Origin of the sequence: Fundidesulfovibrio agrisoli (assembly GCF_022808715.1) — a bacterium.
Lineage (GTDB): Bacteria > Desulfobacterota > Desulfovibrionia > Desulfovibrionales > Desulfovibrionaceae > Fundidesulfovibrio > Fundidesulfovibrio agrisoli.
The window spans coordinates 167472-224318 of the sequence record NZ_JAKZKX010000004.1; the positions used below are offsets into that span (position 1 = coordinate 167472).

Genomic DNA, 56847 nt, shown 5'->3' on the forward strand with positions numbered 1-56847 from the left:
GATAGCCCACATGGGCTTCGCATGCAAGATTGCCCCCGAAAATCGCGGAAGGTTCGCCAGGGTTTGCAGCGGCCTGGTTTTGGGGTATCCAGCCTCGCATGGCGGCGCCCACGACCTTCAACATACTGATGTACTCCCACGACACCTACGGGCTCGGGCACATCCGCAGGACCATGGCCATAGCGAGCCACCTGCGGCGCACGGGCGTCAACGTGCTCATCCTCACCGGGTCGCCCCTGGTGGGCCGGTTCGACTTCCCCGAAGGGGTGGACTTCGTGCGCATCCCTGGGATGATCAAGAAGACCAACGACGAATACCTGCCTCTTTCCGTTCGCATGAGCGCGGCCCACGCCCTGAACATCCGGCGCAACATCATCGTTGCCACGGCCAAGGCCTTCCAGCCGCACCTCTTCATAGTGGACAAGGCCCCCCTGGGCCTCAAGAAGGAGGTGCTGCCCACGCTCAAGTGGCTCAAGCGCCGCCTGCCGCAATGCCGCACCATCCTGGGCCTGCGGGACATCATGGACGACGCCGAGTCCACCAGGAAGGACTGGCGCGACAAGGGCATCTACGACGTGCTGGACCGCTTCTACTCCGAGATATGGGTCTACGGAAACCGCGACTACTACGACCCCATCGCGGAATACGAGATCCCCGAGGCCGTTGGCGCCAAGATGTTCTTCACGGGCTACATCCCCCGGGCCCTGCCCAAGCGGGGCAAGATGCTGGAGATGCGCCAGGAGGAGCACCTGCACCAGAAGGAGCGCCTGGTGCTTGTGACCACGGGCGGCGGCGGCGACGGCTACCCCCTCATGGACGCCTACCTGAGCATGCTCGAAAACATGGAGAACCCGCCCTTCCGCTCCATCCTGGTCTCGGGGCCGTTCATGCCCAAGCCCATGCGCGAGGAGGTGCACCGCCGGGCCAAGAAGCTCAAGGCGCACTTCTACCACTTCCACAGGCGCATGGAGGCGCTCATGGGCCTGGCCGACGTGGTGGTCTCCATGGGCGGCTACAACACCACCTGCGAAATACTTTCCCTGCGCAAGCCCTCCCTGGTCGTCCCCCGCGAGGAGCCCCGGCTGGAGCAACGCATCCGGGCCGAGGTGTTCAAGAGCCACGGGCTCATCGACTTCCTGCCCTGGGCCGACCTGACCCCGGAGAACCTGGGCCAGAAGGTGGGCGCGCTCATCGCCAACCCCCAGTCCTGCTGCCGGGGCATCGAGGGCTTCACGTTCACCGGGCTGGAGGCCATCTCCTCCCGTCTGGCCGAGTTCAGGGGGCTGCATCCATGAAGCGCCCCGTTCTGGGGATGATCCTCAAAGGCTATCCGCGCATTTCCGAGACGTTCATATCCAACGAGATCGAGCTGCTGGAGGCCCAGGGCTTCGACATCCGCATCCTCTCCATGCGCCACCCCCGCGAGGACTTCACGCACGAGTCGGTCAAGCGCATCAAGGCCCCCAGGCACTACCTGCCCGAGACCATCCAGGGCAACGCGGGCAGGCTCCTGGCCGCCAACCTGCTCTGCGCCCTGCGCTCGCCCGCGCGCTACGCCAGGGGCCTGGCGGAGATGCTCAGGCGCATCGTCCGCACCCGCAAGGCCACCACGGCCAAGCACCTGCTCCAGGCCGGGTATCTGGCCGCGCGGGTGCTGCCCGGCTCCGGGGTCACGCACCTGCACGCGCACTTCGCGCACTCGCCCACCTCGGTGGCCGTTTTCACGTCTCTGCTTACGGGGCTGCCCTACAGCTTCACCGCCCACGCCAAGGACATCTACACCCAGGACCCGGCCCGCCTCACCGAGAAGATCGCCGGGGCGCGCTTCGTGGCCACCTGCACCGGCTACAACAAGGACTACCTGGCGAAGCTCAATCCGAACGGCACGCCCATCCACCGGGTCTACCACGGCATCGACGTGCGCCTGTTCTCGCCCGTGGCGCATAGGCACAAAAGCGGCGAGGCCTTCGAGATACTCACCGTGGCCCGGCTGACGCCGAAAAAAGGCCTGCCCACGGTGCTGCGCGCCGTGGCGGAGCTGGTGAGGCGCGGCCACCCCGTGCGCCACACCATCATCGGCACCGGCGAGGAGAGAGAGGCCCTCCAGTCCCTGGCCGGGGAGTTGGGGATCAGCGATGCGATCGACTGGCTTGGCGTGCAGGCCCACGAGGTGGTGGTTGCGCGCATGAGCCGGGCGGACCTGTTCCTGCTGGGCTGCGAGGTCAGCGGCAACGGGGACCGCGACGGCATCCCCAACGTGCTGGTGGAGGCCATGGCCATGGGCCTGCCCGTGGCGGCAACCGCCGTCTCGGCCATCCCGGAGCTGATCGTGGACGGCGAGCACGGGCTGCTGGTCCCCCCCGGGGACCACCTGGCCCTGGCCGATGCGGCCGAGCGCCTGCTCACCGACGAGGCGCTGCGGGCCATAGTGATCCCCGCCGCGCTGGAGCGCGTGCGCGAAAATTTCGACAACCGCAGGCTCGTGGGCGAGCTGGCCGCGATCTTCCGCGCAGCCATGTCATGAAGGCCGCCTTCTATTCCCCGTTCAAGCCCCTGGACCACCCCCGGCCCTCCGGCGACCAGACCACGGCGCTGGGCCTGACCGCGCACCTGCGCGCCAAGGGCCACACGGTCGAGGTCGCCAGCCGCTTCCGGGCCCGCCACCTGGCGGAGCGCCCCTGGCTGTGGCCCCGGGCGTTCTGGGAGGCCTGGCGCGCGGGTAAAACACACGCGGACGTCTGGCTGACGCACCACGCCTATTACAAATCCCCCGACGTGATCGGGCCGTGGGCCGCCCGGCGCATGGGCGTTCCCTACGCCGTGTTCCAGGGAATCTATTCCACCAAGCGGCGCAAGAATCTCACCACACGCCTTGGCTTCGAGCTCAACCGCCGCTCCCTGCTGGCCGCTGACGTGGTGTTCTCCAACCGCAGGCTGGACGTGGAGAACCTGCGCCGCCTGCTGCCCGAGGAGAAGATCGTCTACGTGGCCCCCGGCATCGACCCCGAGGCCTTCCGGCGCGACCCGGGCGCGGGCGCTGCGCTGAGGGAAAGCCTGGGCGCGGGCGGCAGGCCCGTGATCGCCTGCGTGGCCATGATGCGCGACGACGTGAAGGCCCAGGGCCTGCGCTACCTCATCACCCGCTTGGGCCGCCTGGAGCGGGATTTTCTGCTGCTCTTGGCGGGCGACGGTGAGACCCGCCCCGAAATGGAGGCCCTGGCCCGGGAGCATCTGCCCGGCCGCTCGGCCTTCGTGGGGCAGGTGCCGCGCGGCGAACTGGGCCGGATCTACAGCGCAGCGGACCTGTTCGTCTTCCCCGGCATCCGGGAGAGCCTGGGCATGGTCTACCTGGAGGCCCAGGCCGCCGGGTTGCCCGTGGTGGCCTTCGACAACGGCGGCATCCCCGAGGTGGCCGCCCACGGGGAGACGGGCTTTTTGACTCCTCCCTTCGACGACGAGGCCTTCCTGAGCGCGGTGGCCCGCCTTCTGGACGACGCAGCCATGTGCCAGGCCATGGGAGTGGCGGCCCGGCAATACGTGTGTGAAAAGCACGACGCCCGCCGCAACTTCGACGTGGTGGAGGAGCGCCTGCGCCTGCTGGTGGAGGAGCGCCGTAACGCCCGATATCCGGGGGGCAGGGCGTGAGCGCGCTCATCGCCCTGGTGCGCCACGGCCGCACCGCCTGGAACGAGGAGCGCCGCATCCAGGGCCGGGCCGACTCCCCGCTGACGGAGGATGGCGCGCGCGAGGTGGCCGCCTGGCCCGCAACCCTCGCGGGTTACGGCTTTTCAGCGCTCTATTCCAGCCCCATCGGGCGCGCCGCGCTCACCGCCGAGGCCCTCGGCCGGGGGCTCGGGCTTTCGGTGCGCATGGAGCCTGGGCTCGTGGAGCAGGAGTTCGGCTCCTGGACCGGGCTTACCGTGCCCGAACTGCGCTCGGCCGGGCTGCTCGCCCCGCAGGAGGCCGCAGGCTGGGCCTTCACCCCCCCGGGCGGGGAGGCGCGCACCGAGGTGCTGGCCCGCTCCTGGGAGGCCCTGTCGCGCCTTGGCCGCGCGCACGAGGGCCGGTCCATCCTGGCCGTGACCCACGAGGGCGTGGTCCGCGCCGTTCTCTACGCCCTGCTCGGGCGGGACTACCTGCCCACGGAGCCCAAAATCCTCGCCCCGCGCGCCCTGCACCTGCTGCGCGCCGAGGGCGGCTGCCTGGCCATCGAGGCCATGAACCTGCCGCTATGAACATCGTCTTCTACTGCCAGCACGTGCTCGGCCTGGGGCACTACATGCGCAGCCTGGCCATCGTGCGGGCCCTGGCCCCGCACCGCGTCGTCTTCGTCACGGGCGGGCCGGACGTGCCCGCCGGGCTCGGCCCGCATGTTGTGCACGAGCGGCTGCCCGTGCTCAGCATGGACGAGGAATTCTCGCAGATGCTGGCCCAGGGCGACCCCGAGGCCGTCAAGTCGGAGCGCCGCGAGCGGCTGCTGGCCATCCTGGAGCGCGAGCGCCCGGACGCCTTCGTGGTGGAGCTCTATCCCTTCGGCAGGCGGGCCTTCGAATTCGAGCTGGTCCCGGCGCTGCAGGCCATCCGGGAAGGCGCCTTCGGCAGGCCCCGGGTGCTGTGCAGCCTGCGCGACATCCTGGTGGAGAAGGCCGACCCCGGGAAGTACCAGGCCCGCGTGCTCAAGCGGCTCGAGGAATTCTTCGACGGCTTGCTGGTGCACTCCGACCCGGCGCTCTTCCCCCTGGAGGAGACCTTCCCCCGCGCCCGTGAGATTACCATTCCGGTTGAATACACCGGGTTCGTGGTGGAGCGGCCCACCCCCGGAGCCCGGGAGCGCGTGCGCGCGGAACTGGGCCTGACCATTGGGGATACGCTCATCGTGGCCAGCGCCGGTGGCGGCAAGGTGGGCTCCGAGCTGCTGTTCTCGGCGGTGGCCGCCTACCCGTTGCTTACGCTTTTCCCGGAACCGCGCCTGGAGGTTTTCAGCGGACCGTTCCTTGACGAAACGGTCTATAAGCGGTTAGGGGCCGATGCCTGCCCGCACTCGGGCATCCGGGTGTCCCGATTCGCCGGGAACTTCCCCGACCTCCTGGCCGGAGCTGATGTCTCCCTGTCGCTGGCCGGATACAACACGACGATGAACGTCCTCGCTGCCGGGGTTCCGGCGCTGGTCTGGCCTTTCGCCCAGAACCGTGAGCAGTCCATGCGCGCGCTGCGGTTGCAGTCCATGGGCGCGCTGGGCGTTCTCGGGCAGGCCGACCTGGAGCCGGCCCGCCTGGCCCGGCTCGTGGAGGCCCTGGCCCGCGGGGGCCGCCCCGAAGGGGGCTGCCCGGTGCGCCTGGACGGCGCGGAGCGGGCCGCGCGGTTGATCCTCCACGGACAACGGCGGCTGTAACATTCTAACCAACGGCATCTCAGGTTTCCATGATCGTCTCCAACAATGTCTCTCCCATTTGGCTGGCCATCCCCGACAACTACCGCACCCGGCTGATCCAGGCCGCCGAACTGGGCCTGTCCCAGGCTCCGGGCGGACGCGCCCAGGTGTTCTTCCGCGCCGACGACGTTGCCGTGCCCGGCAACAGCTTCACCAAAATGGTGGGCATCTTCCGCGAGGGCGGCGCGCCCCTGTGCATGGCCACGGTGCCCTCCTGGCTGACGGTGAGCCGCTGGCAGGCCCTGCTCAAGGAGGCCCGCGAGGACGAACTGTTCTGCTGGTGCCAGCACGGCTGGAGGCACATGAATTTCGAGCCCGTGGGGCAGAAGAAGCGCGAGTTCGGCCAGGCCCGCCCCGCCAAGGACAAGCGCCTGGACCTGACCAAGGGCTTCAAGCGCCTGGGCGAGATCATGGAGCAGCGCTTCACCCCGGTGTTCAGCCCGCCCTGGAACCGTTGCGACGGCGAATCCATGGCCGCCATGCCCGCCATCGGCTTCAGGGGGCTCTCCCGCACCGTAGGGGCCGGGCCCAACCCTCCCGAAAACCTGCCGGACTTCCCCGTGCGCATGGACCTGCACACCCGCAAGGAGCCCGACCCCCAGGCCTCCCTCGAAGCCATGCTCGATGAAATGCGCCAGGGCCTGGCCAGCGGCCGCCTGGGCGTCATGCTGCATCACCAGCGCATGAACGACGCGGCGGGCGTGTTCCTGGCCGCCCTCATCAAGGAGCTGGGCGCGCTGAAGGTCGATTTCACCGATTTCAGGCGGCTGCTGGCCGCCAGCTAGAGCCTAGCCTCCCGGGCTGCCAATGGCTTCCGCCATGATCGCGAAGCCGTGAAGGATTCCAAAGGAACGAAGTTCCTTTGGCGGGAGAGTGCAGAGAGGGCGGAGCCCTCTTTGCCCGCCGGAGGCGTCATTTCATAGCCGGTAGGCTGGTGCTGCGAGAGCCTCCGGCGGCCAAGGGGAGTTCCTCCCCTTGGAACCCCAATCGGGAGCCCCTCATGCGAAACGCCTTCATCCTCGTGGCCTTCGTGGCCGGGGCCCTGGTGCCCATCCAGGCCGGGCTCAACATCCAGCTGCGCAAGGTGCTGGGCGACCCCGTCCAGGCCTCCTTCATCTCCTTCCTGGTGGGCACGCTGGCCCTGGGCGTCTACAGCCTGGCGGCCAGACACACCTGGCCCTCGCTTACGGAAATGGCCTCCACGCCGCTGTGGCTCTGGACGGGCGGGCTGATGGGCGCGGCGTTCGTCACGGCCACGATCCTGGTTGGCCCCAGGCTTGGGGCCGCCTCCATGACGGCCTTCATGCTCATGGGGCAGCTGGTGGCCTCCGTGGTGCTGGACCACTACTCCTTCGTGGGCTACCCGGAGCACCCCGTGAGCTGGGCGCGCCTGGCGGGCGTGGGGCTGTTGGCGCTGGGGGCCTGGATGATCAAAGCATTCTGATCTGGAGAGCGGTCAGCGCCGCTCGAACAGGGCGTCGGCCGCGCTCAGGTTCCCATCCTCGTCGAACCAGGGGCGGTAGAGCCCCCGCACCCTGAAGCCCCGGCCCTCCATCCAGTCCATGAGCTCGCCCGCCAGGGGCTGGCCCTTGTACATCCCCGCGAAGGAAACCTCGCACAGCACCCCCCGCACTCCGCCCAGGAGGCCCTCCGCGCCGCGCAGGGCCTCCAGTTCGTAGCCCTGCAGGTCCAGCTTGATGAGCTGGGGCGAGTCGCGCAGATCCTCGTCCAGGCGCACCACCTGCACCTCGACGCGCCGGGCCACGCCCATGGGTTTGTCAGGGTGTTTCTGCAGGATGGCGTCAGGCTCCAGCAGGGAGGAGCACGTCGCGCTCTCCAGTTCGTTGATGACCAGGCGCGCGGGCGCGGAGCCCAATGCCGCCTCGCGCAGGCGCACCCGGGCGTCGTCCTTGAAGCGCTTGCCCAGTTTGCGGGCCAGGCGGGGCAAGGGTTCGTAGGCCACCACGGAGCCCAGCGGGAGCAGCTCCAGCAGGCGGGCCACGGTGCGGCCCTTGTTGGCTCCGCCGTCCACAATCAGGGGGCTGGCTGAACCGGCCAGTGCGGCCAGGGCGGGGAAGGGGTCCTCGACGGGGAAGAGGGGCCAGGTCGTGCTGTTCATGGCGGGGGAGAGTAGATGCCTCGCGGCCTGCGGGCAAGGGGAGAGGGAAAATCAATTTTGATATTGACAATGAGAATCGTTTTCAGTTAACCATGGCCAACGGGACACGGAAAGGGCAAGGCCCGAGGCGCACGCCAGGTCAGCCCTCCGCCCCAGCAGACGAGAGGAGTACCGCCATGACAACCAGATCATCCATCGGCTCTTCGGAGCGCCCACGGGATATGTTTTCGAGCATCCTCAAGCCCCTGGCCCAGGCCCAGAGCGATAGCTGCGGCTGCGGCGGCGGATGCCGGGCCAAGGCCATGACCCGCCTGAACCGCGAGGGCATGGAGGCCTGTCAGGCCGGCGACTTCGCCGGGGCGGACAAGCTGCTCTCGCAGGCCATAGGCATGGCCCGCAAGGCCGGAGTGTCCATGTACGAGGCCAAGATGCGCAACAACCTGGGCCTGGTGCACCTGCTGGCCAGCCGCCCGGACGACGCCCGGCGCGAATTCGGAGCCGCGCTGGACCTGGTGGCGGGCAAACTCGGGCGCGAGAACCCGCTGTACAAGAAGATCGAAGGCAACATGAGCCAGACCCGGGCCGCCTGAGGGCCGTAGCAAATTCCCTCCCACCGCCTTGCCGTAGGCCGGGTTTCGCGCGAGCCGTTCGCGCGGGGCCCGGCCGAACATTTCTGGAAAAATGAGAAACGCGCCCGGCTCAACCCGTGGGGTTCGAGCGCTCCGGGTGGCCCCGATGGGCGCGCTGCACGCTCATGACGAAGCAGGCCACGTTGTCCTTCTGCTCGAAGGTCAGCGAGCCGCCCATGGTGCGCAGCAGCCTGTGGCAGAAGGGCAGGCCGATGGTGTCGCCGCCTTCGTCGAAGGGCAGGAAGACCTTGTCCACGTCGGGCACGGGAGTGGCCTGTCCGCCGCAGACCTCCAGGTGCAGGAAACGCTCGCTCTCGAAGGTGCGCAGCCACATGCCGCCCTTTGGTGGCAGGTTGGCCAGGGTGGAGCGGATCAGGTTGATGACAACCTGTGTGAGCAGCTCCGCGTCCTCCTCCACTGTGGCCGAGGCGATGTCCTGGAGGAACCGGGGCGCGACGCCGTTGGCCTCCAGCTCCGGCGAGAGCAGGTCCAGGCATTTGCCCGCGATGGCCCCCAGGTCGCAGGGCTCGCGGTGGAGCTTCACGGGGCTCAGGTAGTCGCGGATGCGGTCCAGGATGCGCTCCAGGCGCTGGGCCTCGTCCAGGATCACCTGGGCCTCGGCGGATTCTGGCTGCTTTTTGACCAGCCTGCGCGCATACCCCGCGATGGAGACCAGCGGGTTGCGGATCTCGTGCGCCACCTCGGCGGAGATTGCGCCCAGGGTCTTCACCTTCTCCTTCTGAACCAGATATTTCTCCAGCATCAGCCGGTCGGTGATGTCGAGCACCACGCCCTCAACCTGGGGCCGCTCGCAGGTCGCGCCGCAAGGCGGCGTGGGAATGCTCTTGATGATGCCGTGCACCACCCGGCCGGACTTGCGCAGCATCCGGCAGGTCTTGGAAAAGGCGAAGGCCCCGTCCTGCAGGCGCTGGTTCAGGCTGCCCCGCACGCGCTCGCGGTCCTCGGGGTGGATGCGCTCCAGGAACCAGCCCTCCCGGGTGCGGGCCTCTTCGGGGGTGAAGCCCAGCATGCCCATGCAGGCGCTGTTCACGAACTGCACGTTCAGGTGGTCGTCCAGGCTGAAGATCATCAGCGGGATGTTGTGCACCAGGTTGGAGTAGCGGGCCTCGGCCCGGCGCACCTGGATGGTCAGCTCCCGGCGCTCCAGCACGGCGGACACCGCGTGGGCCAGCAGGTCGAAGCTCTCGATGGGCTTGATGATGTAGTCCCAGGCGCCGAGGCGGAAGGCGTGGATGGCGTCCTGGATGTCGGCGCGGCCGGAGATCACGATCACGGGGGTGTCGTCGCCGATGCGCCGTTTTTCCTCCAGGAAGGCCAGGCCGTCCATCACCGGCATGCGCAGGTCCAGCAGAACGAGGTCGGGCTTGGTGGCGCTGAGGGCCACCAAACCCTCGATGCCGCTGCCGGCTTCGACGGCCTTGTAACCGGCATCCTCTATCCAGGCCACGAGGGTGCTGCGGACGGCGATGTCGTCGTCCACGGTGAGGATGATGCGGGGGCTGGCTTCTTGCTGGGTCATGTGCGTCCCCTCGGAAGAGGCTGACTCCATCAATGGGCGAAATCGGGGGTTATGGCAAGAGGCGCACATAAAAGGGGGGCCGGATGGCCCCCCTTTGTGCGTCAGGCGGGATGCGGCTCGACCTTAGACCGCGCTCTGTCCGGATTCGCCCGTACGGATGCGGACGACTTCCTCCAGGCTGAAGATGAAGATCTTGCCGTCGCCGACGTTGCCGGTGTGGGCGGTGGTCTTGATGGCCTCCACCACCTTGGTGGCGATGTCGTCGTTGACCACGATTTCGAGCTTCACCTTGGGGATGAAGGACACCTGGTACTCCGCGCCGCGGTAGTGCTCGGTGTGGCCCTTCTGGCGGCCGTAGCCTTTCACCTCGGTGACGGTCATGCCCAGCGCGCCGACCTTGTCCAGGGCTTCCTTCACCTCGTCGAGCTTGAAGGGCTTGATGATGGCGGTGATCATTTTCATGGCGTTCTCCTAGCGGTGGGTCTTGTTCACGGAGAAGTCGGGGTAGGCGGTGACGCCGACTTCCGCCTCGTCCAGGCCGTCGCGCTCGATCTCGGGGCTCACGCGCAGCTTCACGAACACGTTGAGCACCTTGAAGAAGACGAAGAAGGCCACGAAGACGAAGATGAAGTTGGTCAGCACGCCGATGCACTGGGCCATGAACTGGCCGGAATCGCCGTAGAGCAGGCCCTTCACGGTGCCCTCGACGGTGTTCAGGGCGTCGCCGTAGGTGCCGTCCGCGAAGATGCCCACGGCCAGCAGGCCCCAGGCGCCGTTGACGCCGTGCACCGAGATGGCGCCCACGGGGTCATCCACCTTCAGGGTGCGGTCGACGAAGAAGACGCTCACGCACAGCAGCACGCCGGCGATCAGGCCGATGATGATGGCCGAGGAGGCGTTGACGAAGGCGCAGGGGGCCGTGATGGCGACCAGGGCCGCCAGCAGGCCGTTGGCGGCCATGGAGGCGTCGGGTTTGCCGTAGACGAGCCACATGTACAGCAGGGCGGAGAAGGAACCAGCGGCGGAGGCCAGCATGGTGTTGGTGGCCACGATGCCGATGCGCAGGTCGGAACCGGCCAGGGTGGAGCCGGCGTTGAAGCCGAACCAGCCGAAGGCCAGGATCAGGCAGCCGGCAATGGCCATGGGGATGTGATGGCCGGGGATGGCGTTGACCTTGCCGCCGGGGCCGTACTTGCCGAGGCGGGGTCCGAGGCAGATGGCGCCCGCCAGGGCCGCCACGCCGCCGGTCATGTGCACGACGGAGGAGCCCGCGAAGTCGACGACGCCGTGGCCCAGGCTGAAGTTCTTGCCCAGCGTGGAGAGCCAGCCGCCGCCCCACACCCAGTTGGCGTACAGGGGGTAGATGAACATGGACATGTAGAAGCCGTAGATCACGAAGGATTTGAAGGTCCAACGTTCGGCCATGGAGCCGGTGGGGATGGTCACGGCGGTGTCCATGAAGACCATCTGGAAGAGGAACATGGTGAAGATGGCCACGTCATAGGCGTCGCCCCCAAGCAGGAAGCCCTTGAGGCCGAAGAGGCCGAAGTCCTTCCCGAAGAGGGTGATGGCGAACTCGGTGTCCATGGTGCCGCCGCCGCCCAGGGTGACGAAGGGGCCCGCGCCGCCCATCTGCAGGGCGTAACCGGTGAGCCAGTAGCCGAGCATGCCGATGCCGTAGACCATGAAGTTCATGGTCATGGTGTGGGCGGCGTTCTTGGCGCGGGTGAAGCCGGTCTCGGCCAGGGCGAAGCCCAGCTGCATAAACATGACCAGGAAGCCGCAGACCAGCGTCCAGACGAAGTTGATGGAGATCTTGTTCTTGCCCGCAGCCTCGGCGGCTTTGGCGGCAAGGGGCTCCTTCTCGCTCATGGCGGCGAGCTCTTCCTTGGTGGGCGCGTTGGCCGCGTAGCCGATGATGTCAGCGGCGGTGCCGAGGGTGGCGCCGGTCGGATCGGGCTTGGCCGGTTCGGCGGCGGCCTCGGCGGCGGGGGCTTCAGGTTTGGCGTCCTGGGCCATGGCGGCCAAGGGCAGGCACGCCAGGCTGAACATTACGCTCAGGACGAGGCACGAGAGGAGCTTTTTCATACCTTACCTCCAAACAATATACTCAATGGATTTACGCTTTTGTCCAAGTCGGCATGTTGAGTCGAACGATTTGTTCAACATTCTGTTATTTATGAAGAATCTATGGGTGCGAGCATGTGATTCCCCCTTGTCGAACCAGGGCGCGGCTTCACGCTGCCCTCCCAACGCGCCTCACTGAGGCAAGTCGTCCTTCGGAGCGGTAGCCGAAAAAAGCAGTTGGTTTGTGTCTATATCGTTAAGATGCTCAATTCAAGACTAAATTACCACTTTTGTAAATTTCAAAAAGGAAAGGTAAGCGGGGTGACACAAAGGACATGGGGCATCGCCCGGGTGGCGGATTTCCTGGGAAATCGGCGGCTCTGCGCGCAAATTATCAGTCTGGACGATGAGTTGTTTCGAGGTGGTCAGGAGGGGGGATCACCCGGATGGCATGCGCGGAGCGCCCTGGGCAGCCCAGGTGCATACAATTTTGAATGAGTTTTGAAAATTGAGCGAAGCTTACAAAAAATACTTGCAAAAGTGTAAAAACAGCTCTAGTCATGAAGCCGTGCAGCCGACCGGGCGGAACAGGCAGGAGCGTCCGGTAGGGAAAACGGCCAGCGCAGGTCCCCGGCAGGACAGCCCTGCCGGGGGGCCACCCACGAAAACAGGAGGACATCTATATGAACGCGGCGGACACTGCATTTATCCTCGTATCGGCAGCCCTGGTGCTGCTCATGACCCCGGGCCTGGGCCTGTTCTACGGCGGCATGGTCCGCTCCAAGAACGTCCTGGCAACCTTGATGCACAGCTATGTGCTCATCGCCCTGATCTCCATCGAGTGGGCCATCCTCGGCTACACGATGGCCTTCGGCTCCGACATCGGCGGCCTGGTGGGCGGCCTGGACTACCTCAACCTGGCGGGCATGGATAAGCCCAACGAACTGGCCAAGACCGTGCCTCATCTGGCCTTCATGGCCTTCCAGATGATGTTCGCGGTCATCACCCCGGCGCTTATCTCCGGCGCGTTCGCCGAGCGCATCAAATTCAGCGCGTTCCTGATCTTCAGCCTCATCTGGGCGGTCTGCATCTACAACCCGCTCGCCCACTGGGTCTGGGGCGGCGGCTGGCTGGGAACCCTGGGCGCGCTCGACTTCGCCGGCGGCGCGGTCGTCCACATGAGCTCCGGTGCTTCCGCCCTGGCCTTCGTGCTCTTCCTCGGCAAGCGCAAGAACTACGGTCGCGAGCCCTTCATTCCTCACAACCTGCCCATGACCATCCTCGGCGCGGGCATCCTGTGGTTCGGCTGGTTCGGCTTCAACGCCGGCAGCGCCCTCTCCGCCGGCGACCTGGCCTCCTCGGCCTTCGTCACCACGCACCTGGCCGCCTCCGCCGCCGCCCTCTCCTGGATACTGGCCGAGTGGGTGCACCGCGGCAAGCCCACCACCCTGGGCCTGGCCTCCGGCGCGGTCGCCGGCCTGGTCGCCATCACCCCGGCCGCCGGCTTCGTCACCCCCATGTCCTCCATCGTGATCGGCCTGGTGGGCGGAGTGGTCTGCTACATGGGCGTGAACCTCAAGCACATGTTCCGGTACGACGACGCCCTGGACGTGGTGGGCGTGCACGGCCTGGGCGGCACCTGGGGCGCGCTGGCCACCGGCCTGTTCGCCACCAAGGCCGTGAACGATGCCGGCAACGACGGCCTGCTCTACGGCAACCCCGAGCTGCTCTGGAACCAGTTCGTCTCCGTGGTCGCCACCTGGGGCTTCTGCTTCGTGGGCACCCTGGTCATCCTCTTCGTGGTCAACATGATCGTGAAGGTGCGCGTCACCGAGCAGGACGAGGACAAGGGCCTGGACGTGAGCCAGCACGGCGAAACCGGCTACCAGAACTAAGGAGCGACCCCCATGCGCAAGATCGAAATCATCACCCGGCCCTACAAGCTGGAAGACATCAAGAAGGCACTCACCGACGCGGGCGTGAAGGGCATGACCGTCTCCGAGGTCAAGGGCTTCGGCCGCCAGCGCGGGCACAAGGAAATCTACCGCGGGGCGGAGTACCAGGTGGACTTCGTACCCAAGATCAAGATAGAGCTGGTCATCGACCAGGCCATCGTCCCCGCGGTGCTCAAAGCCGTGGAAGGCGCCGCCCGCACGGGCGAGGTGGGAGACGGCAAGATCTTCATCACCCCCGTGGAAGAAGTGGTGCGCATCCGCACCGGCGAAACGGGCAAAGACGCCATCTAACCGAACCAACACGAAAAGGGGCCGGACATCCGGCCCCTTTTTTCATTTTCGTATGGCAAAACACACACCCGGCGCTTTCGAGACGCTCAAGCTGGCCCGCCAGGAGATCCTGGCCCATCCGGACGCCACACTCTGCAGCAGGCTCAGCGAGGCCTTCGACGCCTATTTCAGGGCCCGGGTCGGCGAGATCCCGCCCCAGCGCACCCCCTTCGCGGTCATGGCCGTGGGCGGGTACGGGCGCTCGGAGCTCTGCCCCCGCTCGGACATCGACGTGCTCATCCTCTATAAGAGGTCCGTGCCGGGCGAAGCCAAGGAGCTCTCCCAGGCGGTCTTCTTTCCCCTGTGGGATCTCGGGCTGGAACTGGGTCACGGGGTGCGCTCCATTTCGGACTGCATCGACCTCTCCCGCAAGGACTGGCAGGTCTTCGCCTCCCTGCTGGACGTACGCCTCCTGGCGGGCGACGCCGCCGTCTTCGAGGAGTTCGTGGCCCGGCGCGACAAGAAGCTGCTTCCGGGTTCGGCCAAGAATTTCAAGCAGTGGCTTGAGGCGCAGAACGCGACACGCTCCTCAACCTACGGCGACGCCTCGGGGATGCTGGAGCCCAACCTGAAGGAGGGCATGGGCGGCCTGCGCGACGTGCACCAGGTGCGCTGGCTGGATTTCCTCTCCCGGCGGGAGGGGGAGGGCCTGCCCCAGGACGACCTGGCCGTGCTGGATGCGCACCTGCGCTTTCTGCTCACGGTGCGCAACCACCTGCACCTGCTGGAGAGCCACAAGACCGACCGCCTGGGCCTGGACGCCCAGCGCGAGCTGGCCCAGCGCCTGGGCTTCGTCGCTTCCGGCGAGATCCTGGCCGTCGAGGCGTTCATGGCCGAGCTGCACCGGGTCATGGCCGAGATACGCACCCTGCACCGGGCCACCTGGCCGCTGCTGGCCATGGAGCCGGGCCGCAAGCGCGCACCCCAGGTCGCCCTGGGCGGCTGCGCCGTCATGGGGCAGGAGGGCCTCGGCTTCGACCTGCCCCCGGGCAAGGGCGTGAGCCCGGAACAGATCCTGGAGATATTCGGCTACGCCTTGCGCCACGGCAAGGCCATGTCCCTGGCCGCGAGGCGCGCCATCGAGGCCGGGCTGCCGGACCTGGCCAGCTTCGCGGCCACGGCCGAGGGCGCGGCCCACGCCCGCGAGTTGCTGACCCGGGCCATGCTCCATCCCGGCAGCGAGGCCGCCCTGACCGACATGGTGGAGACCGGCGTGCTCGGCGCGCTCTTGCCCGAGTTCGCCCGCGTGCGCGACATGGTGCAGTACGACGTGTTCCACATCCACCCAGTGGGCCGCCACACCCTGGAGACCATCTTCGAGATCAAGCGCCTGGCCGACCCCGCCAGCCCCTACCACGCCCATTACGCTGCCCTGCCGCACCCCGAGCGGCTTTTCTGGGGCGCGCTCTGCCACGACATCGGCAAGGGCCTGGGCGGGGCCCACTCCGAGAAAGGCGCGGACATCGTGCGCGAGATGCTCGACCGTCTCGGCATGGGCGACGAGGCCCTCTCGGACATCTGCTTCCTGGTGCTCCGGCACCTGATGCTCGCGGACACGGCCTTCCGGCGCGACATCTCCGACCGCGACATCCTGGCCGAGTGCGCCCAGCGCACAGGCTCCGTGCAGCGCCTGGACATGCTCCTGCTGCTCACCGTAGCCGACTCCATGGCCACCGGGCCTTCTGCCTGGAACGACTGGAAGGCCAGCCTGCTGGGGGAGCTGTACGGCAAGGTGCGCGCCGCGCTCACGGGCGGCAAGCTCTTCGACCCCTCCGACGCCCAGCACATGATGGTGCTGCGCGACCACCTGCACGACAAGGCCCGGGGCCTCTTCAACCCCGAACGCCTGGAGGCCTGCCTGGACGCCATGCCCCCGCGCTACCTGCTCAGCCGCAAGCCCGAGAACATCCTGGGCGACCTGGCCCTGGTGGCGCAGCTGGAGGCCGACCTGGAGGATGACTTCCGGCAGCGACCCTCCAGCGTGGCAGGGCGCGGCGTGGCCGTGGTGGAAACGATCCCCTATCCCGGCGGCGACGGCTGGAAGGTGACCCTGGCCGCCAAGCACCAGCCCTCGCTCTTCGCCACCGTGGCGGGCGTGCTGGCCCTGCACGACGTGAACATCCGCTCGGCCGAGTTCTTCCTCTGGAGCGACTCCACCGAGCTGCACGCCTACCAGACCTCCAACCCGCCGGACACCCTCTTCTCCGACGAACTCTGGGCCAGGGTGCGCCGGGCGGTCCGCTACGCGCTCACGGGAAAGCTCTCGCTTGATTACCGCATCCAGCAGAAGCGGGCCTCCCCCCTGACGCCCCGCCAGCCGGACATGGGCATCACCCCCGGCGTGGTGGTGGACAACGACGGCTCGGACTCCTTCACCATCATCCAGGTGCGCGCGGGCGACCGCATCGGCCTGCTCTACGACATCGCCGTGGTTCTGGATTCCCTGGGCCTGGACGTGCGCATGGCCAAGATCGACACCCAGGGCCTGGACGTGTTCGACGTGTTCTTCGTGCGCGGCGAGAAAGGCCGCAAGATCACGGAAGGCGCCAAGCTGGAGGAGATCCGCCTGGCGCTGCTGGCGGCGGTCTCCTAGCGTCGGCGCGCCATGGGGGCGGGCGGCCTGCCGCGTGTTCCGCCAGGCCCCGCCGTTGGTTTCCAGCAGAAACGAAAGGGCCGCCCCTTGCGGAGCGGCCCTGGCCGTGCGTGCGGTAGGGCCGCCCTTGCGGACGGCCCATGGCAGTGGTCGCCTTACGCGGCCTGTTTCTTTTCCCAGTCGCGCAGGGCGATCTTGAGCGCGCCAACCACAAAAGTGTCGCAGTCGTACTTGGGGTTGACCTTTTCGAGCTTGCTGCACAGATCCTCGTTGGTGATGGGGTAGGCGTCGTAGATCGACATGCCCTTGACCATCTTGACCAGGGTGGTCAGGCAGGCGCGGCTGTAGCGGCAGCCGTCGACCTGGCCCCCGGCGTCGACAATGGTTTCATCGACGATCAGAAGCTGCATGCGGATGGACTTCTTGCAAGTCGTGCAGCCGTGAACGCCTTCGCAATTGTAATTATCGAGCAAACGAAGTTCGCTGGAACAGGAGTTCCCGTGGACAGTGTCCATAGAAGACCTCATAGTATATGGAAAAATAGTTCTGGATATGCCGCCGTCGCGCTGAACGCATGAAGGGCGGCACGACAACGCATGCCCGGAGGTGATGGGGTTAAATGTCCGGTGCGGAATGCGTAGCCGTCGCCTCAACCACTGCCGAGGCCGAGATACGACCGAGCGGCTGTGATCGTCAATAAAAAAGTGCCCACTGTGCGATTATTTTCACAAGCCACTCGCGGGCCGATATCGGCTGTGACCACGCAACCTGGCGTCATGACGAATGATTCACCTGGAATGTGCGGCGCCAGGCCGGGTATTCGGCCAGTTCCCGAGCGGGGGGGAGCAGGCCGCGGGAGTATTGGGTGGCCCAACTCAGGGCTCCGGGCAAAGCTTTCGGGCGATATGTTTTCCTGGCGGCGAGCCTCTCCGGGGTTGCCAGAGCGGGCCTGCGGTCATAATGGCAGTGCGGAGGCTCAAGGCGACACCGTGACCACAACTCCCGAATCATACGTCTGCGCCCAGTGCGCCGGGCTCGGCCCGACCTGCTGCAGGCTCGAACCCGGCCAGGAGGAGCTCTGCTTCCCCGTGTCGGAGCTCGAGCGCCAGCGCATCGTGGACGCCGCCCCCACCCTGGGGGGGCTCACCGGCGCCCCCAACACGGGGCCGTTTCTGGCGCACATGATGCGGCTCTTCCCCAGGGACAGGGCGCACATGGCCTCCCTGTTCCCTTCGCACGGGTCGCACCTGCGCCTGGCCACCAGGCCTGACGGCAGCTGCTCCTTCCTGGCGGCGGAGGGCTGCATCCTGCCCCGGGAGGTGCGTCCTTATTATTGCCGTCTGTTCCCGTTTTGGGTATCGGCAGGGGCCGTCGCCGCCTTTGACGCATCCGGGTGCCTGGCCTGCAAGCGCAGCAAGGGCGTGCGCGAGCTTCTGGCCCAGTTGGGCGTGAGCCATGCCGTGGTCCTCGACTTGCATGGGCGCATGCGTCTGGCCTGGGGAATGACCCCCTTCGAAGACGGCGAACTGCCCGCAAGGCTGAAGGATAGAGTGGGGAAAAATGCGTAAAGCACTGTTGATATTTGCGATTCTTATCGTTCTGGGCATCCTGGGCGCCGGCCTGGGGCTGGTGGGCGTCTACTTCTGGGCCGCCAGCGACCTGCCGGGATTTAAGAACCTCACGGAATACAAGCCTCCGGTGGTTTCCACCGTCTACACCCACGACGGCAAGGTGCTGGGCAACCTCTTCGCGGAGAAGCGGTTCCTCTCCTCCCTGTCGGAGATGCCCCCATTCCTACCCAAGGCCTTCCTGGCCGCCGAGGACTCCTCCTTCTATCAGCACGAAGGCGTGGACCCGCTGGCCATCTTCCGGGCCTTCATCAAGAACGTGCAGCACGGCGGCATGCGCCAGGGCGGCTCCACCATCACGCAGCAGCTGGTCAAGCGGCTGCTGCTCTCCCCTGAGAAGAGCCTCAAACGCAAGATCAAGGAAGCCATCCTGGCCTACCGCCTGGAGCGGTACCTCACCAAGGACGAGATCCTCACCATCTACCTCAACCAGATCTACCTGGGCTCCCGCGCCTACGGCGTGGAGGCCGCGGCCCGCACCTACTTCGGCGTGCACGTGGGCCAGCTGACCATCGCCCAGGCCGCCATTCTGGCGGGCCTGCCCCAGGCCCCCAGCCGCTACAGCCCCCTGCGCGACTTCGAGGCCGCCAAGGCCCGCCAGCGCTACGTGCTGGGCCGCATGCTGGAGAACAACTGGATCACCCAGCAGGAGCACGACGCCGCCCTCAAGGAGCAGCTCGTGTTCAAGAGCATGGACGACCAGCCCTCCTGGGGCGTGGGCGCCTACTACCTTGAAGAGGTGCGCCGCTGGCTCCTGGACAAGTACGGCGAGGACATGGTCTACACCGGCGGCCTCAAGGTGGTCACCGGCTGCGACCTGGTGCATCAGGAGGCGGCGGAGAAGGCCCTGCGCAAAGCCCTGGTGGATTCCTCCAAGCGCCGGGGCTGGAAGGGCACCCTGGACACCCTCACTCCGGACAAGTGGGCCGAGTTCCTGGCCCAGGACGTGAACCCTGAGCTGCTCAAGACCGGGCATTGGATCAAGGCGCTGGTCACCGAGGCCTCGGCCAAGGGGCTCACTGTCAAATACGGCAAGAGCGTCGGCTTCATCGACGCCAAGTTCCTGGGCTGGACCAGGGGCAAGGGCCCCAAGGCGGGCGAGGTGGTCTTCGTCTCGCTGGCCCCGCCCGACCCCAAGGCCAAGGCACCCAACCCCAAGGCTCCCAAGGCCGGGGAGGACCTCATCCTCCAGCAGGAGCCGGACGTGCAGGGGGCCTTCGTCTCCCTCGACCCCCGCGACGGCGTGGTGCTGGCCTGCGTGGGCGGCTTCTCCTTCGAGAAGAGCCAGTTCAACCGCGCCACCCAGGCCCTGCGCCAGTGCGGCTCGGCCTTCAAGCCCATCGTCTATTCGGCGGCCATCGACGAGGGCATGACCCCGGCCACCGTGGTCATGGACAGCCCCTTCGTCTACGAGGACCCGGTCACCCACAAGATCTGGAAACCCGAGAACTACGAGGGCGGTTTCCAGGGCCCCATGACCCTGCGCGCGGCCCTGGCGAAATCACGAAATCTCGTGACCATCCGGGTGGCCCAGCAGATCGGCATCCAGAAGGTCATCAAGCGCGCCAAGGACATGGGCATCGACACCGAGCTGCCGCCCTACCTGCCCATCAGCCTGGGCGCGGCCTCCGTGCATCTGATAAACCTTTGCCAGGCCTACACCTCCTTCCCCAACGGCGGGCAGCAGGTGAAGCCGCGCTTCGTGATGAGCGTCCAGGGGCCCGACGGGCAGGACCTGTACCACTCCGAGCCGGAGTACCACGAGGCCATGTCGCCCCAGACGGCCTTCATCATGACCTCCATGCTGCGCGAAGTGGTGCGCGCGGGCACGGCCGGCAAGGCCATGGCCATCGGCAAGCCCATCGCGGGCAAGACCGGCACCACCAACGACGAGCAGGACGTCTGGTTCATCGGCTTCACCCCGTACCTGCTCTCCGGCGTGTACCTCGGGTTCGACCAGCCCCAGTCCATGGGCAAGGGCGAGGCGGGCGGCACGGCGGCCCTGCCGGCCTTCGTGGAATACCGCATGGCCGTGGAGCCCTATTACCCAACGGTGGACTTCGTCGCGCCCCCGGGCATCGTCTGGGCCAGCGTGGACGGCGTCTCCATGCCGTTCAAGGAAGGTCAGGACAAGTCGGCCTTCGCCGGCATCATCGGCGGGGAGGGCAACGTGAACTTCTCAGACCCCAACGCGCCGCTGGCCACGGGCGAGCAGCTTCTCAAACAGATGTACTAGCCCGCACCGGGCCACGGAGACGAAGCCGGACATGACGCACAGCATCGGAATGACCAAAGCCCTGAAGCTGCTGGGGGACACCGCCGCCGACATCAGGCGGCTGGAGGCGGAGGCCGCCGAGGCCCTGCACGGGCGCGCCGACAAGACCGCGCACCGCGAGCTGATGCTCGAAAAGTGCGAGCTGCTGGCGGACCTGCCCGAGAACGCCCAGGACGCCCTGGGCGCGGAGGCCTCCACCCCTGAGGGCCGCCGCCTGCTGACCGGGGCCGAGGGCTTCGCCCGCCGCGCCAACCAGGCTCTGGACCTGGAGAGCATCTTCTACATGTCCGCGCTGCTCTATCCCGACGACTACCAGGACGGCGACCCCAACGATCTGGAAAGGTTCATCGCCACATTCAAGGGGTAGGCCCGGGAGACCAGCCCCTCCACGAGGACGAGCAGGGCGCTCCGCCGCAAGGCGGAGCGCCCTTTTGCCGTTGACGCTCCGGGCGCGGTCAGCCCCGGCGGGTCTGTCTGGCCGAGTCCTCGCGCGCCCGGGCAAGGGGCGGTGCGGGCGCGGTGTCGCGCGCCTAGCCTGCTGATAGCCAAAATATTTGCAATAAGAGATGGGTGCTGTTAATAATCAGCGTTAGCCCGTAATCAGTTTGATTGGCATTGCTACGCATGCCGGACGCTTTTCGCGGATACAGACGTGCTTCGTTGTTGCACAAATCACATCAGAGGTGCGTGATGGATCATGTTTGTGACGAAATCAAAGAACATTGCGACATCAAGAGGCTCTGCTCGTCGTTGGCCAAGGCGGGTACGCCTCAGGAACTGCGCTGGAAGTCGCTGTTCCTGTTTGTGTCGTTCATAAAGGAAATCCAATTCTTGTCGCCTTCCCAAAAGGAAGGCATCCAGCTTATCGCCTTGGAGGCGCTGAAATCCCTGAAGTTCGACAACGAGTCGTTTTCCGACGTTTCCAGCAGGATCGGCGCGTGTGTCACATCGGAGTCGATCGACAGCGTCAACAAGATGTTCGACGAGATCGTCCAGGCCATCAACGCCTCGAAGGAAGTCATCAAGAAGCGGTGCAACAACCTCGTCGACTTCAACAATGAACTGTCCAACGACATGCACAAGTTCAAGTCGATCGAAGAGGCGGTGCAGTTCGTCAACAGAAACGTGTCCGAGTTCGCGGACCTGCTGGCTCAGGATGCGGAAAGCCTGGACGCCATCTGCAACCTGGACCCGCTGACCGGGCTGAGAAACCGCAGATGCTTCGAGCTGACCATCGAACAGCTGGTCAAGGAGACGTTCGAGGAGAGCAGGCCCGCGTATGTCGCCATGCTCGACGTGGATAACTTCAAGAAGTTCAACGACAGCTACGGCCACCTCGTGGGGGATCAGGTGCTGCGCGAGGTGGGCAGGCTCCTGAACGAGGTGGAGGCCAAGGCCAATTCCAGCGAGGGCGGATTCCTCTCCGGGCGGTATGGCGGCGAGGAGTTCGTGGTGTACCTGGACGGCGTCGACGACGAGAAGGCCTTCGGGGTGTCGGAGCACATACGGCGCTCGCTGGAATCAAAGAATTTCGTGGCCCGCGACGTGGACGGGGCGCTTTTGTACGGCGGGCTCAAGATCACGTGCAGCATCGGCCTGTCCAAGATCCGCAACGATGGAAGCATGCAGAGCTACCTGACGGCTCTCAAACGCGCGGACGAGGCGCTGTATTTTTCAAAGAAGAACGGCAAGAACAGGACGAGCGTGCAATAGGCGGGCGCTGTTCCGGCGGACGCAAGGCCGGGCTGATGGGTGTGAGCGGGCTCCACCTGTCGAGTGCATGAAAAAAAGGGCTCACATTGTGAGCCCTTTTCATTTGTGGTCATCAGCCTGAACAGAGCGCTTCTACAGCACCCCGATATCCCAGTTGAACACGCAGCCGCGATCCTTGCGCTCCATGCCCTTGGGCAGGGGCTCGCGCATGTGGATCATCTGCATGAACCCGGCCTTGCAGAGGCTGTCCTCCTTCTCGGTCAGGTCCAGCTCCCAGTTGGGGTAGATCCAGAAGTTCTGGCCGTAGCGGGTGGCGAAGCAGATTTCGCCCTTGGGGCTGGTCAACGGCTCGCAGGACTTGATGTCCTGGCTGAGGGTGCGGCTGATGCCCAGGGGCCACAGCCCGAAGGTGACCACGCCCAGGGGCAGGGGGCTGCGCTTGGGCAGGGACATGACCTCCTCGCCGGAGAGCTCCGGGGAGATGATCGCGCCGTCGAAGCCCATGTCCTTCAACATGGAGAGGGCCAGGGGGTTGCTCACGTTGCAGAACGGCCCGGCCCACAGCTCCATCTCGCGGCGCTTGCGCAAGAGCCCGACCTGCCAGGGCGCGTTCAGCACGAAGCGCTTGCCGCCGCGCTTGAGGATGACCTCCAGGATGTCGGCGAAGTCCTTCTCCTCGTTGGGCCAGATGACCGGGGGCAGCCACCACCAGGTGGATGCCGCGCGCCCGAGCGGCAGGTGCTGCGTCTTGGTGGCCGAGACCCACACGCCAGCCGCGCCCTTGGCCGGGCCCTTGGGGGGCTGGCGCCAGATGTGCACGGATTCGCAGCGCTCGCCGCGCGCGGGCTTGTAGGGCTTGGGCATCACCGGCGCGTATTTCGACTCCACGGAGTCCAGCTCGGGGATCTTGTCCAACTGGGCCTGGAGCGCCTCGATGCGGCGCATCAGCTCCGGCTCGCGGCGGTCGATCAGGAACACGCTCATGCCCGCGCGCGGGCGTCCGGCCGCCGGGTTCACGGTGAAGTCGAAGCGGCCTCCCTTGGGCACGGAGCGGGTCACCCGCGCGACCTGGTGGCCGGGTTCGTCCTCGTAGCCCAGGCGCAGCAGGTCGCCCGCCAGCAGGGGCTGGCGCGGGTTGACGAAATACTTGCGGCCCTCGCGCAGGTTCACGCGGCCCACCAGCATGCCGGAGCCGGTCTGGCTCATGGCGTCCACGGGGTTGCGGGCCTTCTGCGGCAGGAAGCCGTAGTGGGTGCTGGGGCGGCCCAGGGCCTGCTCGATGTAGGAGAGGGCGGCCTTCTTGGCGTTGGGATCGTCGGGCGAGTCGCGCAGCACGCGGTAGGCCGTGGTGGTGTAGTAGACGTAGTGCGGGCCTTTCTTGCGGCCCTCGATCTTCCAGGCCTTCACCTGGGGGATGGTCAGCAGGGCCTTGGCCAGAATATCCAAAGAGAGATCCTGGCAGGAGAAGTAGCGGCCGGGATGCCCCTTGCGGTCGAACACCCGGCGGCAGGGCTGCACGCAGCGCCCGCGCAGGCCGCTCTTGCCGCCCAGGAAGCTCGACCACCAGCAGCGGCCCGAAATGTTGTGGCAGAGCGCGCCGTGCACGAAGGCCTCCAGCTCCACGCCTTCGGGGCAGGCGGCGGCCATGAGGCGCATCTCGTCCACGTTCAGCTCGCGCGGCAGCACCACGCGGCTGATGCCCAGCTGGGGCATCACGGCCAGGGCCGAGGGGGAGGAGACGTTGGCCAGGGTGGAGAGGTGCAGCTCGCCCTTGTATCCGGCCTGGCGGGCCACCACGGCCGAGCCCAGGTCCTGGATGATGAGGGCGTCGGGGTGCACCACGCGGGCCAGGCGGTCGGCCAGGCGGCCGGCCTTGCCTTCCTCGCCGGGTTTGACCAGCGTGTTCATGGCCACGTAGACCTTGCGGCCCATGTCGTGGGCCAGGGTGGTCAGGCGGGCCAGCTCCTGGATGGAGAAGTTGTCGGCCTGCATGCGGGCGGAAAAATGCTTGAGCCCGCAGTATACTGCGTCGGCTCCGGCGGAGAGGGCGGCCAGGAAGGATTGGGCGTCACCGGCTGGAGCGAGGATTTCGGGGGTGTGGTTCATGGTGGAACGATACTCTGCTGCAAGAGTTGGAAAAAATCCGCCGCTGTCGACGGAAGCCGGTGCGCATGATGTGCGCCCGCCGGAAAGCCCGGTGGGCGGTTTTCAATGAAGGCGAGAGCCATGTAATGCTTCGGGGCGGGCTTGGCAAGCTTGAAGTATGGGCGCTTGGAGGGTAGAAGCAGGGTCCCCCGCGTTGGCGGGCAACTCTCACCGGGAGCGGATCATGAGCTTGTTGTCGAGCGAGATTTCCGAGGCCTTGGGCAAGGGGTCCTGGATCAGGCGCATCTTCGAGCAGGGCGCGGAGATGAAGAAGATATACGGCGAGGACAATGTGTACGACTTCAGCCTGGGCAACCCGGACCTGCCGTCGCCCGGCGTGGTGGGCGAGTGCCTGGCCGAACTGGCCGCCCGCGCCACCGAGCCCTTCGCCTTCGGCTACATGCCCAACGCGGGCTACCCCCACGTGCGCGAGGCCCTGGCCGCCCAGGTGGCGCAGGAGCAGGAGGCCCCGGTCACCGGCGCTGACCTGCTGCTGAGCTGCGGCGCGGCGGGCGGCATCAACGCCTTCTTCCGGGCCGTGCTCACCCAGGGCGACGAGGTCATCTGCCCGCGCCCCTACTTCGTGGAGTACGGCTTCTACGTGGGCAACCATGGGGGAAAACTGGTCACCGTGCCGACCCAGCCCGACTTCGACCTGGACGTGCCCGCCCTGCTGGCGGCCATCACCCCCAGGACCCGCGTGGTGCTGCTCAACTCGCCCAACAACCCCACGGGCGTGATCTACTCCGAGAAGACCATCTGGGCCCTGGCCCACGGACTCACGGCCGAGAACGCCAAGCGGGAGAAGCCCATCCTGCTGCTGGCCGACGAGCCGTACCGATTCCTGACCTACGACGGCGCGCGCGTGCCCTCGATCATGAACATTTACGCCTACACGGTGGTGGTCAGTTCGTTCTCGAAAAACCTCTCCCTGGCGGGCGAGCGCATCGGCTACGTGGCCCTGGCCCCGCAGATGCCCGGCAAGGAGGAGCTCATGGCGGGCGTGGTGTTCGCCAACCGCATCCTGGGCTACGTCAACGCCCCGGCCATCGGCCAGGCCATCCTGCTCAAGGCCCTGGGCCAGCAGGTGGACGCCTCGGTCTACGCCGAGCGCCGCGACGCCATGGCCAAGGTGCTTAGCGACGCGGGCTACGAGTTCGTGATGCCCGCCGGTGCGTTCTACTTCTTCCCCAAGGCCCCGGGCGGCGACGACGTGGCCTTCGTGGAGAAGCTCTGCAAGGAGCGCGTGCTGGCCGTGCCCGGCTCGGGCTTCGGCATGCCCGGCCACTTCCGGCTGACCTTCTGCGTGGGCACCAAGGTGATTCTGGGCGCGGCGGAAGGGTTCAAGAAGGCCATCGTGGGCTGAACGGCCCGGAACGGGGCGCAATTCATTCTTGACAGGCCCTCTCGCCTGCGGTAGGCGAGAGGGCTTTAATTTATCCGGCACAAGAAGGGACCATGTTCGAGAGCCTGCAAGACCGCTTAGAGTCCGTATTCAAGAAGATACGCGGCCACGCGCGCCTGGACGAAAACAACGTTCAGGAAGCCCTGCGCGAGGTGCGCCTTGCGCTCCTCGAAGCCGACGTCAACTTCAAGGTGGTCAAGGCCTTCATCGAGCGCGTGCGCGAGCGCGCCCTCGGCCAGGACGTGATGAAATCCCTCACGCCCGGGCAGATGGTGGTCAAGATCGTCCACGACGAAATCCTCGCCCTGCTCGGCGGCGAGGCCCAGACCGTGGACTTCCGCGCCAAGCCCCTCATCATCATGATGACCGGCCTGCAGGGCTCGGGCAAGACCACCACCACCTCCAAGCTGGCCCTGTGGCTGCGCCGCCAGCACAAGCGCAAGCCCTACCTGGTCCCGGCGGACGTCTACCGCCCCGCGGCCATCGACCAGCTGCACAAGCTGGCCTCCCAGCTGGATTTCCCGGCCTATCCCTCCACGCCGGACATGAACCCCGTGGACATCTGCCGCAACGCGGTGGAAGAGGCCGCGCGTCAGGGCCTGGACGTCATCATCCTGGACACCGCGGGCCGCCTGCACATCGACGAGCCCCTCATGGCGGAGCTGGCGGCCATCAAGGCGGCCGTCAACCCCAACGAGATTTTGTTCGTTGCCGACGCCATGACCGGCCAGGACGCCGTGACCGTGGCCGAGAGCTTCAACGACCGCCTGGACATCACCGGCGTCGTGCTCACCAAGATGGACGGCGACGCGCGCGGCGGCGCGGCCCTCTCCATCAAGGAAGTGACGGGCAAGCCCATCAAGTTCGTGGGCATGGGCGAGAAGGCCTCCGACCTGGAGATCTTCCACCCGGACCGCATCGCCTCGCGCATCCTGGGCATGGGCGACATCCTCTCGCTCATCGAGAAGGCCCAGGAGGAGTTCGACGCGGGCGAGGCCCAGGAGATGGAGCGCAAGCTCCGCCAGGCCCAGTTCACCCTGGACGACTTCCGCACCCAGATGCGCCGGGTGAAGAAACTCGGGTCTCTGGAGTCCATCCTCAAGATGATCCCGGGCATGGGCAAGCTCACCAAGCAGCTCGGCGACATCCAGATGCCCGAGAAGGAGATGGCCCGCCTGGAGGCCATCATCGGCTCCATGACCAAGCGCGAGCGCGTGGAGCCCAAGATCATCAACCAGAGCCGCAAGGAGCGCATCGCCAAGGGCTCCGGCGTGCAGGTGGGCGACGTCACGGCGCTGCTCAAGAATTTCGAGCAGATGCGCATGATGATGCAGCGCATGATGGGCGGCGGCAAGATGCCCGCAATGCCCGGCGGGCGCATGCCCATGGGCGCTATGCCCGGCATGGCCGGCATGGCCCAGGCCATGTCCGGCAAGGGCAGCGCCACCAAGAAGAAAAAGAACAAGGACAAGCGCAAGAAGAAAAAGCGCTAGGCGGCCTGCCCGCGCGCCGGATCGTCGCCGTGGCGGGCTTGCCAGAACTCTAAAACACGTTACATATCCTCATCGGGGGTGAATGAACCATGGCCATGAAGATCAGACTGACCAGAATGGGCAGCAAGAAACGTCCCTTCTACCGCATTGTCGCAATGGACAGCGCTACCCGCCGCGACGGCCGCGCCCTTGACTACGTGGGGCACTACAACCCCATGGTGGAGCCCGCCGAAGTTGTGGTGGACGCCGACAAGCTGAAATACTGGGTCGAGCGCGGCGCGCAGCCCACCGACACCGTCAAGGCGCTGCTGCGCAAGGCCGGCTCGAGCAACTAGTCCCAGCGGGCATGCGGCGCCGGGACGCGTGACCAACACGCGGAGGTGCCACGATTATGCTGAAGGATCTCATAGAGTACGTCGCCAAGTCGTTGGTGGATAACCCGGAACAGGTCCAGGTGAACGAGGTCGAGGGCGAACAGACGTCCGTCATCGAACTCAAGGTCGCCAAGGAGGACCTAGGCAAGGTTATCGGCAAGCAGGGCCGCACGGCCCGCGCCATGCGCACCATACTCGGCGCGGCTTCCACCAAGGCGCGCAAGCGCTCAGTGCTGGAAATCCTGGAATAGGCGGAGCCCCTCCACCCGGAGGGGCTCGCTTTCCCTTTTTCTTTCTGGAGGCTCCCGAATTGGCCGCGAAAGACATGGTGGTCATCGGCGAGGTCGTCAAGCCTCACGGAATCCGGGGGGAGTTCAGCGTGGAGAACCACGCGGACTCCCCTTCGCTCTACGCGCCCGGCGGCAAGCTGTGGCTGCGCCCCGCCAAGGGCGCGGACCGCGTCGTGGAGATTCTCACGAGCAGGCCTCACCAGGGCAGGATGCTGCTCACCATCAAGGGCGTGGCCGACCGCGACGCCGCCGAGGCCCTGCGCGGCTGCCAGGTGCTGGTGCGCGCGGAGGACCTGCCCGAACTCGATGACGACGAGATCTACCTGCACGAGATCGTCGGCTTCGACGTGGTGCTGCCCGGCGGCGAGCCCGTTGGCGTGCTGGAGGGCTTCATGGACCTGCCCGGGCAGGACGTCTGGGTGATCCGGGGCGAGGGCGGGCGCGAGATCCTGCTGCCCGCCACCGAGGAGACCGTGCCCGAGATCGACGCCACTGCCCGGCGCATCGTCATCGACCCGCCGCAGGGGCTCCTGGAGCTTTCGCAGCCGGGGGAATGAATCTAACGGGACTTGCGTTGGGCTCACAAAGGGCAGGCAGGCTTCCCTCCGGGTGCCTCCCCGCAATGGCGCGATGAACCACGTCGGGTCCGGCCCTGGCTTCAGCGCCGCCGAGCCGGGCGATGTTCTTCAAATACAGCGGACGGTTCGGCGGCGCTGAGGCCAGGGTCGGACCCTATTGCCAAGAGAGGCCTCCGGCGGCCAAAGGGAGTTCCTCCCTTTGGAATCCCATATAATTGTACGGCGAACGGCATGCGCTTCAACATCCTCACCTTGTTCCCGGAATTCTACGATTCCCCTCTCTCCTGCGCGTTGCTCGGCAAGGCGGTGGAGCAGGGCATCGTGGACTTCAACCTGGTGAACCCGCGCGACTTCGCCACCAACAAGCACCGCACCGTGGACGACCGCCCCTACGGCGGCGGCCCCGGCATGGTCATGATGCTCGACCCCCTGGCCGGCGCCCTGCGCTCCCTGGAGGCCCCGGGCCGCATCCTCATGCTCTCGCCGCGCGGCAAGCCCATGAGCCAGGCCCTGGCCCGCGAACTGGCCGCCGAACCGGCCCTGACCGTGCTCTGCGGCCGCTACGAGGGCATCGACGAGCGCCTGCTGGAGCTTTTCCCCATCGAACTGGTCTCCGTGGGCGATTTCGTGCTCTCCGGCGGGGAGTCCGCTTCCCTGTGCCTGATCGAGGCCGTCTCGCGCCTGCTGCCCGGCTTCATGGGCAAGGAGGAGTCCGGGGAGGAGGAGAGCTTCTCCCACGGGGTGCTGGAATACCCGCACTACACGCGCCCCGAGGTCTACGAGGGCCTGGGCGTGCCCCCGGTGCTCCTTGGCGGGGACCACGCCAAGGTGGCCCGCTGGCGCAGGGAGCAGTCCCTGGAGCAGACCATGGCCCGGCGCCCCGAACTGCTGGCCGAAGCCCGGCTGGACCCGCGCGACAGGGCGCACCTGGCCGCCATGCGCCGCACGCTGCCCGGCAGAAACCTGCACGTGGCCCTGGTTCACGGCCCCGTGATGAACAAAATGGGCCACACCGTCACTGTTTCCTTGACCAACCTCGACCTCCACGATATAGCCCGCATTTCCCGAACGTATGGTCTCGCGGGATTTTTTGCGGTCACTCCTTTGGAGGATCAGCAGGCCCTGGCGGCCACTCTGCTCGGTCACTGGACCGGCGGGGCGGGCGGCAAGGGCAACCCCGACAGGGCCGAGGCGTTCGGGATGGTCCGGGTGGTTTCCACCCTGGAAGACGCGGTGGCGGGCGTGACCGGGTCATGCGGCCAGGAGCCGCTGGTGCTGGCCACCAGCGCCCGGCCCGATGGCGCGCTGACCCCCGGCGGGGTTCGCGAGGCCCTGGAGGAGCGCCCCGTGCTCCTGGTGCTGGGCACCGGGTCGGGGCTGGCCCCCGAGGCCCTGGCCCTCACCCACGGGCTGCTGGCCCCGGTGAGGCCCTACGGCGGCTACAACCACCTGCCGGTGCGTGCCGCCTGCGCCATCCTGCTGGACCGTATTTTGGGCGACATTTTTTGAGCTTCCCCGTGAAGCCAGTCATAAGGAGACAGGCCATGAGCAACATCATCCGTCAGATCGAATCCGAGCATCTCCGCCTGGATATGCCCTCGTTCAAGCCCGGCGACACGGTGAAGGTGCATTTCCGCATCCTCGAGGGCGAAAAGGAGCGCATCCAGGTGTTCCAGGGCGCCGTGCTGCGCCTGCGCAAGGGCACCACCAACTGCACCTTCACGGTGCGCAAGGTCTCCGACGGCGTCGGCGTGGAGCGCGTGTTCCCCATGTACTCGCCCTTCATCGAGCGCGTCGAAGTGGTGAACGAGGGCAAGGTCCGCCGTTCCCGCCTGTACTACCTGCGCAAGCTCAAGGGCAAGGCCTCCCGCATCAAGTCCAAGAACGACTGGAACAACTAGGCCTTCGGCCAGCCCCTCGCGGGCGCGGCCTCCTTTGACTGCTCGGCGGCCCAGGCCGCCTTCCAGCTTCGAAGCCGACAGGGCAGGACCCCCTCCAGGGGGTCTTGCCCTGTTTCCGTTGCCTAGGAATGATTCCTCAAAAAGCGATTTCCCTTGCGCCTGCGCCACGTTTTCGGGCACATTTCAGCAAGAGAACAGGGGGAGACGTGAAAAGCGGACGGATCGGAGCGGGGTTGTTCGGCGCGTGGTTCGTGCGCCTTCTTGTGGCCCTCGCGCTGGCGCTTGCCGCTCTCCAGGCGGCATCCCCGGCCCTCACCGCCTATTGCGCACCGCAAAGCCAGGCTGCCAAGCCGAGGCCCGCCTCCATCACCGTCGTCATGGACGACAACTATCCCCCCTTCATCTTCCGCTCCAGCAGCGGGGAGCTCCAGGGCGTTCTGGTGGACCAGTGGAAGCAGTGGTCCGAGGCCACCGGCGTGGCCGTGAACCTGGTGGCCACCGATTGGGACAAGGCCCAGCAGATCATGGCCGAAGGCCGGGCGGACGTCATCGACACCATGTTCGAAACCGAGGCCCGGTCCAGGGTCTACGACTTCACTCCGGCCTACTTCCAACTGGACGTCCCCGTCTTCTACCATAAGACCCTGAGCGGCATCACCAACCTGGACTCCCTTCAGGGCTTCACCATCGGGGTCAAGGCCGGGGATGCCTGCGTGGACGTGCTCCGTGGGCGCGGCATCACCTCGGTGAAGGAATTCAGCAGCTACGAAGATGTCATCAAGGCCGCCCGCGACGGCGTGGTCAAGGTCTTCTGCGTGGATAAGCCCCCGGCGCTGTACTACCTCTACAAGTACAACCTGGACGACGATTTCCTTTTCGGCTTCACCCTGTACTCGGGCGAGTTCCACCGGGCCGTGAAGAAAGGCCGGGAGGACCTGCTGAACTTGGTTGAGAGCGGCTTCGAGAGGATTCCCCGCGCGGAGCTCGAGGCCATCAACCACAAGTGGATGGGCGTGCCCCTCTACAACTCCCGGGTGCGCAGCATGATCCGCTACGCCATGGCCGCAGTGGCGGTCTGCCTTGGGATATTGGGCGGGTTCAACGTCGTGCTCAGGCGCCGGGTGCGCGCCAAGACCAGGGAGCTCTCCGATCTGCTGGAGGCCCTGCGCATGAGCGACGAGCGCTGGCAGTTCGCCCTGGAAGGGGCCGGGGCCGGCGTGTGGGACTGGAACGTGGCCACCGGCAAGGTCTTCTTCTCGGACCGCTGGAAATCCATGCTCGGCTTCGCGCCGCACGAGCTGCGGGACAACTTCGAGCAGTGGCGGGAGCTGCTGCACCCCGAGGACCTGGAGCACGCCGAGCGGACCGTGCAGCGCTATCTCTCCGGCGTGAGCTCCAGCTACGTGCTGGAGCACCGCCTGCGCTGCAAGGACGGCCGCTACCGCTGGATTCTGGCGGTCGGCAAGGTGATGGAGCGCGACCCCGCAGGGGCGCCCCTGCGCATGATCGGCACCCACACGGACATCTCCGCCCGCAAGGACGCCGAGGAATCCCTGCGCCGGGCGCTCACCTTCAATGAGATGATCCTGGAGCATTCCCCCGTGGGCGTGCTGCTCTACGACGGCGCGGGCGGCGCATGCGTCATGGCCAGCCGCGCGGCGGCGGATCTGCTGGGCGTTTCCAAGGCGGAGCTGCTCGGGCGCACCCTGCATTCCGTGGAAGTCTGGAACGCGGCCGACCCGGCCTCCCCGGCGGGCAGGGCCCTGGCGGGGGAGGGCCTGCAGCGGGCGGACCTGCGCCTGCGCCGCACGGAAGAAGGCAGGGGAAAGGCGGAGTGCACCTTCTGCCGGATAGAGGTTGCGGGCGCGCCTTACCTTCTGGTCATCGCCGTGGATATTGACGAACGCGTGCGCATGTACACCATGATGGCCGAGACGGAGAAGATGATGTCCGTGGGCGGGCTCGCAGCGGGCATGGCCCACGAGATCAACAACCCGCTGGCGGGCATCCTGCAGAGCGCGCAGAACCTGCGCCGCCGTCTGGAGGCTGGCATCCGGGCCAACGAGAACGCCGCCGCGGAGGCGGGCTGCGGCCTGGACGCCATCCGGGACTATTGCTCCAGGAGGCGGGTGTTCGAGTTGCTGGACGCCGTGCGCGAAGCCGGGGAAAAGGCCGCCAGCATCGTGGCCAACATGCTCGAATTCAGCCGCAAGCCCGGGGCGGGGCACTTGCCGGTGGACATCGGCGTGCTTTTGGACAAGGCCCTGGAGCTCTGCGCCAACGACTACGACATGAAAAAGAAGTATGATTTCCGCAAGGTGGAGATCGTGCGGGAATACGCTCAGGGTATGCCGCATGTGCCCTGTTCGCCCACGCAGATCGAGCAGGTGGCCATGAACATTCTGCGCAACGCGGCCCAGGCCCTGACCTTGCGACGCGGCACGCCGGACGAGCGGCCGCCCAGGATAGTGCTGCGCACCGCGGTCGAGGCGGGCATGGCCCGCATCGACATCACGGACAACGGCCCCGGCATGGAGCCGGCCCTGCTCGGCAAGGTGTTCGAGCCCTTCTTCACCACCAAGGAGGTGGGCGAGGGCACGGGGCTGGGCCTTTCCGTGAGCTACTTCATCGTCACCAGCAACCACGGCGGTTCGATCCAGGCCAGCTCCACGCCCGGCGAGGGCACCACCTTCACCATCCGGCTGCCGCTCGGCGCACAAGGGCGGGAGGCTGCGGCATGATCGTGGGCATCGACGAGGCGGGGCGCGGCTGCCTGGCCGGGCCGGTGGTGGCCGGGGCGGTGATATTGCCTGAGGCGTTCGACCTGCCGGGCCTCACCGACTCCAAGAAGCTCACCGAGCGCGGGCGGCTGGCGCTGGAGCCCGCCATCAAGGCCCAGGCCGTGGCCTGGGGCCTCGGCGTGGCCTGGGCCCCGGAGATCGACCGCATCAACATCCTACAGGCCACCTTCGTGGCCATGGCTCGGGCCTTGGCCTTGCTGGGCTCGCGGCCCACGCTCGTGCTGGTTGACGGCGACAAGATCATCCCCAGCCGCCTGCTGCACATCCACACCCTGCGCCAGCGGGCAGAGGTGGAGGGCGACGCGCGCATCCCGGCCATCTCGGCCGCGTCCATCCTGGCAAAGACCTTCCGCGACCGCATCATGACCAAGCTGGAGAACCGCTTCCCCGGCTACGGCTTCGTGGAGCACAAGGGCTACGGCACCAAGGTTCACCGCGAGGCCATCCTGCGCCTGGGGCCGTGTGCGCAGCACCGCATGACCTTCAGGGGCGTCCGCCCCGAGCCCAAGGCCGTTCTCCAGGAGCGCCCGTGCCTGCCGGGCATCTGACCCTGGGCCGCGAGGGCGAGGATGCCGCCGAGAGCCTGCTGCGCCGGGCCGGGATGCGGGTGCTGGAGCGCAACTTCCGCTGCCGCACCGGCGAGCTGGATCTGGTGTGCCAGCACGGGGACACCATCGTCTTCGTGGAGGTCAAGACGCGCGGCCTGGGCAGCCTGGGCAGCGGGACGGACGCCGTGGACGGGCGCAAGCGGGGCAAGCTGATCCGCGCGGCGAGCGAGTTCCTTTCCGCCAGGGGCTGGTGGGAGAGGCCCTGCCGTTTCGACGTGGTGAGTGTGGTCTCCGACGGGGAGCGGCTCACGGCCGAGCATGTGCCGGACGCCTTCCAGGCGGATTTCGCGGCGGACGGGAAGGGCAGGGGACGGGGCGGAGGATGGCAGCCCTGGTAAGGCTGTGACCGCTAGATGACCACGTTGCCGATGATGCGCCCCTTTTCGGTCTGCTCGAAGGCGTGGCTCCAGGCGTTGACCGAGACGGGGGAGGGCGGCAGCGGGGCGCGCTCGAACCTGGCCACGGCGGCCTGCTGGGGGTCGCCCTGAACCAGGCCCCCTGCGTTGGCCATGGAGATATAGCCCGTGGAGTAGGCCGCGTCGCGTACGCTGTCGGTGGACATGGCCCTTCGATATCCCCCGCGCCATGGCCAGTCAAGCGCACTTGCAATCGGGGTGCGCGCATGTGATAAATCACCCATGAACGATTCCTCCGGGACACTCTGGATCGTGGCCACCCCGCTGGGGAATCCGCAGGATTTCTCCCCTCGGGCAAGGCAGGTCCTGGAACAGGCCGGGATGATCCTCTGCGAGGACACCCGCCGCGCCGCGCGCCTCTTCGCCGCCCAGAACATGGAGCAGCGCCGCTTCCTCTCCCTCTTCGACCACAACGAGCAAGGCCGCGTGCCCCAGGTGCTCGCCCACCTGGAGCAGGGCGGCGACGCCGCGCTCATCTCCGACGCGGGCACGCCCGTGCTCTCGGACCCTGGCTTCCTGCTGGTGCGCGCCTGCCGGGAGGCCGGGCACCCCGTGCGCCCAGTGCCCGGGCCGTCGGCGGTCATGGCAGCCCTGTGCGCCTCTGGCCTGGCCCCGCAGCCCTTCACCTTCCTGGGCTTTCTGCCGCGCAAGGCCGGGGACGTGCGCCAGGCCTTCGCCCGCTTCGCCTCCGCCGGGTGCACCCTGGTCTTCTTCGAGCGCAAGGACAGGCTGGGCAAGTCCCTGGCGGCAGCGCTGGAGGCCCTGGGCGAGCGCGAGTGCGTCATCGCCCGCGAGCTGACTAAGACCCACGAGGAGTTCATCACGGGCAGGCTCTCCGAACTGGCCGGCAAGGAGCTGGACCTGCTGGGCGAGCTCACCGTGGTGCTCGGCCCCGCGCTTGAAAGGGGCCAGGCTGCGGACGAGGATGTGGAGAGCGTGCTGGCCGGCGAGATCGCCGCCGGGGGCAAGCCCAAGGAGGTGGCCCGCAGGGCCGCGGCCCGGCTCAAGGGCCTCACGGTGAAGGAACTCTACGAACGCGTGCTGGCCGCGCAGGGGAGGGCTGGCGATGGGTGACCGGCTGCCCGAGGGCTACTGCCTGTGGGAGATGGAGGATGTGGGCTTCAGCGTGGGCCTCATCGGCACGGGGCCGGGCTTCCGGGCCATCCTGGACATCGTCTGCGGCCAGACGGCCGCCGAATTTCTGCCGCCCATGACCCTCACCGCGCTCTCGGAACCTGGCCCCGAGACCGAGAAAATGCGCGACCCCCGTGTGGCGGGCCTCCCCGTGTACCCCACCTGGCGGGAGATGATGGCCGCCCACCCAGACATCAACCTGCTCATCGAGCTGGCGGGCAAACGCCACACGGTCAAGCAGATCGTGAGCGAGCTGCCCGACGGCGTGGCCTTCATCGACCACACCGCCTCATTCTTCCTCTGCGCCCTGGAGAAGTTCGCCGAAGTCAACGCCCGCTGCCAGGCCAGCCTGGACAGCCAGCGCGTGCTGCTGCAAGCCATCGTCAACGAGGTGCCTGAGGACATCCTCCTGCTGGACCGACAGGGCCGCGTGGTGGACGCCAACCGCAACGTGGAGGCGCGGCTCGGCCTTCCCAAGGAGGCCTTCCTGGGCAAGCCCTGCTACGAGGTGCAGGCCGTGCGCGACGACATGCCCTTCTGCGATCCGGGGCAGCACACCTGCCCGTTCCACACCGCGCTCAGCACCGGACGGAAGGCCGAATCCCTGGAGACCCGGGTCAGCAAGGACGGGCGCATGCTCTATTTCAGGGAGTACGCCTACCCCATCTACGACGCCTCTCGCTCCATCGGCCACGTCATGGTCATGCGCCGCGACATCACCTCGCGCACGGAGTACGAGAAGCGGCTCCAGCAGAGCGAGAAACTCGGCGTGGTGGAGCGCCTCTCCGCCTATCTGGCCCACGAGATCAGGAACCCGCTTTTCGCCATCGGCGGGTTCACCAACTCGCTGCTCAAGTCGCCCAACCTCTCGGAGCGGGAGCGCGAGAAGGTGAAGATCATCCTGGAGGAAACCGCCCGGCTGGACGTGATCCTCAAGGACATCATCGGCTTCGCCAGGCCGGGGGCAGACGTGCCCGGCGAGGTGGACGTCTGCGCCGTGGTGCGCGAGGCCCTGGGGGTGATGCGCCAGGGCTTCATGCCCAAAGGCGTTGCCCTGGACTCGGAGGACCAATGCCGCGTGCCCAGGGCCGTGGCCCACGAGGACGTGCTGCGCCGTGCCGTGATGCACCTGGTGGCCAACGCGGTGGAGTCCATCGAGGGCGAGGGCAGGGTGGTGGTGCGCGTGGGCATGGACCAGGGCTTCGTGCGCATCGCCGTGTCGGACACGGGCAAGGGCATGCCCCAGGAAGTGCTGGAGCACGTGTTCAGCCCCTTCTTCGGCACCAAGCACAAGGGCTACGGCCTTGGCCTGGCCATGATCCGCAAGGCCGTGGAGGACTGGGGCGGCCAGGTGGAGATCGCCAGCCGCGAAGGGCACGGCACGGATGTGGTGCTGCGCCTGACGCCCGTGCCCGCGCTCGTCGGCGACGCGCCGGAAAAGAGTTGATGCGCCCGCCCGGCTTCACTATAGAGCATGTCCATGACGCACGCCGATCTTCTCAATCTGCCCAGGCTGTTGGAACGCCTCGAGGACGACAGGGAACTCCTGCTGGAGATATTCGACGTCTTCATCGAGGAGACCCCGGCCCGGCGGGAGCGGATCGGCGAGGCCGTCCAGTCGGGCGACCTGACCGCCGTGGTCCAGTGGGCCCACGCCCTCAAAGGCACCAGCGGCACGCTCCAGGCCGTGCCCCTCAACGAGATATGCTACAGGCTCGAAATGGCCGCCCGCGCGGGCGACGCCCCCCTCGCCCATTCGCTCATCCCCGTCGCGGTGGACCTGCTGGACCGCACCGCCGCCCACATCGCGGAGCTTCGCGCCGAAATGACCTCCTGACGGCCGGTTGCAAAATCCCCGCTGGCTGCGCTGCCGCAAGCTAGTCTGGTTCTCGCGTATGCCAACTACGCTTCGTTCTTGATTTTTTCATGCGCCTCGCCAGCGTGTTTTTTTGAGCAGGACGCGAATTCAAACCGTATCAAGGCCTGTTGGCTCCTTCCCCGCGTTCCCATCCGTTTTGCTTCGATTCCCTCAATTCGCGTCAAGGGAAATTATCGTAACCGGTTCGTGCGCAATTTTCGTAACCGGCGCATTGTTTCGTCTTCACCATCGGCGCGGGGCGCGGCTTCCCGGCCCTGGCGGGCCATGGCATGCTCATTGCTTTAGGCGTCTGCGCGCAAACGCGCGCCCCTGCCGGGCAAATGGGGACAACCCCCTCCAGGGCAGGCACAACTACGCGATATCCCGGCGAAAAGATGCCGGAAAAGGTGAGGAAGCCATGTTTCAGCTAGAAGGCGGAGCAGCAGGTCAGGGCATTCTGGAGCGTCCTCGCGTACACGGGCGTTTCCTGTTCCTCGGCGACAAGAAGTTCTTCATCAAGGGCGTCACTTACGGCCCGTTCCCCGAGAACGAGAACGGCGAGCCCCTGCCCGAGCCCGAGCGCGTGGCCGAGGACTTCCGCCTGATGCGCACCATCGGCGTGAACACCATCCGCGTGTACTACGTGCCGCCCAAGTGGTTCCTGGACACCGCCGCCCGCCTGGGCATCCACGTGATGGTCGGCATTCCCTGGCCCCAGCACCTCTGCTTCCTGGACCAGTGGGAAGTGAAGGAATCCATCAAGGACACCATGCGCGAGGCCGCCCGCGCCTGCGCCGGGCACCCCGCCGTGCTTGCCTACCTGATCGGCAACGAGATCCCCAGCCACATCGTGCGCTGGAGCGGCGCCAAGAAGGTGGAGAAGTTCCTGGGCAAGCTGGCCGCCATCGTCCGCGAGGAGGACCCCTCCGGCCTGGTGACCTACGCCAACTACCCCTCCACGGAGTACCTGAAGCTGCCCTTCCTGGACTTCCTGTGCTTCAACGTCTACCTGCACAACGAGAAGAGCTTCCGCGCCTACGTGAAGCGCCTGCAGAACGTGGCCTGCGACATGCCCCTGGTGCTCTCCGAGTTCGGCATGGACTCCCTGCGCCACGGCGAGGCCGCCCAGGCCGAGTTCCTCGACTGGCAGGTCATGGCCGCCTTCGAGGAAGGCGTCTCCGGCACCATGGTCTTCGCCTGGACCGACGAGTGGTACACCGGCGGGCACCTCATTGAGGACTGGAAGTTCGGCATCGTCGACGCCGACCGCAAGCCCAAGGCCGCCTTCGAGGCCGTGGCCAAGGCCTACGCCAACCCGCTGCCCCCGCTGCCGCCCAAGCAGCCCATGATCTCCGTGGTGGTCTGCGCCTACAACGCCGACTCCACCATGGAAGGCTGCCTGGCAAGCTTCCAGCATGTGGAATACCCCAATTTCGAAGTGATCGTGGTGGACGACGGCTCCACGGACAAGACCGGCGAGATCTCCGACAAGTACGCCGCCAAGTTCCCCTTCATCCACGTGATCCACCAGCCCAACCTGGGCCTGTCGGCCGCGCGCAACGTGGGCATGTACGCCGCCAAGGGCGACATCGTGGCCTACACCGACTCCGACTGCTACGTGGACCCCCACTGGCTGACCTACATGGCCTGGGCCTTCCAGGACGAGCGCTTCGCCGTGGTGGGCGGCCCCAACCTGCCCCCCATGGAGGATAACCGCACCGCCGCCTGCGTGGCCGTCTCCCCCGGCGCGCCCACGCACGTGCTGGTCACCGACGAGATCGCCGAGCACGTCCCGGGCTGCAACATGGCCTACCGCAAGGAAAACCTGATGGAGATCGGCGGCTTCGACGCGACCTACCGCGCCGCCGGCGACGACGTGGACGTGTGCTGGCGCCTGATGGACATGGGCCACCTGATCGGCTTCCACGCGGGCATGATGGTCTGGCATCACCGCCGCAACACCATCAAGGCCTACATGAAGCAGCAGAAGGGCTACGGCCGCGCCGAGGCGCTGCTCATGCCCAAGCACCCGCACCGCTTCAACGTGCTGGGCAACTCCCGCTGGGCCGGGCGCATCTACGGCGACATCTCCGGCGCGCTGCTCTCCACCCGCCCGGTGATCTACCACGGCGTGTTCGGCTCCGGCCTGTTCCAGACGCTCTACGAGCCCAAGGGCAGCCTGACCGCCTACCTGCCGCTCTCCTTCGAGTGGATGATGGCCGCCTTCGTGGTCCTGGCCTCGGGCTTCCTGTTCGCCCCCATGTTCGCCCTGGGCGCGCTGATGCTCGGCACCACCATGGCCTTCGTGTGCCACCGCGCCGCCCAGGCCAAGCTGCCCAAGCGCCACGACACCTTCTTCTCCCGCGTGATCATCGCCCTGCTGACCTTGGCCCAGCCCTGGGTGCGCGGCAAGGCCCGCTACCAGACCCTGATGGACCTGCGCCGCGCGGGCCGCAAGGGCGCCACCACCGGCAACATGGCCGTGCTCGGCCTGCCCGAGGAGGCCGCCCTGCCCAAGTACACCTTCTGGCAGAAGATCAAGGACACCTGCTCCATCTTCCGCCGGGGCCTGCGCTTCCACCGCTTCTTCTGGAACATCAAGTCCCTGGAACGCGAGGACGTGCTGGAGCACCTGCTGCGCGTGCTGCGCACCCTCAACGTGAGCCACACCACTGACTCGGGCTACGCCTCCTCCACCGCCGCCCCCTGGGACCTGCGCGTGGAGCCGGGCCTGATGGCCTCCATGAAGCTGCGCGTCACGGTTGAAAACCACGGCGGCGAGAAGCGGTTCGTGCGCCTGGCCGGGTCCATCGCCCCCACCGCCTTCGCCGTGGCCCTCACCGGCCTGACCCTGGCCGCCGCCGCGGGCTGCCTGGCCTTCGGAGCGCTGATCCCGGCCGCGGGCTGCGCGGGCGCCTCCCTGCTGTCCATCCTCTGGACGGCCAAGGGCATGTCCCACGGGGCCTCCATGGTCACCAAGCTGACCCAGCACCTGATGACCTGCAAGGCCGGCTGCTCCATGAGCGAGCCCGAGCACGCCAAGCCCGAGGCCGCCGAGGCACCCAAGGCCGAATCCGAGGCCGTGGCCGTGAAGCCCGCCCGCGAGCAGGCCGAAGCCGCCGAGAACGCCGAGGCCGTCCTTGTCCGCGAGGAGGCCGAGCCCGCCGCCGCCCGGACCACTGTGGACGCCCCGCTTCAGTAGATGACATCCTAGACGCTTGCGCGTATGACCCGAACCGGGCCGGAGGGGGACGCCCCCTCCGGCCCGCATGCGGTCAACCCCAACCTCCCGACATACATATATGGCCGTTTTCCTGAAGCTTCTGGGATATCTCGGGCCCTACAAACTCCTGTTCGTGTTCTGCCTGGCCCTGGTGGGCGTGCAGAGCGCCCTGGAGCTGCTCAAGCCCTGGCCCCTGAAGATCTGCGTGGACCAGATCATCGCGCACCAGCCCCTGGAGTTCTGGGGCTACTCCCTCTCACCGGATGTGGTCTCCGCCAGCACGCAGTTGGCCATCGTGGCCCTCTCGCTGGTTGGCATCCACTTCCTGGTGGGTTTCGTGCAGCTCGCCAACAACTACCTGACCATCCGCATGGGGCAGGACATGGTGCAGGACTTCCGCTGCGAGCTGTTCGACCACCTGCAGCGCCAGTCCCTGCTGTTCCACCAGACCCGCCCCACGGGCGACCTGCTCTACAGGCTCATGGGCGACACCTACTCGGTGCAGACCCTGCTCATGAACGGCGTGTTCACCACGCTCACCAGCCTGGTGCTGCTGGGCGGCATGTTCTTCGTGCTGCTGGGCATCGACTGGGAGCTGACGCTCTACGCCATGGCCGTGGTGCCGCTGCTGATCCTGGCCATCGCCTCGGTGACCAAGAAGATCGGCAACCTGACCTACGAGACCCACATGAAGGAGTCGCAGGTCTATTCCACGGTGGAGAACATCTTCAACTCCATCTCCCTGGTGCAGGCCTTCGCCCGCGAGGACGAGGAGCGCAGGCGCTTCGTGGCCGAATCCCGCCACAGCTTCGACCGCAAGCTCTCGCTCTATTCGCTCCAGACCGCCTACGGCTGGATCATCGGGGCCATCACCGCCGCCGGAACCTCCTACGTGCTCTACGTGGGCGCCACCCACGTGCTGGAGGGCGTGCTGACCACGGGCGAGCTGCTCATCTTCCTGGGCTACCTGGCCTCGCTCTACACGCCGCTCAACTCCATCGCCAACACCATGGGCGCCATCCGGGGCTCCCTGGCCCAGGCCCGGCGCGTGCTGGACGTGCTTGCCGAGGACAAGTCCGTGCCCGAGGCCCACGACGCCAAGCCCCTGGAGATCAGCTCCGGCCGGGTAGAGTTCTCGGACGTGACCTTCGGCTACGACCCATCCCGCCCGGTGCTGAACGATGTCTCCTTCTCCTGCCCTGGGGGCTCCACCGTGGCCGTGGTGGGGCAGACCGGCGCGGGCAAGACCTCGCTCATCAGCCTGTTGCTGCGCTTCTACGACCCGCAGAAGGGCGCCATCACCATCGACGGGCAAGACCTCAGGTCCGTGACGCTCAAGAGCCTGCGCCAGCAGATCGCCATCGTGCTGCAGGACACGCACCTCTTCCCCATGAGCGTCCACGACAACATCGCCTACGGCAAGCGCACCGCCACCCGCGAAGAGGTGGTCCGCGCCGCCACCCTGGCCAACGCCCACGAGTTCATCGAGGCCATGCCCGAAGGGTACGACACCAAGCTCGACGAGCGCGGCTCCAACCTCTCCGGCGGCCAGCGCCAGCGCATCTCCATCGCCCGGGCCCTGCTCAAGAACGCGCCCCTGCTCATCCTGGACGAGCCCACCTCGGCCCTGGACGCCGGGACCGAGGCGCTCATCATGGAAAGCCTGGACCGCCTGATGGAGAACCGCACCACCTTCGTCATCGCGCACCGCCTCTCCATGATGCGCCGGGCGGACCTGATCCTGGTCATCAAGGACAAGAAGGTCTGGGAGATGGGCACCTTCCAGGAACTGCTGGACAAGGGCGGGGAATTCGCCCGCCTGCACAGCCTGCAGTTCGCGCCCCTCAAGGAACGCGGCAAGCCCGCCCAGCCCGCGGAAGACGCCTTCTAGGCCCGCCCATGCCCCCGGGACCCAAAACGCCGTTTCGCATTTTCGCCGCGCTCGCGGCCGTGCTGTGCGCCGCGCTGCTCTCGGGCTGCGGCTCCACGAAGTACACCATGCGCCTGGAGGCCGACGCCGAGAAGGTGGACTTCGGCAAGAGCTACGTGATCCTGCCGGGCATCATGGAGACCAGGGCCGAAGACCCGCAGTTCAAGGCCGTGGCCGCCGCGCTGGACAAGATGCTCCAGGCCAAGGGCTACACCAGGGCCACGGGCGTGGACGCCGCGGACCTGGGCATCTACGTGGAGTTCGGCGTGAAGGAGACCATCGGGCCGCCCATGAGCGGGGGGGCATTTGCCGCCCCGTCGATGCCCGGGTTCGGCCACCCCTTCGGCCTGTTCGGCGCCGGGGGCATGGAGCGCGTCTTCAGCCGCTGGCTCACGGTCGAGGCCGTGGATTTCGCCCGCTACAAGGCCAACGACCCCAAGAACGTGGTCTGGAGCGTGAGCGTCACCAGCCGGGGCAGCACCGCCAGCCTGGAAAAGGCCATGCCCTTCTTCGCCGCCGCCATGGACGCCTATATCGGCCGCAAGGCCCACGTCACGCTGGAGGTGGACTCCCAGGCCAACGTGACCGAGGTCAGCTTCCCGCAAAAACACCATCGGAGCCGCTTCCCACAATGAAAAAACGCACCGTCATCGTCTCCGGCCTGGCCTGCACCTATCCCCTGGGCGGCGTCGCCTGGGACTACATCCAGTACCTGCACGGCTTCCACAAGCTCGGGCACGACGTCTACTACCTGGAGGACACCGGGGGCTGGGCCTACGACCCGTTCAACGTGACCTTCACGGAAGACTACTCCTATCATATCAAGTACCTCACGGATTACCTCACCGCCCTTGACCCGGATCTGGCCAAGCGCTTCTGCGTGCGCGACCCGGGCGACAACTTCCACGGCCTGAGCCGCGAGCAGCTGGCCGACGTGGTCAAGCGGGCGGACGTGGTGTTCAACATCTCCACCACGCTCTGGATGCGCGAGGAGTACCAGACCATCCCGGTGAAGGTGCTCATCGACTCCGACCCCATGTACACCCAGGCGGGCATCCCCGATTACCTGGCCGGGACCGCTTCCGAGAAGGACCGCAAGAACATCGACCACATGAAGATGCATGACCGCTTCTTCAGCTTCGCCGAGAACTTCGGCGGTGCGGACTGCATCATCCCCAAGGGCGTGTTCGACTGGCGGCCCACCCGCCAGCCCATCGTGCTGGACTGCTGGACGCCCCCGCGCAAGCCCGCCGGGGAGGCCTTCACCACGGTGCTCTCCTGGCAGCCCACGGAGTCCGGCCCGGTGATCGGCGGCGTGAAGTACGGGGGCAAGAACATGGAGTTCGCCCGCTTCATCGACCTGCCGCAGAAGACCTCCGCCACTTTGGAGCTGGCCCTGGGGCAGGGCAGGCCCCCGCGCGAGATGCTCATGGAGAAGGGCTGGAAGCTGGAGGACGGCTTCGCCAAATCCACCACGCCCTGGCTCTACCGCGACTACATCTGGGACAGTTTCGCCGAGTTCAGCATGGCCAAGAACGCCTACGTGGCATCGCGCAGCGGCTGGTTCAGCTGCCGCAGCGCCTGCTACCTGGCGGCGGGGCGGCCCTGCGTGGTGCAGGATACGGGCTTCAGCTTGTTCATGCCCACGGGCGAGGGCGTGCTGGCCTTCTCCACCGAGGAGGAGGCCCTGGCCGGGGTCGAGGCCGTCCGGTCGGATTGGGACAGACACTCCAAGGCCGCCCGCAAGTTCGCGGAGGACTGGTTCGACTCGGACAAGGTGCTCTCCAAGCTCCTGGGCGAGGCCCTGGAGTAGCTCCGGGCCGGAGCGTTTCCGCTGTCCGCCGCTCCGGGGGGCCGCTCCTGGGCTCAGGCAGGGGGCGCGGCGGGATGACGCGGGGCAGGGCGTCACGCCAAGCCCGACAGCGTCTCAAGCCGTGAACGCTCATTGCGCCGAAAGGTTCAACCATGCCCTTCCAAGCCAACGCCGACCGCTTCCTGGGCCTTGGCCAGGTCTACGACGCCCACCGCCCGGCCATGCCGGTGGCGGTGGCGGACCTGCTCTGCCGCTACACCCGGGTGAAGCGCCCCGCGCTGGTTGCGGACCTGGGCAGCGGCACCGGGCTTTCCAGCAGGGTCTGGATCGGCAGGGCGGATAGGATCGTAGGCATCGAACCCAACCCGGACATGCGCCGCCAGGCCGCGGCGGCCCTGCCGGACCTGCCCTGCGACAGCGAGGTGGAGTTCCGCGAGGGGCACTCCTGGGCCACGGGACTGGAGGATGGTTCGGTGGACATCGTGACCTGCTCCCAGAGCCTGCACTGGATGGAGCCGGAGCCCACCTTCGCCGAGGCCGCGCGCATTCTGCGGCCGGGCGGGGTGTTCGCCTCGGTGGATTACGACCAGCCGCCCAGCTTCGACTGGGAGGTGGAGGCCGCCTACCAGGAGATGACCCGGCGGGTGAAGGATTTCGAATCCCGCCCGGAATACTCCCGGGCCGTGCGCTGGGCCAAGTCCGGCCATCTGGAGCGCATCGCTCAGAGCGGCCGCTTCCGCTTTACGCGGGAGGTGGTGCTGCACGGCATGGAGCGGGGCGGGGCCGCGCGGGTGGAGGGCCTGGCCCGCAGCCTGGGCGGGGTCTCCACGCTGCTGGCCGCCGGGTTGAGCGAAGAGGCCCTTGGCCTGGCGGAGCTGATCGACACCGCCAAGCGCGTGCTTGGCGCGAACGTCATTCCCTGGCTGGTGGGCTACCGTATCCGGCTGGGGATCAAATAGCCTTCAACTTGATTTTTCATACCTTACCGAACACGAGATCATGACTACATACGCCCGAAGCATCATCGCCACTATTGCGGGGTCCAGGGGGATCATCCCCCTGGCGGGAGAGTCCAGAGAGGGCAGCGCCCTCTCTGGCCGCCGGAGGCCTCTGCCTCTGCTGCCTCTGCTCTTCATTCTTCTCCTTGTCCCTTCCCTCTCCCACGCCCGGGGCTGGTCCACCGCCACCGACGCGAACGGCGTCAAATGGCTGGTCACTCCCGAGCGCGCCCAGTTCTTTTCCCTGGGCGTGAACACCATCCACCCCGGCTCAAACGACGCCAAGGCGCAGGCGAACCAGGCCTACTACTTCGCCCACACCTATCCCGACAAGAAATCCTGGGCCGAGGCCGCTCAATCCCGGCTGACCTCCTGGGGCTTCAACACGGCGGGGGGCTGGTCCGACCCGACCCTGGACATGAGCCTGCCCATGATCCCGGAGATCGACCTGGGCCGTAACTCCAAGCTGCACTGGTACGACATCTTCGACCCGGCCATGCAGCCCACCGCCGACGAGGTGGCCGTGGAGATCACCGCCCCCTACAAGGACAACCCGCGCGTGCTGGGCTACTTCACTGATAACGAAGTGGGCTGGTGGAACGCGCCGCTGTTCCTGTGGCACCTTGAGCGCGGCTGGGCCTTCAGCTCCAAGCGGGAGCTGTGGCGGCTGCTCTACGACCGCTACGAGGGCAAGTGGGAGAAGCTGCTGGCGGACTTCGTGCCCGCGCCCGGCTTCGACAGCTTCGAGAAGCTCAAGGAGAGCGGGGCGGCCCTCAAGCTGCGCCCGGGCGGCAACGGCATCAAGGTCATCGGCGAGTTCACCTATAGGATCGCCCGGCGCTACTACGAGCTGGCCTTCCTGGCCATGCGCAAGGCCGACCCCAAGGCCCTGGTGGTGGGCGACAGGCTGCCGCTCTACTACAACCAGGACGCGGTGCTGGCCCAGCGCGGCTTCGTGGACGTGCTCTCCACCAACTACAATGTGGACTGCGAGGACGGCTGGGTGGCCCCGTACTACTTCGAGGGCCTGCGCGAGTTGAGCAACGCGCCGGTGCTCATCTCGGAGTTCTTCTTCGCCGCGGAGGAGAACCGCAGCGGCAACGCCAACAACGGCCACCTCATGCACGTGAAGACGCAGGAACAGCGCGCCAAGGGGGCGTCGGCGGCCATGCGCAACTTCGCCTCCTTCCCCAACGTGGCGGCCGCGCACTGGTTCCAGTTCGCGGACGAGCCCACGGGCGGGCGCAGCGACGGCGAGGACTTCAACATGGGCCTGGTGGACATCCACGACAAACCCTACGAACTGCTCACCGAGGGCTTCACCAAGACCAACGCGGCGGTCCCGGCCATCCATGCGGCGAGCCGCTGGGAGCGCGCCCCGGGCAACGGGCTGGAGACGGTGATCCTGCGCACGCCCGAACCCAAGAGCGTCACGGACGGCTCACTGCTGGACTGGCCGGACAAGCGCGGCACGCGCCTGCTCGGCTTCACCGCGCCCAAGCCCTACGTGCCCTTCGGTGACTTCCACCTGGCCTGGGGACCGGAGGGGCTCTACTTCGTGAACATCGCGGGCAACTACGTGGACCTCTCCCTGCTGGACTATCAGGGCGAGTTCCCCTTGAGCGAAACCTACCAAATCATTATAACTGCGGATGCGGGCGCAGGCCCGCGCAGCTTCGGGGTGCACCTGGCGCCCAGGCCGCACAGCGTCTGGCCGGGCCGCTACGAGATCACGGCCCAGCTCTGGCGCTACGAGGACGGCAAGCCCGTGGAGCGCCTCGGCCCGGAGCTGGGCAAGGCGCAGGGCGGCGAGCTGGTGCAGGCCCTGGACAAGCCCCTGCCGCACATCCAGGTGGAGGGGCTCCTGCCCGCGAAGCTGCTGGGCGTGGAGAAGCTGGAGCCGGGCCAAAAGATGGCCCTCTCCATCCGGGCGACGAATTTCTACCGGGAACTGACCATGACCTGGAACGGGCGCGAGGTCGTGCTCGGCCAGGCCGAGGATAACGCGGGAGCCACGCAATGAAAGGCAACATCCTGGTGACGGGCGGCGCGGGCTACATCGGCTCGCACACCTGCAAGGCCCTCAAGCAGGCCGGGTACGAGCCCATAACCTACGACAACATGGTCTACGGCCACGAGTGGGCCGTGAAATGGGGGCCGCTCATCAAGGGCGACATCCTGGACGGCGAAAAGCTCGACCAGGTGTTCAAGCAGTACGAACCCCTGGCCGTGCTGCACTTCGCGGCCTTCGCCTACGTGGGCGAGTCCGTCTCCGACCCCGAGAAGTACTACCGCAACAACGTGGCGGGCACGCTCTCGCTGCTCTCGGCCATGCGCCGCGCTCGCTGCAAGAACATCGTGTTCTCAAGCACCTGCGCCACCTACGGCGTGCCCACGGAGCTGCCCCTGCGCGAGGACCACCCCCAGAAGCCCATCAACCCCTACGGCTGGACCAAGCTGATGATGGAGCAGACCCTGCGGGACTTCGACCACGCCTACGGCATCCGCCACGCCTGCCTGCGCTACTTCAACGCCGCCGGGGCCGACCCCGACTGCGAGATCGGCGAAGAGCACGACCCGGAGACCCACCTGATCCCCCTGGTGATCCAGGCCACCCAGGGCCTCAGGGGCCACGTGGAGATCTACGGCACGGACTACGACACCCCGGACGGCACCTGCATCCGCGACTACATCCACGTCACCGACCTGGCCGTGGCCCACATCCAGGCCCTCGAGTACCTCCAGGACAAGGACGAGAGCCTCATCGTGAACCTGGGCACCGGCAACGGCCAGACCGTGCGCCAGGTGATCCGCGCGGTGGAGAAGGTCTCGGGCAAGGTGACGCCCGTGAAGGAAGGCCCGCGCCGCCCCGGCGACCCGCCGGGCCTCTACGCCTACGCGGACAAGGCCTACAAGCTGCTGGGATGGAAGCCGCAATACGGCGACATCGAGACCATCGTGGGCACCGCCTGGAACTGGCACGAGAAGAAGCGCTGAGGCCTGCGGCCAGCGACGCGAAGCTATGACAAGGGGAGGAACCTGATGGTTCCTCCCCTTTTTTGCTTCCGCACGGCGGGGTATTGCCCGCAAAACGCTTGGGTTTGTTGCTGTTGTGCCGTATATCTCCCAAGAAGCGCGAACTTATCCGATACGGAGGCGTCAGGGATGTCGAAGCCCGAAATGAGCGTGTGCGGCGTGGACGTGAGCAAGATCCGCAACAAGAACGAGGCGCGGGTCGCCAAGCTGCTGGAGAAGGTGCTCTCCGAGACTCCCGGTTACCAGCCGGACCCCCTCGACGTGCAGGACATCTTCGCCCTGGCCCTGAACCTGCTGCCCTCGCGCTACAGGCAGTTCGGCACCATCGTGCTCTCCGAACCCGTGAAGGACTCCCACATCGAATCCGCCATCAGGCGCTCCATGCGCACCGTGCAGGAGCGGCCGCGCCACTAGGCCGCCCGGTCCGCCCGCACCTGGAGCTTGACCACGAGGGCCAGGCGCACTATGCCCCGGCCTCTTGATTACGGAGGTGCTGCCATGCGCGGCGACGATTTCAGGCGCGGCTCCTCGGGCTGCGACGACGCTTCCGGCGAGGACGCCGGCGAGACCACCCGGCCGGAGCTCATCCCGCAAACGGGGCGCGACAACATTCAGATGTTCTGGGAGTCCATTGGCATGAAGCCCGGGGACGACTGGAAGAACGAAGCCGCCGACGGCGAGGGCGACGCCGGGAAGTGATTCCGGGGTCGGCGGATTCCGGGATCGAACCCGGCAGGCGCGGCCCGCCGGGGGCTGGCCTCGAGGCCGCCGGGCTGGATTTTCGCGCGCCGGTGTGGAACAGTCCTTGGGCCGCCGGATACTTGGCCTCGGGCGGCCGCTGCCTATGAGCACCCTACCATCAGACACTTCTCCCGCCGGCGGGGTGGCCCGCGCCGTCCTGAGGGCGACCATCCGTTCCCGCCGCGTGCGCAGGGTCATCCTGTTCCTGGCCGTGGGGGCGGTGGCCGGGCTGCTCGCCGCGGGCTACTCCCACAGCCTGGACTGGCTCACCGTGCGCCTGCAGGGCGGGCTGGCGGGCGTGCGCGGCACCGGGCATCCCGGCGAATCCACGCTCCTGCGCCCCTGGGTGCTGCCGCTGATGACCACCTTCGTGGGCGCGCTCACGGGCTGGCTGGTGAGCCGCTTCGCGCCTGAGGCGGCCACGGCCGGAACCGACGGCACCGACGCCATGATCCGGGCCTTCCACCAGGGCCGGGGGCGCATCCGCCCGCTGACGGCCGTGCTGCGCACGGTCACCTCCATCCTGACCATGGCCTCGGGCGGCAGCGCCGGCAAGGAGGGCCCCGTGGCCTTCATGGGCGCGGGCTTCGGGGCCTGGGTGGCAGAGCGCATGGCCCTCACGGACAAGGAGCGCCGCATCCTGCTGCTGGCTGGCGCCGCGGCCGGGCTCGGGGCCATCTTCCGCGCCCCCCTCGGCGGCGCCCTGACCGCCGTCGAGGTGCTCTACTCGGAGGATTTCGAGGGCGAGGCACTGCTGCCGGCAATCGTCAGCTCGGTCACGGCCTACACGATCAGCTCACTGTTCATGGGCACCTCCCCCCTGCTGGAGGACATGGAGCTGGTGCCCATGTCCCTGAAGGACGCGCCCTTCTACCTGCTGCTGGCCCTGGCCTGCGCGGGCAGCGCCTGGCTGTACGTTCGCAGTTTCTTTCTCATCAAGTACAAGGTGTTCCGCAAGATCTCAGGCCGGGTGGGGCTGCCCCTGTGCACCGCGCTGGGGGGGCTGCTGATGGGCTGCGTGGGCGTGGCCTTCCCCGAACTGCTGGGCGCGAGCCACCCCAGCCTGGAGCTGGCCGTGCTGGGCAAGCTGCCCGCCGCGGCCCTGCTGGCCCTGCTGCTGGGCAAGGTGCTGGCCACCTCGGTGACCATCGGCTCCGGGTTCTCCGGCGGCATGTTCGCGCCGGGCCTGTTCGTGGGCGGCATGACCGGCGGCCTGGCGGCCAAGGCCTGCGAGGCCCTGGGCAGGGGAGGGCCGGAGCTTTCCGGCTCCTTCGTGCTGGTGGGCATGAGCGCCTTCTTCGGCTGCGCGGCCAAGGCCCCCATCGGCCCGATCATCATGGTCTGCGAGATCACCCAGGGCTACGTGCTTTTGGCCCCGCTGATGCTCTGCACCGCGGTCTCGCTGATGCTCTCCGGGGCGTTCTGTCTCTACGAGAATCAGGTGCGCAGCAAGTTCGACTCCCCGGCGCACCGCGACGGCGCGGTGAGCGCGGCGTTGCAGCAGTTGACCGTCGGCGACGTGTTCATGCGCTGCAAGGCCGTGGCGCTGGAGGAATCCACCACCCTGGAGGCCCTCTCCGACATCGTCTCCAACACGGAGGACGTGGCCTTCCCGGTGCGCGGGGCCGACGGCTCCATCACCGGCCTGCTGGACGTGCGCGACGCCCGGCCCGTGCTCTTCGAGAGGGCGCTCTATCCCCTGCTCGTGGTGCGCGACCTGGCGCGCCCGCCGGTGCTGCTCGTGCCCGAGCAGGACCTCCACCAGGCCCTGATGGCCTTCGTCGAATCCCGCACGGACCAGTTGCCCGTAGTCGATCCCGACGACCGCTCGAATATCCTGGGCTTCCTGACCATGCGCGCCCTGCTGGCCGCCCCGCGCGACGAGGAGGGCTGACGGCCCCCGCCGTCCGTCCCCTGTCCGTTCCCTGTCCGGCCGCCCGTCCTGCCTGCCAGGCAGCCTACAGCCAATACTCCGGATAGCGCCTGTGCTCGGCCAGGTTGTTCACCAGCAAGGCCACCGCAAGAAGCACGAGCGCGCCCGCTCCCGCCGGGATGAGGGCGTAGGTGAAGCCCAGGGCCGCGATCTTCGGGCCGCCCGCCACGGCGATGAAGGCGGTGGCCCCGCCGGGCGGGTGCAGGGTTCCCGTGACCTGCATCAGGGCGATGGCGCAGGCCACGGCCAGGGCGCAGGCCAGCCACGTGGGGCCCGGCAGGCAGAGCCTGACAGCCACGCCGACCAGCGCCGAGAGCACATGCCCGCCCAGCAGGTTGCGGGGCTGCGCCAGAGGACTGCGGGGAGCGGCGTAGAGCAGCACCGAGGAGGCCCCGAAGGAGCCGATGAGCAGCGTGAGGTCCGTTCCTGCCACCAGCAGCGAGTCCATGAAGCCCACCGCCCCCATGCCCAGGAAGGCCCCAAACCAGGACCAGGCCGCATCCTTCAGCGGCGGCAGCGGAGGCCCTTTGCCGCTGCCCTTCATCTTGGCGAAAAACGCTTTCATTGGGCCTCCTCCAGGAGATCGCCGAGCGCCCGGACCAGGTCCGTGCGGGTCACGATGCCGACGAGTCGCTCACCGTCGAGCACGGGTAGCCTGCGCAGGCCGTGCCCGGTCATGACGCGCGCCGCGTCGGCGGCCGCCGCGTCCACGGGGACCGTCCTGGCGGGGGAGGTCATGACGTCCTTCACCCGCAGCTCTTCCGGTATGCCGGGGCAGGCCTTCCCGGCCAGGACCCAGGCCACCAGGGCGGGCAGCGGGGTGCTCCTGTCCAGGCCGATCAGAGGCAGGAGGTCCTTGACGGACATCACGCCGAGCACCCGGCCCTCTTGGACCACAGGCGCGCCGGAGACGCCCGCCTCCGCCAAGGTGGCCGCGGCCTGGAGCACGCCGGTGTCGGGGGCGAGCCCGACGACCTCGCGGGTCATCACCTGGGCCACGCTCGCGCCCGCCCGGATGCGCTCCCGGGCGTGGCGGCTGGCCACGGCGAAGAGCTCGCGCGCGTCGGATGGGGTTATGTCCAGGAAGGAGCCCATCTCCCGCATGGCCAGATAGAAATCGTCCGACTGAGGGTCGCCCGGATGTCTGTTCATGAAGCCTCCCGTGGCACGGGCCGCTCTTTCGTGTTGTGCGGCCGGGTGCATCTTGGCGGATTTCTATATGAATCACAGCCTTGCGGCAACGGCGGCGGGGCCGGGCCGCAGGCGGAGGCGATGCGGCCGGCTGGTTACAAATTTGGAATGGATCAGCCGGGAAATGCAGCCCGCAACCTCTTCCCGTTTGCCGTTGATAGGGATATATTGTTGTTCCCAAAAGTGAACATCGTGATCTGTCGCTTTGGCCCTATCTCTGGATGAAATCGGGAGCCCGATGAGTCGTATCGTTCCGAACCTGCCCGCCCGCGCCGCCATATGGCTGCTGATCGCCTTGCTTGGCGGGCTGACCCCTGCGGCCCTCGCGGCGGAAGACGGGAAGGGACGGCGGCCCTACAGGGTGCTCGTGCTGCACAGCTTCAGCCACGGGGTGTTCCGTACGGACGGCCTCTCCCGAGGAATCACGGAGCAGTTCAACAAAAGCCCCCGCCCAATCCAGGAGATCGTCGAATACCTCGACGTGTCCATCTTGGAGAAATCCCCGGAATACGGGGCCTACCTCGACGGCAAACGCGACTCCATCAGGGCTCTGATCGCCTCCGAGCCTCCTGACGCGATCCTCCTGACTGACTGGAAGGCCAAGGATTTCTGGGTGCAGAACTACCAGACGTTCGGGCCGGACCTGCCCGTGGTGTTCTGCGGCGTGGGGGACAGCCTCCCCGATGATCTGCGTGTTCTGAAACGGGTGACTTGCGTGCTGGAGCGCCCCGGATTCAGCGAGGCCATGCTTGAGGCCTCCCGGTTGTTCCCCGAGGCCGGGAAGGTGCTGGTCGTAGGGGATAAGGGGCTCCATTCCCAAACTGTTCGCGAAATGCTCCACAAGGACCTGTCGAATCTTTCGCCACGTCTTGCCGTTGAATATTTGGATGACATGGAAATCTCGGCCATCGAGAAGCGCCTGTCGCAGCTCGGCCCCGATTGGGTTGTGTACGTGGTGGGCAGGCCCGAGCAGAACGGAAAGGTCATGCTCCAGTCCGAAGCGTCACCCAGGATTTCCGCGGCCAGTCCGGTGCCGGTGTTCATCACCTGGGCTTCATGGATGGGCTACGGCCCGGTGGGCGGCAAGATCATCGTGCCGGAGGAGCAGGGCAAAGCGGCGGCCAAGCTCGTGCTGGATATGCTCGACGCCGGATCCTCCTCGGGCGTCCCCCCCAGAATCGAGGCCAACGGGCGCTTCATGTTCGACCACAACGCGCTCGTCCGCTTCAATATCGACGAAACCAGGCTCCCCTTGGGCAGCATGGTCATCAACAGGCCGGTCTCCATTCTCGATTCCTATAGGCATCTGGTCTGGACCTACGTGGCGATCATGGTGCTGCTGGCCGCCACCTGCGGCATCCTTGCGCTGCACGTCGCCAGCAGGCGCAGGCTGCAGAACAAACTGGGCGAGCAGGTGAACTTCGTGGGCTCGCTCATGGAGGCCATGCCCACCCCCGTGTTCTACAAGGGCGTGGACGGCAAGTACCTGGGCTGCAACCCAGCCTTCGAAGACTTCATGGGCATGACCAGGGAGCAACTCATCGGCCACACCGTGTACGACCTCTACCCCGAGCCCGAGGCGGACATCTACAAGGCCAAGGACGACGCGCTCTTCGCGGCGGGACCCGTGCAGATCTACGAGTACGAAAAGGTGACTCCCTCGGGCCCGCGGCAGATACGCTTCCACAAGGCCCTCTACCACGGCGCGGACGGCAAGACCGCGGGGCTGGTGGGCGTGATCGCCGACATCACCGACCTGCGCCGCGCCGAGCGCGAGTTGGAGAACACCCGCAATTATCTGCAGGCCATCATCGACTCCTCCCCCTCGGCCATGCTCTGCATGGACACCGAAGGCAGGATAACCCACGCCAACGCCAGGGCCCGTTCCTCCTGCGTGCTGGCCCCCGGCAGGGATTCGGCCTTCAACCTGCCCTGCGTGGGCGACCTCTCCGCCCAGGTGCGCGCCTCCATCTCGGAGGGCAAGCTGGTCAGCATGCCCCGGCGCATCAGCCAGGAGGGCGGGCGCACCAAGGTGGAGGACGTCATCATCTACCCCCTGGCCTCCCTGGGCTTGAGCGAGGCCGTGGTCCGCATCGACGACGTCTCAGAGCAGCACCGCCTGCAGGAGGTGCTGATCCAGTCCGAAAAGATGATGTCCGTGGGCGGGCTCGCGGCGGGCATGGCCCACGAGATCAACAACCCCCTGGGCGGCGTGATGCAGAGCGCCCAAGTGATCGCCAACAGGCTGCGCCCCGAGCTGGAAGTCAACCGCCGGGCAGCCGAGCTGGCGGGTTGCAGCATGGACCACGTGGCCAGCTACCTCCGGTTGCGCGAGATATACCCCCTGCTGGAAAACCTTCGCGATAGCGCGAAGCGCGCGGCGGGCATCGTCTCCAACATGCTGGAGTTCAGCAGGCGCAGCACCTCGGCCTGGCTCCCCGCCGACCTGAACGACATCGTCGAGAAATCGCTGTCGCTGTGCCAGCAGGACTACAACTTCTCGAAGCACTACGACTTCAAGAAGATCAACATCGTCAAGGAGCTGGACCCGGACAGCCCCTTCGTGCCCTGTTCCCCCTCCCAGATACAGCAGGTGCTCTTCAACCTGATGCGCAACGCCGCCCAGGCCATGAGCCAGGGCCAGACGCCCGAGCCCGTGCTGGTCCTGCGCACCCGCGTGGAGGGCGACTGGGCCGTGATCGAAGTGGAGGACAACGGCCCCGGCATGGAGGAATCCGTACGCCGGAAGGTGTTCGAGCCCTTCTTCACCACCAAGAGCCCCGGCCTCGGAACGGGCCTCGGGCTTTCGGTCTCCTACTTCATCGTCCGGGAAAACCACCGAGGGGAATTCGACGTGGTTTCCGCTCCGGGCGAGGGCGCGCGCTTCATCCTGCGCCTGCCTCTTCACCCCAAGAAGGAGAGGCGTTGATCCGAAGGGTCAGCGCAACCCAGTCGTAACCCCGCCATGATACTCGATCTCTTCAAGAAGAAGACCCCCAAGCTGGACAAGGCTTCCGCCGAAATCCTCGACCAGGCGCTCGTGCAACGCGCCCGTATGGACATGGATTTCGAGGAGGGCGTCACCAGCATCAAGGGCCTGAGCTGCGCGCTCAACTCCATCGGCGCGAACACCCTCATGCTGGATGTCTACGGCCTCAAGGCCCCCGGGAATTTCACCGGCTCCACCTTCACCTGTCACTTCCGCATCCGGGAGGGCAAATCCGGGGTGGGGTTCTACGGCTTCCGCTCCCAGGTGGAGTCCGTGCGCCAGGCCAAGGCCGGCGGCATCGTCTTTGTCGTCTCCGTGCCCGCGCGGGTGGAGCGCTCCCAGCGGCGCAGGAGCGTGCGGGTGCGCCCGGCCCTCTCCTGGTTCGAGGAGCTGCTGATCTGGCGGGGGGAGAAGCTCATCCAGGCCGACCAGGCAGGCATCCTGGCCGGGCTCAGGGAGTTCAACCAGGGCAAGGTCTGCCGACTGGAGAACATGTCCGCCGGGGGGCTGGGCCTGCACCTGACCCACGAGTTCTGCAAGCAGGCGGAATTTATCCCGAACATGCACGAGCCCTTCACGCTCTACATGCGCTTCGCCCACGACGTGCGCAACCAGCCGCGGGAGCTGTGGCTCTCCGGAAAGGCCGTGCGCACCCTGCAGGACCACGTCTCCCGCGATGTCGACCTGGGCCTCATGTTCGATTGCGTGGGCCGCAGGCACCCCGAGAACGGGGAGATGGTCTGGCTGCCCATCGAGGAGAACGTGGCCGAGGAGCTGCTCACCCGGGTGTTCGAATGGCACGCGGAGCTTTGCCGCACCCGTTCCGCTCAGGATTGAGAATCGGGGACATCCAGTAATTTTTCCTCCGCATTGCGCGCCGTCACGAGATGGTCTACTAGGGAGCGTAGAAACTCCCCAGGAGGCTCGAACGCCATGAACATGAAGGAAGTCAGGGACAAGGCCAGGGAACTGGGCGTCAAGGTGGCCGTGGGCTGGACCAAGACGACCGCCATCCGCGAGGTGCAGCTCGCCGAAGGTTTCGATCCCTGCTACGGCCGGGGGCTCTACGACGTTTGCGGGCAGCCCCATTGCTGCTTCCGCTCCGACTGCGAGAAAATCCCCGCCAAGAACTAGCGCCACCCAGGCATCGTTCTCTCGCCCGTCCGGCTCGCGCGGCCCCCTTGGGCGCTGCGCATCCGCCCCTTGCAAGCGGGGCCTCTAGCCTGTATGGCTGCCGGGGCCACAGGGCCCAATCCCCCGCCAAGAGGACCGCATGGAGTTCATTTCCCAATTCATTTGGATGCTCGGCCACGTCGACGAGGCCCTGCGCATGATAATAGGCAGTTACGGCACCTGGACCTATCTGGTGCTGTTCCTTGTCATCTTTTGCGAGACGGGCCTGGTGGTCACGCCCTTCCTGCCGGGCGACTCCCTGCTGTTCACCGTGGGCGCGCTGTGCGGCGCGGGCTTCCTCGACCCGGTGCTCACCGCCGGGCTGCTCATGGCCGGGGCCATACTGGGCGACAACACCAACTACTGGATCGGGCGCGTGGTCGGCCCCGCCGTCTTCAGCCGCGAGGACAGCTGGCTGCTCAACAAGAAGCACCTGAACAAGACCCACGCCTTCTACGAGAAGCACGGCGGCAAGACCGTGGTCATCGCCCGGTTCATGCCCATCGTGCGCACCTTCGCCCCCTTCGTGGCGGGCAT

The 56847-nt window shown here is 66.9% G+C and carries 51 protein-coding genes (1 of these 51 cut by a window edge); 42 read left to right on the forward strand and 9 right to left on the reverse strand.

Annotated elements, in window-relative coordinates:
- Window positions 1-98 precede the first annotated feature (98 nt).
- The 7 genes from MLE27_RS04730 (at window position 99) to MLE27_RS04760 (ending at window position 6875) form a co-directional block, all read left to right on the forward strand.
- A complete protein-coding gene (locus MLE27_RS04730) occupies window positions 99-1295 on the forward strand; it encodes a glycosyltransferase family protein (protein WP_243310735.1) in 1197 nt (398 codons plus the stop codon).
- On the forward strand, window positions 1292-2524 hold the full coding sequence (locus MLE27_RS04735; protein ID WP_243310736.1) for a glycosyltransferase: 1233 nt from the start codon (window positions 1292-1294) through the stop codon (window positions 2522-2524). The genes MLE27_RS04730 and MLE27_RS04735 overlap by 4 nt, the downstream gene beginning before the upstream one ends.
- Window positions 2521-3645 carry a glycosyltransferase family 4 protein gene (locus tag MLE27_RS04740; RefSeq protein ID WP_243310737.1) on the forward strand — a complete coding sequence of 375 codons (1125 nt, stop codon included), beginning with the start codon at window positions 2521-2523 and terminating at the stop codon, window positions 3643-3645. Before MLE27_RS04735 ends, MLE27_RS04740 begins: the two co-directional genes overlap by 4 nt.
- Entirely contained in the window at window positions 3642-4235 is a 594-nt protein-coding gene (locus MLE27_RS04745; RefSeq protein WP_243310738.1) for a histidine phosphatase family protein, read from the forward strand. The genes MLE27_RS04740 and MLE27_RS04745 overlap by 4 nt, the downstream gene beginning before the upstream one ends.
- A complete protein-coding gene (locus MLE27_RS04750; RefSeq protein ID WP_243310739.1) occupies window positions 4232-5392 on the forward strand; it encodes a glycosyltransferase family protein in 1161 nt (386 codons plus the stop codon). Before MLE27_RS04745 ends, MLE27_RS04750 begins: the two co-directional genes overlap by 4 nt.
- Before the next feature lie 29 nt (window positions 5393-5421).
- Window positions 5422-6216 (forward strand): polysaccharide deacetylase family protein, encoded by a 795-nt coding sequence (locus tag MLE27_RS04755; RefSeq protein ID WP_243310740.1) that lies wholly within the window; start codon window positions 5422-5424, stop codon window positions 6214-6216.
- 215 nt (window positions 6217-6431) lie between these two features.
- Window positions 6432-6875 carry a DMT family transporter gene (locus tag MLE27_RS04760; RefSeq protein ID WP_243310741.1) on the forward strand — a complete coding sequence of 148 codons (444 nt, stop codon included), beginning with the start codon at window positions 6432-6434 and terminating at the stop codon, window positions 6873-6875.
- Between the two features lie 12 nt (window positions 6876-6887).
- On the opposite strand, the gene MLE27_RS04765 is transcribed toward MLE27_RS04760, so the two are convergent.
- Window positions 6888-7550, reverse strand: coding sequence for an FkbM family methyltransferase (locus tag MLE27_RS04765; protein WP_243310742.1), 663 nt, complete (start codon window positions 7548-7550; stop codon window positions 6888-6890).
- Between the two features lie 176 nt (window positions 7551-7726).
- Between MLE27_RS04765 and MLE27_RS04770 the strand changes: the two genes are divergently transcribed.
- On the forward strand, window positions 7727-8140 hold the full coding sequence (locus MLE27_RS04770; protein WP_243310743.1) for a tetratricopeptide repeat protein: 414 nt from the start codon (window positions 7727-7729) through the stop codon (window positions 8138-8140).
- 109 nt (window positions 8141-8249) lie between these two features.
- Here the strand turns inward: MLE27_RS04770 and MLE27_RS04775 are convergent, their stop codons facing one another.
- The 3 genes from MLE27_RS04775 to MLE27_RS04785 form a co-directional block, all read right to left on the reverse strand.
- Window positions 8250-9719 carry a response regulator gene (locus tag MLE27_RS04775; protein ID WP_243310744.1) on the reverse strand — a complete coding sequence of 490 codons (1470 nt, stop codon included), beginning with the start codon at window positions 9717-9719 and terminating at the stop codon, window positions 8250-8252.
- 123 nt (window positions 9720-9842) lie between these two features.
- Window positions 9843-10181, reverse strand: coding sequence for a P-II family nitrogen regulator (locus MLE27_RS04780; protein WP_243310745.1), 339 nt, complete (start codon window positions 10179-10181; stop codon window positions 9843-9845).
- A 9-nt stretch (window positions 10182-10190) separates the two neighbouring features.
- The gene (locus tag MLE27_RS04785) at window positions 10191-11807 is read right to left on the reverse strand and encodes an ammonium transporter (protein WP_243310746.1); all 1617 of its coding nucleotides are present in this window, start codon (window positions 11805-11807) and stop codon (window positions 10191-10193) included.
- 662 nt (window positions 11808-12469) lie between these two features.
- Between MLE27_RS04785 and MLE27_RS04790 the strand changes: the two genes are divergently transcribed.
- Genes MLE27_RS04790 through glnD form a run of 3 tightly spaced genes read left to right on the forward strand, consistent with a single transcriptional unit; the run spans window position 12470 to window position 16664 of the window.
- Complete coding sequence (locus MLE27_RS04790) at window positions 12470-13681, forward strand: ammonium transporter (RefSeq protein ID WP_243310747.1); 1212 nt, start codon at window positions 12470-12472, stop codon at window positions 13679-13681.
- 12 nt (window positions 13682-13693) lie between these two features.
- The gene (locus MLE27_RS04795) at window positions 13694-14032 is read left to right on the forward strand and encodes a P-II family nitrogen regulator (protein WP_243310748.1); all 339 of its coding nucleotides are present in this window, start codon (window positions 13694-13696) and stop codon (window positions 14030-14032) included.
- Window positions 14033-14084: 52 nt separating this feature from the next.
- Window positions 14085-16664, forward strand: a complete 2580-nt coding sequence (glnD, locus tag MLE27_RS04800) for a [protein-PII] uridylyltransferase (protein WP_243310749.1) — start codon at window positions 14085-14087, stop codon at window positions 16662-16664.
- Between the two features lie 155 nt (window positions 16665-16819).
- On the opposite strand, the gene MLE27_RS04805 is transcribed toward glnD, so the two are convergent.
- Window positions 16820-17191 (reverse strand): iron-sulfur cluster assembly scaffold protein, encoded by a 372-nt coding sequence (locus MLE27_RS04805; protein WP_341482503.1) that lies wholly within the window; start codon window positions 17189-17191, stop codon window positions 16820-16822.
- Window positions 17192-17653: 462 nt separating this feature from the next.
- Here MLE27_RS04805 and MLE27_RS04810 point away from each other — a divergent pair, with 462 nt between their 5' ends.
- The 4 genes from MLE27_RS04810 (at window position 17654) to MLE27_RS04825 (ending at window position 22280) form a co-directional block, all read left to right on the forward strand.
- The gene (locus MLE27_RS04810) at window positions 17654-18232 is read left to right on the forward strand and encodes a YkgJ family cysteine cluster protein (protein ID WP_243310751.1); all 579 of its coding nucleotides are present in this window, start codon (window positions 17654-17656) and stop codon (window positions 18230-18232) included.
- A complete protein-coding gene (locus MLE27_RS04815; RefSeq protein WP_243310752.1) occupies window positions 18225-20528 on the forward strand; it encodes a penicillin-binding protein 1A in 2304 nt (767 codons plus the stop codon). Before MLE27_RS04810 ends, MLE27_RS04815 begins: the two co-directional genes overlap by 8 nt.
- 31 nt (window positions 20529-20559) lie before the next feature.
- The gene (locus MLE27_RS04820; RefSeq protein ID WP_243310753.1) at window positions 20560-20934 is read left to right on the forward strand and encodes a hypothetical protein; all 375 of its coding nucleotides are present in this window, start codon (window positions 20560-20562) and stop codon (window positions 20932-20934) included.
- A gap of 464 nt (window positions 20935-21398) precedes the next feature.
- Complete coding sequence (locus tag MLE27_RS04825; RefSeq protein WP_243310754.1) at window positions 21399-22280, forward strand: GGDEF domain-containing protein; 882 nt, start codon at window positions 21399-21401, stop codon at window positions 22278-22280.
- A 132-nt stretch (window positions 22281-22412) separates the two neighbouring features.
- On the opposite strand, the gene MLE27_RS04830 is transcribed toward MLE27_RS04825, so the two are convergent.
- Window positions 22413-24386: a peptidase U32 family protein gene (locus MLE27_RS04830; RefSeq protein WP_243310755.1), complete on the reverse strand. Its 1974-nt coding sequence runs from the start codon at window positions 24384-24386 to the stop codon at window positions 22413-22415.
- Window positions 24387-24609: 223 nt separating this feature from the next.
- On the opposite strand from MLE27_RS04830, the gene MLE27_RS04835 reads away from it, so the two are divergent.
- From MLE27_RS04835 to MLE27_RS04880, 10 genes are all read left to right on the forward strand, one after another.
- Window positions 24610-25791, forward strand: coding sequence for a pyridoxal phosphate-dependent aminotransferase (locus tag MLE27_RS04835; protein ID WP_243310756.1), 1182 nt, complete (start codon window positions 24610-24612; stop codon window positions 25789-25791).
- 92 nt (window positions 25792-25883) lie between these two features.
- A complete protein-coding gene (gene ffh, locus MLE27_RS04840; RefSeq protein ID WP_243310757.1) occupies window positions 25884-27323 on the forward strand; it encodes a signal recognition particle protein in 1440 nt (479 codons plus the stop codon).
- Window positions 27324-27412: 89 nt separating this feature from the next.
- Window positions 27413-27658, forward strand: coding sequence for a 30S ribosomal protein S16 (rpsP, locus tag MLE27_RS04845; protein ID WP_243310758.1), 246 nt, complete (start codon window positions 27413-27415; stop codon window positions 27656-27658).
- Window positions 27659-27714: 56 nt separating this feature from the next.
- The gene (locus tag MLE27_RS04850; protein ID WP_243310759.1) at window positions 27715-27948 is read left to right on the forward strand and encodes a KH domain-containing protein; all 234 of its coding nucleotides are present in this window, start codon (window positions 27715-27717) and stop codon (window positions 27946-27948) included.
- A gap of 59 nt (window positions 27949-28007) precedes the next feature.
- The gene (gene rimM / locus MLE27_RS04855) at window positions 28008-28544 is read left to right on the forward strand and encodes a ribosome maturation factor RimM (protein WP_243310760.1); all 537 of its coding nucleotides are present in this window, start codon (window positions 28008-28010) and stop codon (window positions 28542-28544) included.
- Window positions 28545-28796: 252 nt separating this feature from the next.
- Entirely contained in the window at window positions 28797-30074 is a 1278-nt protein-coding gene (gene trmD, locus MLE27_RS04860) for a tRNA (guanosine(37)-N1)-methyltransferase TrmD (RefSeq protein WP_243310761.1), read from the forward strand.
- A gap of 35 nt (window positions 30075-30109) precedes the next feature.
- Window positions 30110-30466: a 50S ribosomal protein L19 gene (rplS, locus tag MLE27_RS04865; RefSeq protein WP_243310762.1), complete on the forward strand. Its 357-nt coding sequence runs from the start codon at window positions 30110-30112 to the stop codon at window positions 30464-30466.
- Between the two features lie 206 nt (window positions 30467-30672).
- Window positions 30673-33207, forward strand: coding sequence for a PAS domain-containing protein (locus MLE27_RS04870; protein ID WP_243310763.1), 2535 nt, complete (start codon window positions 30673-30675; stop codon window positions 33205-33207).
- Window positions 33204-33815, forward strand: coding sequence for a ribonuclease HII (locus MLE27_RS04875; RefSeq protein ID WP_243310764.1), 612 nt, complete (start codon window positions 33204-33206; stop codon window positions 33813-33815). The genes MLE27_RS04870 and MLE27_RS04875 overlap by 4 nt, the downstream gene beginning before the upstream one ends.
- Window positions 33797-34213, forward strand: a complete 417-nt coding sequence (locus tag MLE27_RS04880; RefSeq protein WP_243310765.1) for a YraN family protein — start codon at window positions 33797-33799, stop codon at window positions 34211-34213. The genes MLE27_RS04875 and MLE27_RS04880 overlap by 19 nt, the downstream gene beginning before the upstream one ends.
- 11 nt (window positions 34214-34224) lie before the next feature.
- On the opposite strand, the gene MLE27_RS04885 is transcribed toward MLE27_RS04880, so the two are convergent.
- Window positions 34225-34437 carry a hypothetical protein gene (locus MLE27_RS04885; RefSeq protein WP_243310766.1) on the reverse strand — a complete coding sequence of 71 codons (213 nt, stop codon included), beginning with the start codon at window positions 34435-34437 and terminating at the stop codon, window positions 34225-34227.
- A gap of 76 nt (window positions 34438-34513) precedes the next feature.
- On the opposite strand from MLE27_RS04885, the gene rsmI reads away from it, so the two are divergent.
- From rsmI to MLE27_RS04950, 13 genes are all read left to right on the forward strand, one after another.
- Window positions 34514-35365 carry a 16S rRNA (cytidine(1402)-2'-O)-methyltransferase gene (rsmI, locus tag MLE27_RS04890; RefSeq protein ID WP_243310767.1) on the forward strand — a complete coding sequence of 284 codons (852 nt, stop codon included), beginning with the start codon at window positions 34514-34516 and terminating at the stop codon, window positions 35363-35365.
- Complete coding sequence (locus tag MLE27_RS04895) at window positions 35358-36872, forward strand: two-component system sensor histidine kinase NtrB (protein WP_243310768.1); 1515 nt, start codon at window positions 35358-35360, stop codon at window positions 36870-36872. Before rsmI ends, MLE27_RS04895 begins: the two co-directional genes overlap by 8 nt.
- Window positions 36873-36905: 33 nt before the next feature.
- Window positions 36906-37262 carry an Hpt domain-containing protein gene (locus MLE27_RS04900; protein WP_243310769.1) on the forward strand — a complete coding sequence of 119 codons (357 nt, stop codon included), beginning with the start codon at window positions 36906-36908 and terminating at the stop codon, window positions 37260-37262.
- Between the two features lie 439 nt (window positions 37263-37701).
- Window positions 37702-40485, forward strand: a complete 2784-nt coding sequence (locus MLE27_RS04905) for a glycosyltransferase (RefSeq protein WP_243310770.1) — start codon at window positions 37702-37704, stop codon at window positions 40483-40485.
- A 100-nt stretch (window positions 40486-40585) separates the two neighbouring features.
- On the forward strand, window positions 40586-42397 hold the full coding sequence (locus tag MLE27_RS04910) for an ABC transporter ATP-binding protein (protein ID WP_243310771.1): 1812 nt from the start codon (window positions 40586-40588) through the stop codon (window positions 42395-42397).
- A gap of 8 nt (window positions 42398-42405) precedes the next feature.
- Window positions 42406-43071, forward strand: coding sequence for a DUF4136 domain-containing protein (locus tag MLE27_RS04915; RefSeq protein ID WP_243310772.1), 666 nt, complete (start codon window positions 42406-42408; stop codon window positions 43069-43071).
- Window positions 43068-44249, forward strand: coding sequence for a glycosyltransferase (locus tag MLE27_RS04920; protein WP_243310773.1), 1182 nt, complete (start codon window positions 43068-43070; stop codon window positions 44247-44249). The genes MLE27_RS04915 and MLE27_RS04920 overlap by 4 nt, the downstream gene beginning before the upstream one ends.
- 152 nt (window positions 44250-44401) lie before the next feature.
- Window positions 44402-45208 carry a class I SAM-dependent methyltransferase gene (locus MLE27_RS04925; protein ID WP_243310774.1) on the forward strand — a complete coding sequence of 269 codons (807 nt, stop codon included), beginning with the start codon at window positions 44402-44404 and terminating at the stop codon, window positions 45206-45208.
- Window positions 45209-45248: 40 nt separating this feature from the next.
- Window positions 45249-47270, forward strand: a complete 2022-nt coding sequence (locus MLE27_RS04930; RefSeq protein WP_243310775.1) for a hypothetical protein — start codon at window positions 45249-45251, stop codon at window positions 47268-47270.
- Window positions 47267-48244, forward strand: coding sequence for a UDP-glucose 4-epimerase GalE (galE, locus tag MLE27_RS04935; protein ID WP_243310776.1), 978 nt, complete (start codon window positions 47267-47269; stop codon window positions 48242-48244). The genes MLE27_RS04930 and galE overlap by 4 nt, the downstream gene beginning before the upstream one ends.
- A gap of 168 nt (window positions 48245-48412) precedes the next feature.
- A complete protein-coding gene (locus MLE27_RS04940; RefSeq protein ID WP_243310777.1) occupies window positions 48413-48697 on the forward strand; it encodes a late competence development ComFB family protein in 285 nt (94 codons plus the stop codon).
- A gap of 84 nt (window positions 48698-48781) precedes the next feature.
- Window positions 48782-48982: a hypothetical protein gene (locus tag MLE27_RS04945; protein ID WP_243310778.1), complete on the forward strand. Its 201-nt coding sequence runs from the start codon at window positions 48782-48784 to the stop codon at window positions 48980-48982.
- A 145-nt stretch (window positions 48983-49127) separates the two neighbouring features.
- Window positions 49128-50918, forward strand: coding sequence for a chloride channel protein (locus tag MLE27_RS04950; RefSeq protein WP_243310779.1), 1791 nt, complete (start codon window positions 49128-49130; stop codon window positions 50916-50918).
- Between the two features lie 64 nt (window positions 50919-50982).
- Here MLE27_RS04950 and MLE27_RS04955 read toward each other — a convergent pair whose 3' ends face one another.
- Complete coding sequence (locus MLE27_RS04955) at window positions 50983-51522, reverse strand: HPP family protein (protein ID WP_243310780.1); 540 nt, start codon at window positions 51520-51522, stop codon at window positions 50983-50985.
- Window positions 51519-52109: a CBS domain-containing protein gene (locus MLE27_RS04960; protein WP_243310781.1), complete on the reverse strand. Its 591-nt coding sequence runs from the start codon at window positions 52107-52109 to the stop codon at window positions 51519-51521. The genes MLE27_RS04955 and MLE27_RS04960 overlap by 4 nt, the downstream gene beginning before the upstream one ends.
- 277 nt (window positions 52110-52386) lie before the next feature.
- Between MLE27_RS04960 and MLE27_RS04965 the strand changes: the two genes are divergently transcribed.
- From MLE27_RS04965 to MLE27_RS04980, 4 genes are all read left to right on the forward strand, one after another.
- Window positions 52387-55077 carry a PAS domain-containing protein gene (locus MLE27_RS04965; RefSeq protein WP_243310782.1) on the forward strand — a complete coding sequence of 897 codons (2691 nt, stop codon included), beginning with the start codon at window positions 52387-52389 and terminating at the stop codon, window positions 55075-55077.
- Between the two features lie 36 nt (window positions 55078-55113).
- A complete protein-coding gene (locus MLE27_RS04970; protein WP_243310783.1) occupies window positions 55114-55974 on the forward strand; it encodes a hypothetical protein in 861 nt (286 codons plus the stop codon).
- 96 nt (window positions 55975-56070) lie between these two features.
- Window positions 56071-56271, forward strand: a complete 201-nt coding sequence (locus tag MLE27_RS04975) for a hypothetical protein (RefSeq protein WP_243310784.1) — start codon at window positions 56071-56073, stop codon at window positions 56269-56271.
- A gap of 139 nt (window positions 56272-56410) precedes the next feature.
- Window positions 56411-56847 carry the 5' portion of a DedA family protein gene (locus tag MLE27_RS04980; RefSeq protein WP_243310785.1) on the forward strand. The gene runs 220 nt beyond the window's last position, so only the first 437 of its 657 coding nucleotides appear in the window; it begins with the start codon at window positions 56411-56413; its stop codon lies off the right edge, out of view.

Bases quoted from the DNA above. Each gene is read 5' to 3' on its own strand.
- MLE27_RS04925 (WP_243310774.1), top strand. From the start codon at position 44,402: ATGCCCTTCCAAGCCAACGCCGACCGCTTCCTGGGCCTTGGCCAGGTC.
- rpsP (WP_243310758.1), top strand. From the start codon at position 27,413: ATGGCCATGAAGATCAGACTGACCAGAATGGGCAGCAAGAAACGTCCC.
- MLE27_RS04945 (WP_243310778.1), top strand. From the start codon at position 48,782: ATGCGCGGCGACGATTTCAGGCGCGGCTCCTCGGGCTGCGACGACGCT.
- MLE27_RS04775 (WP_243310744.1), bottom strand. From the start codon at position 9,719: ATGACCCAGCAAGAAGCCAGCCCCCGCATCATCCTCACCGTGGACGAC.
- rsmI (WP_243310767.1), top strand. From the start codon at position 34,514: ATGAACGATTCCTCCGGGACACTCTGGATCGTGGCCACCCCGCTGGGG.
- rplS (WP_243310762.1), top strand. From the start codon at position 30,110: ATGAGCAACATCATCCGTCAGATCGAATCCGAGCATCTCCGCCTGGAT.
- MLE27_RS04790 (WP_243310747.1), top strand. From the start codon at position 12,470: ATGAACGCGGCGGACACTGCATTTATCCTCGTATCGGCAGCCCTGGTG.
- MLE27_RS04950 (WP_243310779.1), top strand. From the start codon at position 49,128: ATGAGCACCCTACCATCAGACACTTCTCCCGCCGGCGGGGTGGCCCGC.
- MLE27_RS04760 (WP_243310741.1), top strand. From the start codon at position 6,432: ATGCGAAACGCCTTCATCCTCGTGGCCTTCGTGGCCGGGGCCCTGGTG.
- MLE27_RS04730 (WP_243310735.1), top strand. From the start codon at position 99: ATGGCGGCGCCCACGACCTTCAACATACTGATGTACTCCCACGACACC.
- MLE27_RS04820 (WP_243310753.1), top strand. From the start codon at position 20,560: ATGACGCACAGCATCGGAATGACCAAAGCCCTGAAGCTGCTGGGGGAC.
- MLE27_RS04915 (WP_243310772.1), top strand. From the start codon at position 42,406: ATGCCCCCGGGACCCAAAACGCCGTTTCGCATTTTCGCCGCGCTCGCG.
- MLE27_RS04735 (WP_243310736.1), top strand. From the start codon at position 1,292: ATGAAGCGCCCCGTTCTGGGGATGATCCTCAAAGGCTATCCGCGCATT.
- MLE27_RS04930 (WP_243310775.1), top strand. From the start codon at position 45,249: ATGACTACATACGCCCGAAGCATCATCGCCACTATTGCGGGGTCCAGG.
- MLE27_RS04920 (WP_243310773.1), top strand. From the start codon at position 43,068: ATGAAAAAACGCACCGTCATCGTCTCCGGCCTGGCCTGCACCTATCCC.
- MLE27_RS04830 (WP_243310755.1), bottom strand. From the start codon at position 24,386: ATGAACCACACCCCCGAAATCCTCGCTCCAGCCGGTGACGCCCAATCC.
- MLE27_RS04965 (WP_243310782.1), top strand. From the start codon at position 52,387: ATGAGTCGTATCGTTCCGAACCTGCCCGCCCGCGCCGCCATATGGCTG.
- galE (WP_243310776.1), top strand. From the start codon at position 47,267: ATGAAAGGCAACATCCTGGTGACGGGCGGCGCGGGCTACATCGGCTCG.
- MLE27_RS04975 (WP_243310784.1), top strand. From the start codon at position 56,071: ATGAACATGAAGGAAGTCAGGGACAAGGCCAGGGAACTGGGCGTCAAG.
- MLE27_RS04955 (WP_243310780.1), bottom strand. From the start codon at position 51,522: ATGAAAGCGTTTTTCGCCAAGATGAAGGGCAGCGGCAAAGGGCCTCCG.
- MLE27_RS04805 (WP_341482503.1), bottom strand. From the start codon at position 17,191: ATGAGGTCTTCTATGGACACTGTCCACGGGAACTCCTGTTCCAGCGAA.
- MLE27_RS04815 (WP_243310752.1), top strand. From the start codon at position 18,225: ATGCGTAAAGCACTGTTGATATTTGCGATTCTTATCGTTCTGGGCATC.
- trmD (WP_243310761.1), top strand. From the start codon at position 28,797: ATGCGCTTCAACATCCTCACCTTGTTCCCGGAATTCTACGATTCCCCT.
- glnD (WP_243310749.1), top strand. From the start codon at position 14,085: ATGGCAAAACACACACCCGGCGCTTTCGAGACGCTCAAGCTGGCCCGC.
- MLE27_RS04750 (WP_243310739.1), top strand. From the start codon at position 4,232: ATGAACATCGTCTTCTACTGCCAGCACGTGCTCGGCCTGGGGCACTAC.
- MLE27_RS04835 (WP_243310756.1), top strand. From the start codon at position 24,610: ATGAGCTTGTTGTCGAGCGAGATTTCCGAGGCCTTGGGCAAGGGGTCC.
- ffh (WP_243310757.1), top strand. From the start codon at position 25,884: ATGTTCGAGAGCCTGCAAGACCGCTTAGAGTCCGTATTCAAGAAGATA.
- MLE27_RS04780 (WP_243310745.1), bottom strand. From the start codon at position 10,181: ATGAAAATGATCACCGCCATCATCAAGCCCTTCAAGCTCGACGAGGTG.
- MLE27_RS04960 (WP_243310781.1), bottom strand. From the start codon at position 52,109: ATGAACAGACATCCGGGCGACCCTCAGTCGGACGATTTCTATCTGGCC.
- MLE27_RS04770 (WP_243310743.1), top strand. From the start codon at position 7,727: ATGACAACCAGATCATCCATCGGCTCTTCGGAGCGCCCACGGGATATG.
- MLE27_RS04795 (WP_243310748.1), top strand. From the start codon at position 13,694: ATGCGCAAGATCGAAATCATCACCCGGCCCTACAAGCTGGAAGACATC.
- MLE27_RS04850 (WP_243310759.1), top strand. From the start codon at position 27,715: ATGCTGAAGGATCTCATAGAGTACGTCGCCAAGTCGTTGGTGGATAAC.
- MLE27_RS04765 (WP_243310742.1), bottom strand. From the start codon at position 7,550: ATGAACAGCACGACCTGGCCCCTCTTCCCCGTCGAGGACCCCTTCCCC.
- MLE27_RS04785 (WP_243310746.1), bottom strand. From the start codon at position 11,807: ATGAAAAAGCTCCTCTCGTGCCTCGTCCTGAGCGTAATGTTCAGCCTG.
- MLE27_RS04940 (WP_243310777.1), top strand. From the start codon at position 48,413: ATGTCGAAGCCCGAAATGAGCGTGTGCGGCGTGGACGTGAGCAAGATC.
- MLE27_RS04740 (WP_243310737.1), top strand. From the start codon at position 2,521: ATGAAGGCCGCCTTCTATTCCCCGTTCAAGCCCCTGGACCACCCCCGG.
- MLE27_RS04970 (WP_243310783.1), top strand. From the start codon at position 55,114: ATGATACTCGATCTCTTCAAGAAGAAGACCCCCAAGCTGGACAAGGCT.
- MLE27_RS04875 (WP_243310764.1), top strand. From the start codon at position 33,204: ATGATCGTGGGCATCGACGAGGCGGGGCGCGGCTGCCTGGCCGGGCCG.
- MLE27_RS04895 (WP_243310768.1), top strand. From the start codon at position 35,358: ATGGGTGACCGGCTGCCCGAGGGCTACTGCCTGTGGGAGATGGAGGAT.
- MLE27_RS04885 (WP_243310766.1), bottom strand. From the start codon at position 34,437: ATGTCCACCGACAGCGTACGCGACGCGGCCTACTCCACGGGCTATATC.
- MLE27_RS04755 (WP_243310740.1), top strand. From the start codon at position 5,422: ATGATCGTCTCCAACAATGTCTCTCCCATTTGGCTGGCCATCCCCGAC.
- MLE27_RS04905 (WP_243310770.1), top strand. From the start codon at position 37,702: ATGTTTCAGCTAGAAGGCGGAGCAGCAGGTCAGGGCATTCTGGAGCGT.
- MLE27_RS04910 (WP_243310771.1), top strand. From the start codon at position 40,586: ATGGCCGTTTTCCTGAAGCTTCTGGGATATCTCGGGCCCTACAAACTC.
- MLE27_RS04900 (WP_243310769.1), top strand. From the start codon at position 36,906: ATGACGCACGCCGATCTTCTCAATCTGCCCAGGCTGTTGGAACGCCTC.